This window comes from Roseateles sp. P5_E1, from assembly GCF_054049335.1.
This window is the reverse complement of the sequence record NZ_JBFUMN010000034.1, coordinates 1-56769: the sequence shown is the minus strand read 5'-3', so window position 1 is coordinate 56769 and position 56769 is coordinate 1. Positions and strand designations below refer to the sequence as shown.

Annotated in this window: 50 protein-coding genes; 20 read left to right on the top strand and 30 right to left on the bottom strand. The window is 67.2% G+C overall.

From position 1 onward, the window contains the following. Positions 1-2678 (bottom strand): hypothetical protein (locus ACXJKJ_RS21340; RefSeq protein WP_457392213.1); only part of this gene is annotated, 2678 nt, incomplete at its 3' end. Between the two features lie 150 nt (positions 2679-2828). Here ACXJKJ_RS21340 and ACXJKJ_RS21335 point away from each other — a divergent pair. Then, entirely contained in the window at positions 2829-3611 is a 783-nt protein-coding gene (locus ACXJKJ_RS21335) for a helix-turn-helix domain-containing protein (RefSeq protein ID WP_457325111.1), read from the top strand. After that, positions 3608-5971 (top strand): sensor histidine kinase, encoded by a 2364-nt coding sequence (locus ACXJKJ_RS21330; protein WP_457392210.1) that lies wholly within the window; start codon positions 3608-3610, stop codon positions 5969-5971. Before ACXJKJ_RS21335 ends, ACXJKJ_RS21330 begins: the two co-directional genes overlap by 4 nt. Before the next feature lie 54 nt (positions 5972-6025). Here ACXJKJ_RS21330 and ppa read toward each other — a convergent pair whose 3' ends face one another. Then, the gene (ppa, locus tag ACXJKJ_RS21325) at positions 6026-6565 is read right to left on the bottom strand and encodes an inorganic diphosphatase (RefSeq protein WP_056198301.1); all 540 of its coding nucleotides are present in this window, start codon (positions 6563-6565) and stop codon (positions 6026-6028) included. 161 nt (positions 6566-6726) lie between these two features. Between ppa and ACXJKJ_RS21320 the strand changes: the two genes are divergently transcribed. Then, positions 6727-8892: a sodium-translocating pyrophosphatase gene (locus ACXJKJ_RS21320; protein ID WP_056198303.1), complete on the top strand. Its 2166-nt coding sequence runs from the start codon at positions 6727-6729 to the stop codon at positions 8890-8892. Positions 8893-8978: 86 nt separating this feature from the next. Continuing rightward, positions 8979-9830, top strand: a complete 852-nt coding sequence (locus ACXJKJ_RS21315) for a J domain-containing protein (RefSeq protein ID WP_457392208.1) — start codon at positions 8979-8981, stop codon at positions 9828-9830. Between the two features lie 18 nt (positions 9831-9848). Here ACXJKJ_RS21315 and ACXJKJ_RS21310 read toward each other — a convergent pair whose 3' ends face one another. Genes ACXJKJ_RS21310 through ACXJKJ_RS21300 form a run of 3 tightly spaced genes read right to left on the bottom strand, consistent with a single transcriptional unit; the run spans position 9849 to position 13588 of the window. Further along, entirely contained in the window at positions 9849-10295 is a 447-nt protein-coding gene (locus ACXJKJ_RS21310; protein WP_457392206.1) for a hypothetical protein, read from the bottom strand. A 38-nt stretch (positions 10296-10333) separates the two neighbouring features. Further along, a complete protein-coding gene (locus tag ACXJKJ_RS21305) occupies positions 10334-13030 on the bottom strand; it encodes a protein kinase domain-containing protein (protein WP_457392203.1) in 2697 nt (898 codons plus the stop codon). Positions 13031-13033: 3 nt separating this feature from the next. Further along, positions 13034-13588 (bottom strand): ECF-type sigma factor, encoded by a 555-nt coding sequence (locus tag ACXJKJ_RS21300; protein ID WP_457392201.1) that lies wholly within the window; start codon positions 13586-13588, stop codon positions 13034-13036. Between the two features lie 247 nt (positions 13589-13835). Between ACXJKJ_RS21300 and ACXJKJ_RS21295 the strand changes: the two genes are divergently transcribed. Continuing rightward, complete coding sequence (locus tag ACXJKJ_RS21295) at positions 13836-14345, top strand: diguanylate cyclase domain-containing protein (protein WP_056198317.1); 510 nt, start codon at positions 13836-13838, stop codon at positions 14343-14345. A gap of 10 nt (positions 14346-14355) precedes the next feature. Here ACXJKJ_RS21295 and ACXJKJ_RS21290 read toward each other — a convergent pair whose 3' ends face one another. From ACXJKJ_RS21290 to ACXJKJ_RS21265, 6 genes are all read right to left on the bottom strand, one after another. Beyond that, the gene (locus tag ACXJKJ_RS21290) at positions 14356-15066 is read right to left on the bottom strand and encodes an ABC transporter ATP-binding protein (RefSeq protein ID WP_457392199.1); all 711 of its coding nucleotides are present in this window, start codon (positions 15064-15066) and stop codon (positions 14356-14358) included. Beyond that, the gene (locus tag ACXJKJ_RS21285) at positions 15063-15839 is read right to left on the bottom strand and encodes an ABC transporter ATP-binding protein (RefSeq protein WP_457323285.1); all 777 of its coding nucleotides are present in this window, start codon (positions 15837-15839) and stop codon (positions 15063-15065) included. The genes ACXJKJ_RS21290 and ACXJKJ_RS21285 overlap by 4 nt, the downstream gene beginning before the upstream one ends. Continuing rightward, entirely contained in the window at positions 15836-17134 is a 1299-nt protein-coding gene (locus ACXJKJ_RS21280; RefSeq protein ID WP_457323286.1) for a branched-chain amino acid ABC transporter permease, read from the bottom strand. The genes ACXJKJ_RS21285 and ACXJKJ_RS21280 overlap by 4 nt, the downstream gene beginning before the upstream one ends. A gap of 4 nt (positions 17135-17138) precedes the next feature. Next, complete coding sequence (locus tag ACXJKJ_RS21275; protein ID WP_457392219.1) at positions 17139-18098, bottom strand: branched-chain amino acid ABC transporter permease; 960 nt, start codon at positions 18096-18098, stop codon at positions 17139-17141. A 199-nt stretch (positions 18099-18297) separates the two neighbouring features. After that, positions 18298-19557, bottom strand: coding sequence for a branched-chain amino acid ABC transporter substrate-binding protein (locus tag ACXJKJ_RS21270; RefSeq protein ID WP_457392196.1), 1260 nt, complete (start codon positions 19555-19557; stop codon positions 18298-18300). Positions 19558-19650: 93 nt separating this feature from the next. Further along, positions 19651-21297, bottom strand: a complete 1647-nt coding sequence (locus ACXJKJ_RS21265; RefSeq protein WP_457392193.1) for a 3-(methylthio)propionyl-CoA ligase — start codon at positions 21295-21297, stop codon at positions 19651-19653. Positions 21298-21797: 500 nt separating this feature from the next. On the opposite strand from ACXJKJ_RS21265, the gene msrB reads away from it, so the two are divergent. From msrB to ACXJKJ_RS21240, 5 genes are all read left to right on the top strand, one after another. Beyond that, complete coding sequence (gene msrB, locus ACXJKJ_RS21260) at positions 21798-22223, top strand: peptide-methionine (R)-S-oxide reductase MsrB (protein WP_056198333.1); 426 nt, start codon at positions 21798-21800, stop codon at positions 22221-22223. Beyond that, positions 22220-22852: a septation protein A gene (locus tag ACXJKJ_RS21255; protein WP_457349578.1), complete on the top strand. Its 633-nt coding sequence runs from the start codon at positions 22220-22222 to the stop codon at positions 22850-22852. The genes msrB and ACXJKJ_RS21255 overlap by 4 nt, the downstream gene beginning before the upstream one ends. Next, positions 22849-23109, top strand: coding sequence for a BolA family protein (locus ACXJKJ_RS21250; RefSeq protein WP_056198339.1), 261 nt, complete (start codon positions 22849-22851; stop codon positions 23107-23109). The genes ACXJKJ_RS21255 and ACXJKJ_RS21250 overlap by 4 nt, the downstream gene beginning before the upstream one ends. 78 nt (positions 23110-23187) lie before the next feature. Continuing rightward, positions 23188-23991 (top strand): peptidylprolyl isomerase, encoded by an 804-nt coding sequence (locus ACXJKJ_RS21245; protein WP_457392191.1) that lies wholly within the window; start codon positions 23188-23190, stop codon positions 23989-23991. Between the two features lie 69 nt (positions 23992-24060). Then, the gene (locus ACXJKJ_RS21240; protein WP_457392188.1) at positions 24061-25290 is read left to right on the top strand and encodes a cystathionine gamma-synthase family protein; all 1230 of its coding nucleotides are present in this window, start codon (positions 24061-24063) and stop codon (positions 25288-25290) included. Positions 25291-25436: 146 nt separating this feature from the next. Here the strand turns inward: ACXJKJ_RS21240 and ACXJKJ_RS21235 are convergent, their stop codons facing one another. After that, the gene (locus ACXJKJ_RS21235; protein WP_056198349.1) at positions 25437-26108 is read right to left on the bottom strand and encodes an ABC transporter ATP-binding protein; all 672 of its coding nucleotides are present in this window, start codon (positions 26106-26108) and stop codon (positions 25437-25439) included. Between ACXJKJ_RS21235 and ACXJKJ_RS21230 the strand changes: the two genes are divergently transcribed. Further along, on the top strand, positions 26107-26760 hold the full coding sequence (locus ACXJKJ_RS21230; RefSeq protein ID WP_457392185.1) for an arylesterase: 654 nt from the start codon (positions 26107-26109) through the stop codon (positions 26758-26760). The two genes, ACXJKJ_RS21235 and ACXJKJ_RS21230, sit on opposite strands and share 2 nt — an antisense overlap. A gap of 22 nt (positions 26761-26782) precedes the next feature. On the opposite strand, the gene ACXJKJ_RS21225 is transcribed toward ACXJKJ_RS21230, so the two are convergent. Then, entirely contained in the window at positions 26783-28804 is a 2022-nt protein-coding gene (locus ACXJKJ_RS21225) for a DUF6600 domain-containing protein (protein WP_457392183.1), read from the bottom strand. Between the two features lie 77 nt (positions 28805-28881). Next, on the bottom strand, positions 28882-29421 hold the full coding sequence (gene def / locus ACXJKJ_RS21220) for a peptide deformylase (protein WP_457323460.1): 540 nt from the start codon (positions 29419-29421) through the stop codon (positions 28882-28884). A 49-nt stretch (positions 29422-29470) separates the two neighbouring features. On the opposite strand from def, the gene ACXJKJ_RS21215 reads away from it, so the two are divergent. From ACXJKJ_RS21215 to ACXJKJ_RS21190, 6 genes are all read left to right on the top strand, one after another. Then, entirely contained in the window at positions 29471-30427 is a 957-nt protein-coding gene (locus ACXJKJ_RS21215; protein ID WP_457323461.1) for an MBL fold metallo-hydrolase, read from the top strand. 297 nt (positions 30428-30724) lie between these two features. Then, positions 30725-33253 (top strand): nitrite reductase large subunit NirB, encoded by a 2529-nt coding sequence (gene nirB, locus ACXJKJ_RS21210; RefSeq protein ID WP_457323462.1) that lies wholly within the window; start codon positions 30725-30727, stop codon positions 33251-33253. Between the two features lie 13 nt (positions 33254-33266). After that, complete coding sequence (nirD, locus tag ACXJKJ_RS21205; protein ID WP_457392180.1) at positions 33267-33590, top strand: nitrite reductase small subunit NirD; 324 nt, start codon at positions 33267-33269, stop codon at positions 33588-33590. Between the two features lie 30 nt (positions 33591-33620). Continuing rightward, positions 33621-34433, top strand: coding sequence for a formate/nitrite transporter family protein (locus ACXJKJ_RS21200; protein ID WP_056198371.1), 813 nt, complete (start codon positions 33621-33623; stop codon positions 34431-34433). A gap of 139 nt (positions 34434-34572) precedes the next feature. Continuing rightward, complete coding sequence (locus tag ACXJKJ_RS21195) at positions 34573-36294, top strand: protein kinase domain-containing protein (protein ID WP_457349557.1); 1722 nt, start codon at positions 34573-34575, stop codon at positions 36292-36294. Between the two features lie 124 nt (positions 36295-36418). Next, positions 36419-37531: an EAL domain-containing protein gene (locus ACXJKJ_RS21190; RefSeq protein ID WP_056198377.1), complete on the top strand. Its 1113-nt coding sequence runs from the start codon at positions 36419-36421 to the stop codon at positions 37529-37531. Between the two features lie 32 nt (positions 37532-37563). On the opposite strand, the gene ntrC is transcribed toward ACXJKJ_RS21190, so the two are convergent. The 10 genes from ntrC to ACXJKJ_RS21140 form a co-directional block, all read right to left on the bottom strand. Then, positions 37564-39036 (bottom strand): nitrogen regulation protein NR(I), encoded by a 1473-nt coding sequence (gene ntrC / locus ACXJKJ_RS21185; RefSeq protein WP_056198380.1) that lies wholly within the window; start codon positions 39034-39036, stop codon positions 37564-37566. A 34-nt stretch (positions 39037-39070) separates the two neighbouring features. Then, positions 39071-40168 (bottom strand): nitrogen regulation protein NR(II), encoded by a 1098-nt coding sequence (gene glnL / locus ACXJKJ_RS21180; RefSeq protein WP_457392178.1) that lies wholly within the window; start codon positions 40166-40168, stop codon positions 39071-39073. Positions 40169-40458: 290 nt separating this feature from the next. After that, a complete protein-coding gene (locus tag ACXJKJ_RS21175; protein ID WP_056199659.1) occupies positions 40459-40950 on the bottom strand; it encodes a hypothetical protein in 492 nt (163 codons plus the stop codon). 99 nt (positions 40951-41049) lie between these two features. Continuing rightward, positions 41050-42465, bottom strand: a complete 1416-nt coding sequence (glnA, locus tag ACXJKJ_RS21170) for a type I glutamate--ammonia ligase (protein WP_056198387.1) — start codon at positions 42463-42465, stop codon at positions 41050-41052. A gap of 166 nt (positions 42466-42631) precedes the next feature. After that, complete coding sequence (locus tag ACXJKJ_RS21165) at positions 42632-43423, bottom strand: competence/damage-inducible protein A (RefSeq protein ID WP_457323645.1); 792 nt, start codon at positions 43421-43423, stop codon at positions 42632-42634. Positions 43424-43427: 4 nt separating this feature from the next. Then, positions 43428-44261 (bottom strand): EI24 domain-containing protein, encoded by an 834-nt coding sequence (locus tag ACXJKJ_RS21160; RefSeq protein ID WP_056198393.1) that lies wholly within the window; start codon positions 44259-44261, stop codon positions 43428-43430. Continuing rightward, on the bottom strand, positions 44261-45238 hold the full coding sequence (locus ACXJKJ_RS21155) for a sterol desaturase family protein (protein ID WP_056198396.1): 978 nt from the start codon (positions 45236-45238) through the stop codon (positions 44261-44263). Before ACXJKJ_RS21155 ends, ACXJKJ_RS21160 begins: the two co-directional genes overlap by 1 nt. Next, complete coding sequence (locus ACXJKJ_RS21150; RefSeq protein ID WP_457323976.1) at positions 45235-46062, bottom strand: polysaccharide deacetylase family protein; 828 nt, start codon at positions 46060-46062, stop codon at positions 45235-45237. Before ACXJKJ_RS21150 ends, ACXJKJ_RS21155 begins: the two co-directional genes overlap by 4 nt. After that, entirely contained in the window at positions 46059-47081 is a 1023-nt protein-coding gene (locus tag ACXJKJ_RS21145) for a YncE family protein (protein ID WP_457392175.1), read from the bottom strand. Before ACXJKJ_RS21145 ends, ACXJKJ_RS21150 begins: the two co-directional genes overlap by 4 nt. A gap of 70 nt (positions 47082-47151) precedes the next feature. Next, positions 47152-47964, bottom strand: coding sequence for a TIGR00266 family protein (locus tag ACXJKJ_RS21140; RefSeq protein ID WP_056198399.1), 813 nt, complete (start codon positions 47962-47964; stop codon positions 47152-47154). A 220-nt stretch (positions 47965-48184) separates the two neighbouring features. On the opposite strand from ACXJKJ_RS21140, the gene ACXJKJ_RS21135 reads away from it, so the two are divergent. Beyond that, complete coding sequence (locus ACXJKJ_RS21135) at positions 48185-48574, top strand: hypothetical protein (RefSeq protein WP_457392172.1); 390 nt, start codon at positions 48185-48187, stop codon at positions 48572-48574. Here the strand turns inward: ACXJKJ_RS21135 and ACXJKJ_RS21130 are convergent. The 4 genes from ACXJKJ_RS21130 to phaC all read right to left on the bottom strand — a co-directional run bounded on the left by ACXJKJ_RS21130 (position 48555) and on the right by phaC (position 54283). Then, positions 48555-50495, bottom strand: coding sequence for a methyl-accepting chemotaxis protein (locus tag ACXJKJ_RS21130; RefSeq protein WP_457392170.1), 1941 nt, complete (start codon positions 50493-50495; stop codon positions 48555-48557). The genes ACXJKJ_RS21135 and ACXJKJ_RS21130 overlap by 20 nt on opposite strands. A 203-nt stretch (positions 50496-50698) precedes the next feature. Next, positions 50699-51436 carry an acetoacetyl-CoA reductase gene (gene phbB, locus ACXJKJ_RS21125; RefSeq protein ID WP_056198408.1) on the bottom strand — a complete coding sequence of 246 codons (738 nt, stop codon included), beginning with the start codon at positions 51434-51436 and terminating at the stop codon, positions 50699-50701. Between the two features lie 31 nt (positions 51437-51467). After that, positions 51468-52652 (bottom strand): acetyl-CoA C-acetyltransferase, encoded by a 1185-nt coding sequence (locus ACXJKJ_RS21120; RefSeq protein WP_056198411.1) that lies wholly within the window; start codon positions 52650-52652, stop codon positions 51468-51470. Between the two features lie 20 nt (positions 52653-52672). Next, positions 52673-54283 carry a class I poly(R)-hydroxyalkanoic acid synthase gene (gene phaC / locus ACXJKJ_RS21115; RefSeq protein ID WP_457392216.1) on the bottom strand — a complete coding sequence of 537 codons (1611 nt, stop codon included), beginning with the start codon at positions 54281-54283 and terminating at the stop codon, positions 52673-52675. A gap of 183 nt (positions 54284-54466) precedes the next feature. Between phaC and ACXJKJ_RS21110 the strand changes: the two genes are divergently transcribed. Then, on the top strand, positions 54467-54733 hold the full coding sequence (locus tag ACXJKJ_RS21110; protein WP_082532718.1) for a hypothetical protein: 267 nt from the start codon (positions 54467-54469) through the stop codon (positions 54731-54733). On the opposite strand, the gene ACXJKJ_RS21105 is transcribed toward ACXJKJ_RS21110, so the two are convergent. Together ACXJKJ_RS21105 and maiA are read right to left on the bottom strand one after the other, a co-directional pair. After that, positions 54653-55327: a polyphenol oxidase family protein gene (locus tag ACXJKJ_RS21105; RefSeq protein WP_457392168.1), complete on the bottom strand. Its 675-nt coding sequence runs from the start codon at positions 55325-55327 to the stop codon at positions 54653-54655. The genes ACXJKJ_RS21110 and ACXJKJ_RS21105 overlap by 81 nt on opposite strands. 43 nt (positions 55328-55370) lie before the next feature. After that, entirely contained in the window at positions 55371-56006 is a 636-nt protein-coding gene (gene maiA / locus ACXJKJ_RS21100) for a maleylacetoacetate isomerase (RefSeq protein WP_056198415.1), read from the bottom strand. 33 nt (positions 56007-56039) lie between these two features. On the opposite strand from maiA, the gene ACXJKJ_RS21095 reads away from it, so the two are divergent. Next, complete coding sequence (locus tag ACXJKJ_RS21095) at positions 56040-56591, top strand: NUDIX hydrolase (protein WP_056198418.1); 552 nt, start codon at positions 56040-56042, stop codon at positions 56589-56591. Positions 56592-56769: the final 178 nt, after the last annotated feature.

Here is a 56769-nt window from a genome sequence, read left to right as displayed (position 1 = left end):
GCCAGCACCCCTTCGAAGGAACCCGAGCCGTTGGCCACGCCGAAGGTAAAACTGCGGTAGCCGGCACCTTGGTAACCCGATTGAATGAGCCCCTCGCCGCTCAGGGTGTCGACCCGCACATTCGCCTCCACCCCACGAAAGGTCGCGTAAGTGCCGACGCGCAGTTGGGACTGGTTGGCGGTCCAGTCGTCGTTGCCGAAGGAGCCGCCCACCAGGGTGCCCAACTGCACATCGATCAGGCCGCCGGCGCCCATCGCAAAGCTGGCGGCGCTTCCCTGCCAGATCGCCTGACCCCCGCCGACGATGCTCAGCACGCCGCTGCCGGTGAAGCGGGTGTCGCTGGTGAACGCGCGCGTGCCACTGTTCAGGTTCAGCTCCAGCACGCCACTGGTGCCGATGTCGAACTGGCGGGACAGGGTGGTCGAACTCAGCCGCAGCGTACCGCCGTCGATGATGGTGGAGCCGGTGTAAAGGCCGGCTGCGCTCAGGTTCACCGTACCGGGCCCCGTCTTCCACACGCTGCCTTCACCACTGATCCGGTTCAAATGCTCCTGGTTGCCGGCGAGATTGAAGACGAGCTTGCCCCCTGGGCCCAGTGTGCTGTCACCGTTGAGCTGGCCATCGCTGCCACCTTGGCCGATCTGAAGCGTGCCCTGGATGTTCAGCGTGCCTGTACCGGGCGCCAGCCACAGGAAGCCGCTGTTGATCTGTGTGTAGCCGGCGGCAATGCCCAGCGAGCCATACACATTGAGCCTGCTGCCGGCCAGCAGATTGAAGCTGCCGGCCTCGGCTGCACCCAGCACCAGGTTGCCGTGAAGCTCCAGCGTGTTGCCGTTGTTGAGGGTGCCACCGGCGGAGTCCATGACAAAGCCTGACCCCAGGGACAGGCTGCCCTGGTTGTCGATCACGCCGTGGTTGCTGAGCTTGCCGGCGACTGATAGCGTGCCGCGGTTGCTGATGAGGCTGTCGCCGTAGCCGGGCGAGGCCTTCTCATTGGACAGCGTAGCGCCGGCGAGCACGTTGACCACCGCGTCGCGCTCGATCTCGATCTGCGCGCCGCCGCTGTTGTCAATGCGGCCGCCAGCCATCACAAGGACCGAGGAGCTCCTGTCGAACAGGGCTCGCGCATGGTCGCCATTGTCGATGCGGCTGCCGGCATCGCTGATTTCGGTGCGACTGCCGGCTGCGAAGGTGGCCAGGACGCCGCGCCCCCGGTTGCTCAGCATCGACCCACCGCGGTAGGCGGTGGTGCCGGTGACCACCAGGTCGTCAATGCGGGTGGGGTTGCCCTCCAGCGTGAGGCTGGTGCGCACGCCGCTGAGCGTGGTCGAGCCCGAATAGACCTTCAGCGTGTCGCGGCTGATGTTGGAGTTGCTCTCGTACAGGCAGTTGTTCAGCCCGGTGTCGCCCAGGCTGAGGCCCACCGCTTTGACCTCGAAGCCGCAGCCGTAGTGGCCACGCAGGTCTTGGTCCAGGTCGGCGCTCAGCGAGGTCTGGATGCTGGCGTCGCCGAGGAAGTAGTTGCGCCCCACCAGCTTGCCGGGGGTGCCGGCAAAACGCAGCTTGATGTCGCTGCCCAGAGCAAAGCTGACCTTGCCGTCCAGATGGTCGATGAAGGACTCGGCGCCGCCGGCGCCGGTGATGACCTCTTGCACCGGCTGATCGAACACCAGCTTGACGAACACCGGCGCGGTGGGCGCGAAGTCGAAGTTCATGCCCATGGACGGGCCGGCATTCACGCTGAGGAAATTGGTCTCGAGGCTGAAGCCTTTTTCGGAGCCCCTGAAGCGCAGCGGGTTGGCGACGCCGTACAGGGGCGGCAGCATGGCCCCCAGCTCCCAGCCGCCACGCAGCACCTCGTTGCCGCAATGCAGGGCGCCGCCCGTCAGCGCCGAACAGTTACCGGCCTTGACGGTGTCGAGCATGAAGGTGTTGGTGCTGCCGATCAGGAAATCCTGGCCCAGGGCCGGCACCGCCACCGGCTTGCCCAGGACCGTCAGCATGGCGCTCGCGGCGCTGTCGAAGTTGAGCAGCGAGAACTTGCCCGGGTTCACCCCGAACTCGAAGCTGGTGCTGGTGCAATCGACAAAGCAGCCCTGCACCGCGACCTTGGCATCGAAATTGAACAGACCGGACACGGAGGCCTGCACGCTGGGCAGATAGGGCGTCAGGGTGGCCGCCGCTTTCAGGGTGTCGCGGGCTTTGACGATGAAGTTCTGCCCCTTGGTAAAACTGTCGGGCAGGGTCAGCACGGGGTTGAAGCTCTGGCTGAAATCCATCGATCCACCCCGCGCGCTGGCCGAGAACTCCAGCCCGATCCGGCCCGAGCTTTGCATGCTGGCCGCGACGCCGTAGCGGCCCAGGTACGTGTTGAAGATCGGGTCGTAAACGTTGGTGAAGCCGCCGAAGTTGAACAACTCCTGCGCGGCGACACCCGCATAGGTGCCCCAGCTGGTCTGCAGCGCATAGCTCGCGGTGGCCGTGCCGCCGGCATTGCCCCACAGGCTCTGGCCCGTGGCGCTGAAGCTGACCTGGTCGCTGAGGGTGGTGCCTTGGGCCGCCAGGCCCGGCATCAGGCCCAGGCCGATCAGCAGGCTCAGCCGCGACAGCGCCGGCATCACGCGGACGGTGTGCGGGTGGCGGGCAGGCTGGGTCTTGCCGGGCTGGCGTGTCTTCATGGTGGCTCTCCCTGATAGCGGTGCAGCGTGACTTTCTCCGCACTCTGGCCAACCCACCTTTGCCAAACCGCAGAAAACCTGTGCTGGTTCGTCGTCTAGCAAAAATAACCAGATGTAAACGGCCTGCAAAGACGGTTGACAATCGCCGCGATGAGTGAAGCTCTCGCCACGCATGACGACATGGCTCCGCCAGGCGCGGCGCGGCTGTTGCTGATCGACGATGCGCCCGAGCAGTTGCGCCAGCTCAGCGATCTGCTGGCCCGCCACTACCGGCTGCTCCATGCCGCCGACGGGCTCGGCGGCTTTCACCGCGCCCAGGCGCAGCGGCCCGACCTGATCCTGCTGGACCTCGTGATGCCTGGCATGGACGGGCATGCTGTGTGCCGGCTACTGAAGGCCGATGCGGCCACCTGTGAGATCCCGGTGATCTTTCTCTCTGCCCAGGCGAGCGCGCAGCAACGGCTGGACGGCTTGCGCCTGGGGGCGGTGGACTACATCGCCAAGCCCTTTCTGGCCGACGAGGTGCTGGCGCGGGTCTACGTCCATCTGCCGCGCGCCAAGACCGCGCCGGGGCGCTGCGATGGCGCACACGACCCCGAACTGGCCTTCGTCAACGCAGCTACCCAGCTCATTGGCGAGCAGTTGGAGGACCTGCCCTCGGTGGGCGACCTGGCCGAGCGCCTGGGCTTGAGCGAGCGACGCCTGTCCACGCTGTTTCGCAGGCACCTCGGCCTGACGGTGTCGGGTTTCATCAGCGAGGAGCGCATCCGCGTCGGCTGCCACCTGCTGGCCGCCACGCCCATGAGCGTGCAGGACATTGCCTTCGACGTGGGTTTCACCACGGCGTCCAACTTCTCCACCGCCTTCCGCGAGCGACTGGGGCTGACGCCGCAGGCTTGGCGCCAGCACCAGCGCGACGGCGGCACCGCTTGACCCGGCGCTGGCTGACCCGGCTGCTGAGCCTCGCGCTGGCCCTGGCCGCCTGGACACCATTGCATGCGCAGCCGCCACCAACGCCTCAACCAGCCTGGCAGTTGCTCGAAGACCCCGGCGGCGCCCTGACGCTGGACGACGTGCAGGCGCGAGCCGCCGAGTTCAAGCCCCACCAGCCGACTGGCCATCTGCGCACCCCCGGCTACACACGCACCGCGCTGTGGGCCCGGCTGGAGCTGCCCGCCGACGCGCGGCCCGAGACCCTCTGGCTGGTGATGACGCTGACGCGCATCGAGCACGCGCAGCTGTGGGTCCAGGCGCCCGACGGGCAGTGGCACCACGCGCAGGCCGGCCTGCTGGTGCCGCACGCGCAATGGCCACTGGACACCGGCGACGTGAGCTTCGAGCTGCGCCCCGAGCCAGACCAGCCCCTGCGCCTGATGCTGCGCGAATCGGGCCGCACCTACGCCTCCTTCGACGCGCTGCTGTGCCGGCCGCGCGACTGCTTCGCTGAAAACCGCGACACCACCCTGGCCATTGCCGTGCTGGCTGGCAACCAGATGCTGGCCGCCGCCGGCTATCTGCTGCTGTTCTTCTTCTGGCGTCGCGCGGCATTCGCGCTAATGGCGGGGTCGGTGGCCGCATACGGGCTGTACGAGCTGAGCCTGCATGGCCTGAGCTTCCAGTACCTGTGGCCCAACGCCACCGCCTGGGCGCCGCGCAGCCTGGTGGTGCTGATGGGCACGGCGCAGTTGCTCAATTCGCTGGCCGTGGCCGCCATCCTGCCACTGCGCCAGGCCGCGCGAGCGCTGCGCTGGCCGCTGGCCGCAGCCTGGCTCGCCATTGGTGCCGCGCTGTTGACCGCGCTGTGGGGCGACTACCGGGCCGTGGCGCCCCTCGTCAACGCGCTGACGGGGCTGTGCGGCCTGCTGACCCTGGTGCTGGCCGGCTGGGCCTGCTGGCGACGCCTGCCGCTGGCTGGCTGGGCGGCCGTGGTGATGGCCTCCACGGTGCTGGGCGCGCTGCCGCGTTACGCCTATGTGCTGGGCTGGCTGGAGCTGGGGCCGGTGATGTGGCTGACCACGCCCGTCGTGCTGCTGCTGTCGCACCTGATCCTGCTGATGGCCCTGGTGCAGCAGGTGGTGCAGCAGCGCCGCGCCGAGCTGGCCGCGCAGGCGCAGCTGCTGCAGGAACGGGCCGCGCGCAGCCAGGAGCTGGAGCGGCAGGTGGCACAGCGCACCGGCGAGCTGTGCGATGCGCTGCAGGAGGCCCGCAGCCAGCACCAGCAGCGCAGCCGCCTGCTGGCCTTCATTGGCCACGACCTGCGCGCACCGCTGGCCGCGACGGTGAGCTATCTGCGCCTGCTCGGCGGCGGCGGCCGGCGCGACCAGCAACTGCGCGCCAGCGTGGAGCACAGCGTGGGCTACCAGTTGGCGCTGATCGATGAGCTCGTCGAGTTCTCGCGCGGCGAGCTGCATGAGCTGGACCTGGTGCCCGCTCCGCTCTACATCCACGGCCTGCTGCACGAGCTGGCAAAGCAAGGCGAGCTGCTGGCGCGCCAGCACCGCAACGCCTTTCGGGCAGGCATAGACCCGGAATTGCCGGCCGTGGTGCTGGCCGACGCCAAGCGCCTGCGCCAGGTGCTGCTCAACCTCTTGTCCAACGCCGCCAAGTTCACTACCGGCGGTCAGATCGAACTGAGCGTCATGCCAAGCAGTACGGCGCCGGGCGTCTGGTGCTTCGAAGTGGCTGACACCGGCAGCGGCATTGCGCCCGCGGACCAGGCCCGGCTGTTCGAACCCTTCTGGCAAGCTCCGCCGCAAGAGAATCAGCGCGCCGAGGCTGGCTCGGGCCTGGGCCTGGCGGTGGCCAAACACATCGTCGAGGCCATGGGCAGCCAGATCGAACTGGACAGCGCCGTGGGCCAGGGCAGCCGCTTCTCGTTCTTGCTGCCGCTGAGCGCAGGTCGCGCCGAGGAGGTTCTGATGCCCGCCGACGGCGTCACACCTGTCGAGACCGCCGAGACCGACCTGCTTGCGCTGCTGATCGACGCGCCGCAGGGCCATGCCGACCGCGTCGCCGAACTGCTATTCGCCGCCAACGTCGAGGTGCTGCGGCCCGCGCCCGGCGCGCTGCTTGCGCCGGCGGATCTGCTGCTGTGCGACCCCTGCCTGCTGGATGCAGACGGCCTTGCACAGGTGCAGCACTGGCGTGCCAGCGGTGCGTCACGCCGGTGCATCGCCCTCGTCGATCGCCCGCTCGCATCCGAACTGGCGGGCCTGTTCGACGCCACGCTCTACAAGCCGGTCAACGCCGCCGCCTTGCTGGCCGAGCACTTCAGCCCCGCGGCGACGCCATGAAAAAGAGCGCCTCAGACCCGCTCAGGCGCTCTTCGACGGCCAGACGGCCCGCTCTTACTTCGGCAGGTCCTTGGCGTAATTCGCCAGGCCTTCAGCAATCTCGGACTTGGCCTTCTCCGGGCCTTCCCAGCCCTTGACCTTGACCCACTTGCCCTTCTCCAGGTCCTTGTAGTGCTCGAAGAAGTGCTGGATCGCGGACAGGCGGGCCGGGTTCACGTCTTCGATCTTCTGCCAGTGGTCGTACATGGGCAGGATCTTGCTGGTGGGCACGGCCAGCAGCTTGGCGTCGCCGCCGGCCTCGTCGTCCATCATCAGCACGCCCAGGGGGCGGCAGGTCACGACGACGCCGGGCGTCAGCGCGAAGGGGGTGATGACGAGCACGTCGACCGGGTCACCGTCGTCCGCCAGCGTCCTGGGGATGTACCCGTAGTTGCACGGGTAGTACATAGGCGTCGTCAGGAAGCGGTCGACGAACAGCGCACCGCTCTCCTTGTCCACCTCGTACTTGATCGGGTCGGCATTCATCGGGATTTCGATGATGACGTTGAACTCGTCAGGCACCTTGGCGCCGGGGGTCACGTTGTGCAGGCTCATGGTCGTCTTTTAGGGCTAAGGAAAACCCGCATTCTAGGTTTCCCCAACATCGCTGGTAAACGTGCAACCCGGCCGTCAAACCCGGCCCTTAAGCTCGGCCGCCGAGCCCCGGCATACCCTGCCGCGGGCCACAGATGACACGCTAAACAGGAGACTCATACATGTCGACAGAAGTGGCGCTGTATTTCGCGCTGGCTTGCGGCCTCGCGGCCGTTCTTTATGGCTTCATCCAACGAAGCTGGATCCTGAGTCAGGATGCGGGCAATGCCCGCATGCAGGAGATCGCCGCGGCGATCCAGCAAGGTGCCGCCGCCTACCTCGGCCGGCAGTACCGCACCATCGGCATCGTCGGCGTCGTGCTGGCCATCGCCATCGCGGTGTCGGGCCTGGGAACGACGACGGCCATCGGCTTCGTCATCGGCGCGGTGCTGTCGGGCATCTGCGGCTTCATCGGCATGAACATCTCGGTGCGCGCCAATGTGCGCACCGCGCAGGCCGCCTCCAAGGGCATCGGCCCGGCGCTGGACGTGGCCTTCAAGGGCGGCGCCATCACCGGCATGCTGGTGGTGGGCCTGGGCCTGCTGGGCGTCGGTGGCTTCTACATGGCCATCGGCGGCGGGCATGACAGCACGGCCCTCAAGCCCATGCTGGGCCTGGCCTTCGGCTCCTCGCTGATTTCCATCTTCGCGCGCCTGGGCGGCGGCATCTTCACCAAGGGTGCGGACGTCGGTGCCGACCTGGTGGGCAAGGTCGAAGCCGGCATCCCCGAGGACGACCCGCGCAACCCGGCAGTCATTGCCGACAACGTCGGTGACAACGTCGGCGACTGCGCCGGCATGGCGGCCGACCTGTTCGAGACCTACGCGGTCACGCTGATCGCCGCGATGGCGCTCAGCGCGTTGATGATCACCGGCAGCAGCGCGCTGGCCGGCGTCGTCTACCCGCTGGCGCTCGGCGGCGTGTCCATCATTGCCTCCATCATCGGCTGCTACTTCGTCAAGGCCAGTCCCGGCATGAAGAACGTGATGCCGGCGCTGTACAAGGGCCTGATCGTGGCCGGCGTGCTGAGCCTGATCGCCTTCTTCTTCGTCACCAAGGCGATGTTCCCCGGCCCCATCGAGCTGAGCACGGGTGGCACGACGAGCGCAATGGCCCTGTTCGGCGCCTGCGCGGTCGGCCTCGCGCTGACGGCGGCCATGGTTTGGGTGACGGAGTACTACACCGGCACCCAGTACCACCCGGTGCAGCACGTGGCGCAGGCCTCCACCACCGGCCACGGCACCAACGTCATCGCCGGCCTGGGTGTGTCGATGAAGTCCACCGCCTGGCCGGTGCTCTTCGTCTGCGCGGCCATCTACGCGGCCTTTGCCTTGGCGGGCCTGTACGGCATCGCCGTCGCGGCCACCTCCATGCTCAGCATGGCCGGCATCATCGTCGCGCTGGACGCCTACGGTCCCATCACCGACAACGCCGGCGGCATTGCCGAGATGGCCGAGCTGCCGGCTTCCGTGCGTGACGTCACCGACCCACTGGACGCCGTGGGCAACACGACCAAGGCCGTCACCAAGGGCTATGCCATCGGCTCCGCGGGCCTGGCTGCGCTGGTGCTGTTTGCCGACTACACGCACGCGCTGGAAGCGCGTGGCATGCACGAGGTGTTCTCGCTGTCCGACCACAAGGTGATCCTGGGCCTCTTCCTCGGCGGCCTGATCCCCTTCCTGTTCGCCGCGATGGCGATGGAAGCTGTCGGCCGGGCCGCCGGTGCCGTTGTCGTCGAGGTGCGCAAGCAGTTCGCCGATGGCGCCATCATGGCCGGCCAGCGCAAGCCCGACTACAGCGCCGCGGTCGACATGCTGACCACCGCCGCCATCAAGGAAATGATCGTTCCTTCACTGCTGCCCGTGGTGGCACCCATCCTGGTTGGGCTGATCCTCGGCCCGGCGGCACTGGGTGGCCTGCTGATGGGCACCATCGTGACCGGCCTCTTCGTCGGCATCTCGATGTGCACCGGCGGCGGCGCCTGGGACAACGCCAAGAAGCTGATCGAGGAAGGCTTCACCGACGACAAGGGCGTGCTGCACAAGAAGGGCTCGGAAGCGCACAAGGCCGCCGTCACCGGCGACACCGTGGGCGACCCCTACAAGGACACCGCCGGCCCGGCCGTGAACCCACTGATCAAGATCATCAACATCGTGGCCCTGTTGATCGTGCCGCTGTTGCCGCTGCCTGCGGGCAGCAAGGCCCCCGAGCCCGTCGCAGCCCCGGCTGTCGTGGCGGCACCGGCGGCCAGCACCGCGGAGATGCCCGCGTCGGCCGCATCTCAGTAACACCCAGGTAAATCCCTGGCATAACGGCCCGAGAAATCAGACTTCTCGGGCCGTTTCCACGTCTGGCCCAGGCAAAATCGCGGCTCATGGCGAGCATGGCAATCACGAGGCACGAGCTGTCGCGGCGACGCGAACAACTGCAGGATCTGCAGCGCTACCTCGCCGTGCTGGAGGCCGATCACGACGGCGCCCGCGCCAAGCTGCTCGGCTTTCGCCAGCGCTATCTCGAGGCCCTGGGCCCGCTGATGCGCGAGCTCGACGAGATCGATGCCCAGCTGCACCAGGCCACGGCCCTGTTGTCTGAGGCCTTGAAGCGCCAGGGTGTCGACGCCCCGGTGTCGGCATCCCAGCGCGCCAAGGCCTGGCCCGATGTGCCCGCCCTGCCCGACGCGACGCCGCTGCCGCCCGAACCCACGGGCCCGTTGACCGACCTGCCGCCGCCCAGTCTGAAGACGCTGTACCGGCGCGCGGCGATGCGCTTCCACCCCGACCTGGCGCCCTCCGGCCCGGAGCGCGAGGTCTGCGAGCAGCGCATGATGATCGTCAACGAGGCTTACGCGAACAGCGACCGCCACCGGCTGGAAACGCTGCTGCTCGCTGCGGGCGAACTGCCCGAGAAGGTCATCGGCGGCCCGGCCGACGCGGTACGCGCCTGGCTCGGCCTGTGCGAGCACCTCGTGCAGGGCCGCATCCGCGTCGTGCAGGCGCAGACCGCCTTGCTGCACAACCTGCAGATGCACCAACTGCGCATCGCCATCGAACGTGCCGAGGGCGGCGGCATGCGGCCGCTGGACATCATGGCCGCGCGGCTGCGCACCCAGATCGCCGAGCGCCGCCAGGAGCTCTACATCGGCGAGCGTGTCGGCAGCGACGCCCGCATGGCGGCGGATTTCCTGCGCAAGCGCTACCAGCGGCTGACGGGGCTGGGCCTGGGCTGAGCCCGTCGTCCTGCGGGCTCAGTCGCAGCCTTGCGACTGGTCGTTCTGCGTCTGCGGGTCCGAGCTGGGAAAGAAGTTCACCATGTCACCCGTAGCGCTGATCTGAGCGAACAGCAACACAACGCCACGCCGGGTGTAGGTATCGGCAGACCAAGGAACGATGACGCCGTCCCACCAGGCGCCGTCCGACTCGGTTCTGCTGGCTGGCAGGTAGTTGTAGGGGTTCATGGTGGGGTCGTTGCCAACCGTCTTCACCGCGGCACCCACCAGGCGCAGGCTCATGCCGTCGACCGTCGTTTCAACGAAGGAGAACGGCAGTTCACCATCCTGCCCCGCAGGGGTCGTCGTGGTGAGCACTGTGCCCGACGGCACGGGCTGGCCATTGCCATCGACATAAGTGCATTGCGCCAATCCACCGGCGGTACCGGTGACGGTGACGGTGTAGGGAGGAACGAAGGTCGACATAGGGACTTCTCTGGTTGTGGTGGGAAAAGAGGTGGCAGCTACAGGTCACGCTGCCGATGCAGCCAGGCACGGCCTGCTTGCCAGTCAGGCTGGTCGACGACTCGCGGATCCAGGCATTTCTGTACTTCGAGCCAACGTTGAGTCAACTCGGCATGCGCCTGCAGCCATCCCGCGCGAAGCTGCAGCAGTTGCTGCGCCTGGCCGCAAGCCGCCTGCCTGGCGGACGCGTCAGTAGCATTCAGGTTCGCCTTGAACAATTGCAGTCGCACCGCTGCGTTCAAGGCTTCCAGGGATACGGGGCGCTTGGCCATCACGGCGGACAAGCGTTGTTCGACTCGCACCAGGGCCTGGTCGCGCGCCTCGCACGCCGGGCTTGCACAAGCAGGACTGGCCGCCAGTTCCAACAGCCGGACCGAACGAGGCAGCCAGCTGTCCAGGGGCGGCTTGCCCGGTCGCAGACCCTCCAGCTTCTGCAGCAGGGCCAAGGCCTGTACGGCGCGCGCGTCTGGCGGCAAGTCGGCCCGTTGCGCCAGCAGGTTGGCGTCAATCTCCAGGGCCAGGAAAGCCCAGCTCACATTGGCGGGGTCACCTCGCCGTAATTGATCCGCGGCTGACTTGGCTTGGCTCAGCACCGTCAAAGTGCTCAGGCCGGCCGCCATCTGGGTGTCGCTCAGATTCAGCAGCAGCCCGGTCTCGCGCTTCAACCATTCGAGGTCCGCAGGGTGCCGCTGGCGCAGCGACTGCACAGGCGGCAGCGCGCGGTTGAACGCCTGGGCAGCACCCGCATACCGACCCGTCAACTGCAGCAGCCCGCCCAGCCAACTGACGGTATCTCCCCAATCACTCTGCAAGGCGGCGTCGTCGGGGCGTTTGGCGAGCAAGCTCTCCTTGAGCACCAGGGAATGCCTGAAAGCTTCTTCCGCCTGAGCGAATTGCCCCTGCCTCAACCACAGGCTGCCCAAGCTGTTCTCGGCATAGGACAGCTCCAGCTGCGCATCCGCGTCCTTTGCATCGGCCTGCAGCCATTTCGCGCTGACGTCGCGATAGCGGGCCCAGTGCTTCTCGGCGGGTTCGAGCTGGCGCTGGCGGAAGAACACCTCGCCTTGCCAGAATGCCGCGGCGCCCTGAGCCTTGCGCCAGGCCGCCGTCATGTCGGCCGCGGGAGGATCGCCTTGCAGCAGCTCGGTGGCCGTCTCCAGCGGCTCCTGCGCGCTCTCCAGGTCCCGCTTCGACACCCTGACCTCGCCGATCACGGTCAAGGCCTTGGCCCGTTGCAGCCGATCAGACGCACTGAGCGGCCCCGAGCTGTCCAGCACCTTCAATGCCTTGCCGCCCACGCTGTCCAGCAACTCCAGGCGGCCGATGGGGCGCAGCTTGTCGGCAAATTCACCCAGCATGAAGCTGAGCACGTCCTCCGCCTGCTGGCGCCGTGCCTGGGCCTGCTGCTCTGCCTGTTCCGCCCGGTGGGCCTGCAACAGGCTGGTGGTCGTCAGGGCCAGCAGGGCCCCCACGGCCACACCGCCAGCCGCCACGGCCACGCGGTGGCGGCGCACGAACCGACCCAGCACATAGAGCCGGCTGTCCGGGCGCGCACGGATGGGTTCATGGTCCAGCCAGCGCTGCAAGTCCTCGGACAACGCCTGCGCGTTCGCGTAGCGCTGGGCTGGCGCCTTCTTCAGCGCCTTGGCGACGATGGTGTCGAGATCGCCGCGCAGATGCCGCGCCTGCCCGGCGATGACGGTGTCGTCCTGGCTGGCCGCCACGTCCGACAACCGCCGCGGCACATGCTCGACGACGGCTTTGAGCCGGTCCAGCTGCGTCTGCGTGTCGTCGGCGGTCGGGTGATGGCCGCCCAGCAGCAGATAGAGCAGCACCCCCAAGGCGTAGACATCGGTGGCCGTCGTCACGTCCGACTGCTGCACCTGCTCGGGCGCGGCGAACTGCGGTGTGAAGGCGCTGCCGGCGCGCTGCGTCAGCTCGGTGGCGGCGGCCCCCTGCTCCGCCTGGGTCGCATCGGCCAGTAGCTTGGCGATGCCGAAGTCCAGCAGCTTCACGTCGCCCTCGCGCGTCACGAGGATGTTGCTGGGCTTGAGGTCACGGTGCAGGATCAGCCGCGCATGGGCATGTGCCACGGCGCCCAGCACGTCGAGGAACAGGCGCACCCGGCCCTCGACATCGAGCTGCTGCTGGCGGCAGTAGACGTCGATGGGCTGGCCATCGACGTACTCCAGCACCAGATAGGGCTGCTGGCCCTGGTGCAGGCCGGCGTCCAGCAGCCGGGCGATGTGAGGGTGGGACAGGCGGGCCAGGATCTCGCCTTCGCGCGCGAAGCGACCCGCGTCACCACGCCCGAACAGGCCGGCCATCAGGAACTTGACCGCGACCTGGCCCTCGAAACGACCGTCGGCGCGCCGCGCCAGCCAGACTGTGCCCATGCCGCCCTGCCCCAGCTGGCGCTCCAGCAGATAGGGGCCAATGGCCTGGCCGGCCAGGTCGGGCGGCGGTGTGTCGTCGGGCACCGAGGCCAACGCCTCCTGCCATTGCGCCACGACGGGCTCGCTCAGGAAGCCCTGCTGCTGCAACTCCTCGGCGCGCGCCAGCATGCGCCGCAGTTGCTCGGCTGCGTCGGCGTCCTCTGTCTGCAGCCGCTCCAGGCGATGCTCGCGGGCAGCCGGGGGCAGGTCCAGCAGCTCATCCAGCAAAGGGCTCAGGGCGAGCCAGCGTTGCCTGTCCATGGACTAGCCCGCCAGGCTCATGGACAGGAACAGGCGGGCCTTCTGCCAGTCGCGCTGCACGGTGCGTTCGGTCACGCCGAGAGCCTTGGCGATCTCTGGCTCCTTCAGGCCGGCGAAATAGCGCATCTCAACGACCTGGGCCAGGCGGGGCTCCACCTGGGCCAGCTCGTCCAGAGCCTCGTGCACTCGCAGCACGTCGGCGTCGCCATGGGGCAACTGGTCGGCGATGGCGGTGTCCAGCGTCAGATGCAACTCGCCACCGCCACGGCGCTCGGCCCGGCGGGCGCGCACCAGGTCGACAACAACCGAACGCATGGCCTGCGCGGCATAGGCCAGGAAGTGGCTCCGGTCCGGGAAATCAGCCCCTTGGGCGCCGGCCACGCGCATCCAGGCCTCGTGCACCAGGGCCGTCGTGTCGAGCAACGTCAGATGACCCGCGTCGCGCACATGCCGGCGCGCCAGGCGCTGCAGGTCGACGTAGAGCTGGGCCACCACCTGGTCGGCGGCGGCGCGGTCGCCTTGGCCGGCGGCCTGCAGCAATTGGGTGATGGCTTGCACCGGCCGCACTCTAACGGCTGGTAACGCCGGCGCAGGGGTTGGTTACGAGCCTGCTGCCGGCAAGCGGCAACTTTTTTGCATCCCGATGTCGGGTTTGGCGGATATCCCCCGTTTAAGAGGATGAGGAGCGATGTCCAAGCCAAGCCAGGGAGCCGGCAAAAGCCGCGGGCCGCCCATTCATTGCTCCTCACCCCGCTGTGAAACGGCCAGGTGGCCGCCAGCGCCGTCCAATCCAACGCGTGATGCCATGCTCCATTCCCAGCTCGCCGACGACCCTCCCCTGCCCGATCGCGCCGGCACGTTCACGCAGGTGCCCAAGGTGGACTCGCTCGGCGCATTCGGCCTGCGCGTGTCGCGCCAGTTCGCGCAGTGCCGCCGCAAGGGAGAGCAGCTGGCCTTGTTGTGGCTGCAGGTCGAGTTGCTGGCACGGCCTGACGACACCCTGAGCCCTGCCGAGCGCGACAACCTGATCCAGACCGTGAGCCTGCGCCTGCGCAACCGTGTACGCAGCGCGGACGAGGTCGTGCACATGGGAGAGCACTGCTTTGCCGTGCTGCTGGTAGCGGCCGGCGCGCCCGAGGCTGAGCTCGTCGAGGAGCGGCTGCGGCAGGCTCTCAGAGGCGCCTATGGCGTCGACGGCCGGCTGATGCAGGTGGGTGTGCGCCTGGGCACCGCCGTGTTCCCGCAGGCCGGGCGCAACGGCGCCGAGCTGGCGGAAGCGGCGCGGGCGAACCTGCCGGCGGCTGGGGGCGACTGAGCAGCGCTCCTCACACTTCCAGCCACTCCTTGCGGATGTAGGCATTGGCGCGCAGGTCCGCCGGCGAGCCCTCGAAGACGATGCGGCCGTGGCCCATCACGTAGCAGCGCTCGGAGATCTCCATCGCGATGGCCAGCTTCTGCTCGACCAGCAGCACGGCGATGCCGCGGTTCTTCAGCTCCTTGAGGTACTCGGCCACCAGTTCGACGATCTTGGGTGCCAGGCCTTCGGTGGGCTCGTCGATCATGATGAGGTCGGGGTCGCCCATCAGCGTGCGGCAGAGTGTGAGCATCTGCTGCTCGCCGCCCGAGAGCACGCCGGCCTCGGTATGCTGGCGCTCGCGCAGCCGCGGGAACATCTTGTACATGTCCTCGAAGCCCCAGCGCGGGTTCTTGGCTTTGGACTTCTGCCCCAGCATCAGGTTCTGGTGCACGGTCAGCTTGGGGAAGATGTCGCGGTTCTCGGGCACATAGCCCAGGCCCATGTGGGCGATCTCGTAGGCCTTGCGGCCGACCAGCTCCGTGTCGCCCCAGCGCACCGAGCCCTTGGCATCGACCTGGCCCATGATGGTCTTGACCGTCGTGGAGCGGCCAGCGCCATTGCGACCCAGCAGGCTGACGATCTCGCCCGGCTTGACCTCCATGCTGACGCCATGCAGCACATGGCTCTTGCCGTAGAAGGCGTGGACGTTGTCCAGCTTGAGGATTCTTCCTTGCGTCATGCTGCCGCCGCCTGTGTTTCCGCGAGCACCGAGCCCAGATAGGCTTCCTGCACGCGTGCGTTCGCGCGCACGGCCTCGGGCGTGTCAAAGGCAATGACCTCGCCATAGACCAGCACGGCGATCTTGTCCGCCAGGCCGAAGACGACGCCCATGTCGTGCTCCACGGTCAGCAGGGTCTTGCCAACGGTGACGTCGCGGATCAGCTGGATGAAGCGCTTGGTCTCGCTCTTGCTCATGCCGGCCGTGGGTTCGTCCAGCAGGATGACGCTGGAGCCGCCGGCGATGGTGATGCCGATCTCCAGTGCCCGCGCCTCGGCATAGGTGAGGTTCATGGCCAGCACGTCGCGCTTGCGGTCGAGCTTGATCATCTCGAGGATCTGCTCGGTGCGATCGTTGGCGTCCTCGAGGTCGGCGAGGAACTTCCAGAAGGCGTAGCGGTGGCCCAGGCTCCACAGCACGGCGCAGCGGATGTTCTCGAACACCGACAGCCGCGTGAACAGGTTGGAGACCTGGAAGCTGCGCGACAGGCCCAGGCGGTTGATCTCGTAGGGCTTCTTGCCGTCGATGCGCTGGCCATGCAGATGGATCTCGCCCGAGGTCGGCGCGAAGCGGCCGCTGATCAGGTTGAACAGCGTGCTCTTGCCGGCGCCGTTGGGGCCGATGATGGCCACGCGCTCGCCGGCCTGCACGGCCAGGTTGGCGCCGCGGATGATCTCGCTCTTGCCGAAGCTCTTGCGCAGGTCGCGCAGTTCGAGGGCGTAGGCCGTGCTCACAGGGCTTCCCTCCGCTTGATTTCTTTTTCGATGTCTTCCTGGATCTCACCCCACTCGTGCACATAGTGGCGGCGCACCAGCTCGAAAAGACCCGCACCGACGACGATGAGGAAGCCGGCACCGAACCAGGCATCCAGCGTGCCGCTGTTCAGCGTCGCGCCCATGAAGCGCAGCTCGGGACCCAGGGCCTCGTTGAGCTGGCGGTGGTAGAGCATCTCGATCATGGTCGCCGCGCCGACCAGCGCTGCGAGGGCCGTGCCGGCCAGGGCGAGATACGAGGTCCAGAGCTTCTTCAACTTGCCGAAGGCCGCCACGCGCAGGTTCATCAGGATGAGGCTGGCAAAGCCGCCCGGGGCATACATGACCATGAACAGGAAGATCAGGCCCAGGTAGAGCAGCCAGGCCTTGGTCAGCTCCGACAACAGCACGCCGCAGATGACCATCAGCACGGCGCCGATGATGGGACCGAAGAAGAAGGTCGCGCCGCCCAGGAAGGTGAACAGAAGGAAGGCCCCCGAGCGCGCCGCGTGCAGCACGTCGCTGCCATTGACGATCTCGGCGTTGATCGCCCCCAGGCCGCCCGCGACGCCAGCAAAGAAGCCCGAGATGGCGAAGGCCATGAAGCGCACCCAATGGGTGTCGTAGCCGACGAATTCGACACGCTCGGGGTTGTCGCGCACGGCGTTCAGCATGCGGCCCAGCGGCGTGCGCGTCAGCGCGAACATGGCCGCCGTGCAGATGAAGCAGTAGACGGCGACGAGGTAGTAGACCTGGATCTGCGGGCCGAAGCTGATGCCCATGAAGGGCTTGCCGATGACGCGGTTGCTGGACACGCCGCCCTCGCCGCCCGAGAACTCAGGCAGCATCAGCGTCAGCGCGAACACCAGTTCGCCAATGCCCAGCGTGATCATCGCGAACGGCGTGCCGGCCTTCTTCGTCGACACGTAGCCCAGCAGCGCCGCGCAGACCAGGCCCGCGAAGCCGCCCACCAGCGGGATCAGGCTGACGGGAATGCCCAGCGTGCCGGCACCGGCCATGTTCAGCGCATGGATGGCGAGGAAGGCGCCCATGCCGCTGTAGACAGCGTGGCCGAAGCTCAGCATGCCGCCTTGGCCCAGCAGGATGTTGTAGGCCAGGCAGGCGATGACGCCGATGCCCATCTGCGTCAGCATGGTCTGCGCCAGGCCCGTCGTCCAGATGCGCGGGGCGACGAAGAGGATGAGGGCGAAGAAACCCCAGACGAACCAGCGCCCGACGTTGTGGGGCTTGAAATGGAAATCCTTGGACTTGCTCATCGGATCAGTCTTCCCGCGTGCCCAGCAGGCCCTTGGGCCGGAAGATCAGGATCAGCACCATCAGCAGATAGGGCAGGATGGGGGCGACCTCGGCCATCGTCAGGCGCAGCAGCGGGTAGCCCGGCGTGGCCTGGGTGATGGTGAAGCCCAGGCTGCCGAGCAGCGTGGCGAGGGAGCCGTTGATCGTCAAGGGCAGCGTCTGCAACAGACCCACGACGATGGAGCCGACGAAGGCGCCGGCCAGCGAGCCAATGCCGCCGACGACCACGACGACGAAGATGATGGCGCCGATGAACGCCGCCATGTTGGGCTCGGTCACGAAGGTGATGCCGCCGATGACGCCGGCCAGGCCTGCCAGCGCGCAACCGCTGCCAAACACCAGCATCAGTACGCGCGGCACGTTGTGGCCGAGCGCCTCGACCATCTCTGGGTGCGTCAGCGAGGCCTGGATGATCAGCCCGACGCGGGTGCGCGTCAGCAGCAGCCACAGCGCCAGCAGCATCAGCAGGGCCACCAACATCATGAAGGCCTTGGTGGCCGGGAAGGTCGAGCAGTTGGCCACCGCGCAGACCTCGGGCGAGGCCTTGCCCAGCACCAGCGACATGCCCTCCTGGGCGCGCGAAACGATGGTCAGGGCCGACCCCTCCAGCAGCGCCGGCGGCGTGAACGTCACTGCGGTACGGCCCCAGATCAACTGCACCAGCTCCAGCACCACATAGGACAGGCCGAAGGTGATCAGCAGCTCGGGCACATGGCCGAACTTGTGCACGCGCCGCAGCGCCAGCCTCTCGAAGCCCGCCCCCAGCACGCCAACGGCCAGCGGCGCGAACAGCAGCGCCGGCCAGAAGCCCATGATGCCCACCAGCGAATAGGCGATGTAGGCGCCCACCATGTAGAAGCTGGCGTGGGCAAAGTTCAGCACGCCCATCATGCTGAAGATCAGCGTCAGGCCCGAGCTCAGCATGAAGAGCAGCAGGCCGGACGACAGGCCGTTCAGCAGATTGATGAAGACTTGATCCAAGACTCGATCCTCAGCGAAACCACGCTCCGGGCGGAGCCGGATTGCGTCGCGAGCAAGCCAAGGTTGGGCCGAAGCGCGGAGCCGTACACCCGTACGGCGAGCACTGCAGGCCCAAGATTGGTTTGCGCAGCAGCAAGACGGCTTAGCCCGGACGCTTCATCTGGCAGGAGGTCGGCGTCGACGACACGTAGCTGTCGTACATCTTCACCGGCGCCAGCGTCATGCCGGTCTTCTCGGGGCTGTAGGGGTACTTGGCGTCGGCCTTCTGCCAGACCGAGATGAACAGCGGCTGCTGCAGCTGGTGGTCGGTCTTGCGCATCGTCACTTCACCATTGAAGCTCTTGACTGTCAGACCTTCCATCGCCGCGGCCACCTTGACCGGGTCGGTCGACTTGGCGTTGGCCATGGCCTGGCTCAGCAGCGAGTAGATGTGCTGCACGCTGAGCGTGTACATGTCGTCGTTGAACTTCTTGTTGTATTCCTCGGCGTCCTTCTGCGCCTGGCCGCCCAGGTTGTAATGGCTGTAGGCCACCTGGAAGACGCGGCCCGCGCCGCCGGTGCCCAGTGCCGTCGGCGTGCCGGTCACACCGGTGTAGTAGGTGAAGAACTTGCCGTTGTAGCCGGCCTCGTTGGCGGCCTTGACGAGCAGGGCCAGGTCCGAGCCCCAGTTACCGGTGATGACGGTGTCGGCACCGCTGGCCTTGATCTTGGCGACATAGGGGGCGAAATCGCGCACCTGGGCCAGCGGGTGCAGGTCCTCGCCGACGATCTGCACGTCGGGGCGCTTGCGGGCCAACATCTCCTTGGCGTATTTGGCGACCTGGTGGCCGTGGGCGTAGTTCTGGTTCAGCAGAAAGACCTTCTTGACGTCGGCCTGGTCCTTCATGAACGTCGTCAGCGCCTCCATCTTCATGGACGTGTCGGCGTCGAAGCGGAAGTGCCAGTAGCTGCACTTGCTGTTGGTCAGGTCGGGGTCCACCGCCGAGTAGTTCAGGTAGAGGATTTCCTTGCCCGGGTTGCGCTCGTTGTGCTTGCTGACGGCGTCGCTCAGGGCCAGCGCCACGCTGGAGCCATTGCCCTGCATGATGTAGCGGATGCCCTGGTCGGCCGCGGCCTTCAGCAGGTTCAGCGATTCGGCGGGGCTGAGCTTGTTGTCGAAGGTGACGATCTCGAACTTCACGCCGGCGGGGTTGCTCTTGTTGGTCTTCTCGCCGAGGAACTGGAAGGTCTTGACCTGGTTCTGGCCCACCGGGCCCATCAGCCCGGACAACGCGTCGATATAGGCCAGCTTGACTGTCTCGCCCTTCTGCGCCTGGGCGGCCCCGGCCGCCAAGGCCAGCACGGCGACTGCCGTGAATGCGCGCGTTAGGCGTGGGACATGGGCCGAAGTGATGTCGAACATGCTTGTCTCCTGTTGTGGGTCTGAATGTGAACGGAAGTTAATCCAGCGCGGCCACGCCGCAGTCCCGGGCTTACCCCTGACCGGTCATCGCGCTCATGCCGTCGGGAGCTTGTGGCTCAGGAACTGGTCGCGCAGCTTGAGCTTCTGCACCTTGCCAGTGGCCGTATGCGGAATTTCGGAAACGAAGACAACGTCGTCCGGGACCTGCCACTTGGCGATGCGGCCCTCGTAAAAGGCCAACAACTCTTCGCGCGTCAATGTCGCGTCGGGCTTCTTCACGACGACCAGCAGCGGCCGCTCGTCCCATTTGGGGTGCCTGGCAGCGATAACGGCGGCCTCGTGCACGGCCGGGTGGGCCATCGCGATGTTCTCGAGATCGATGGAGCTGATCCATTCGCCGCCGGACTTGATGACGTCCTTGCTGCGGTCGGTGATCTGCATGAAGCCGTCGGCGTCGATGGTGGCCACGTCACCGGTCGGAAACCAGCCTGGCTCGCCATCCACACTCACCAGGGGCGACTCGTCGTGGTTGTAGTACTGGGCGATCACCCAGTGGCCACGCACGACCAGATTGCCCGAGCTCTGGCCGTCCCAGGGCAGGGAGCGGCCTTCGTCGTCGATGACGGCCATGTCCACGCCGTAGATGACGCGGCCCTGCTTCTCCAGCAGGCGCTGCTGCTGTTCGGGTGGCAGGTCGAGCTGGCGTGTCGTCAACTTGGACAGCGTGCCCAGCGGCGACATCTCGGTCATGCCCCAGGCATGGATGACCTCGACGCCGTAGTCCTGCTGCAGCGACTTCATCATCGCCGGCGGGCAGGCCGAGCCACCGATGACGGTGCGCTTGAAGGTCGAGAACTTCAGGTTGTTGGCCTTGACGTAGTTCAGCAGGCCCAGCCAGACGGTGGGCACGCCGGCGCTGAAAGACACCTTCTCGCCCTCGAACAGCTCATACAGGCTCTTGCCGTCCAGATGCGGGCCGGGCAGCACGAACTTGCAGCCGACGATGGCCGCGCTGTACGGCAGGCCCCAGGCGTTGACATGAAACATCGGCACGACGGGCAGGATGACGTCGCGGCTGGAGCAGTCCATCGCGTCCGGCAGCGCGGCGGCGTAGGCATGCAGCACCGTCGAGCGGTGGCTGTAGATGGCGCCCTTGGGGTTGCCGGTGGTGCCAGACGTGTAACAGATGCTGGAGGCGGTGTTCTCGTCAAATTGCGGCCAGGCGTAGTCGCCGGTCTCGGCGGCCAGCAGGTCGTCAAAGCACAGCAGGTTCGGGATGCCACTGCTTGCTGGCATGTGGGCACGCGAGGTCATCAGCACGAAGTGCTGAACGCTCTTCAGCAGCGGCGCAATCTTCTCGACCAGCGGCAGGAAGGTGGCGTCAAAACAGAGGATGCGGTCCTGCGCGTCGTTGGCAATCCAGACGATCTGCTCGGGGAAGAGGCGCGGGTTGATCGTGTGGCAGACCAGCGCGGAGCCCGAACTGCCGTAGTAGATCTCCATGTGGCGGTGGCCATTCCAGGCCAGCGTCGCGACGCGGTCGCCGGGCTCGCAACCCAGGCGTGCAAATGCCTGCGCGGCCTGGCGCGAACGCCGCGCCAGCTCGCGCCAATTGCTGCGGTGCAGGTCGCCCTCGACCCGCTTGCTGACGATCTCGGTCTCGCCCGAATGCCGCTCGGCGTGCTTCAGCAGCGACGAGATCAGCAGCGGATCCGACATCATCCGGCCCATCAATGCCATGGTTGTCTCCTGGCGGTCTTGTAGAACCTGTTTGCAGTCTCCCCATGGCGCCCGCAAGGCAGCACAGGGTCGCAATCAAGGCGCGCGCCGCCGGTCGGGCTCTTGCCCGACCCAGGTGCGCAACGCCGAGTGCGGCCCTGTGCTGCCTTGCCCTCAGGGTTGCCCCGCAAAGGCAGCGTCTGCGGCGTTGCAAATCCTCGCCGGGCAACCAGCCCGACTGCGGTTTGCGTCTTGCAGCCACTGCCTTTGCGGGGCAACGGGCGCCATGGGGAGACTGCGAACAGGTTCCGGCCAGTCTAGTCCCGGGGTCCGACACCTGAACGTCACAACCGCGACCCTTGCACCCCGGGGAAACACCCGGGTGAGCGAGGCCTTCGGCCCTCTCACTAAACTGGCCGGCTGATGAAAGTTCTGAGTCGCCCGTTCGACGAACCCGCTCTTCCCGGCGACGCGGCCCTGCCGCCTGACCGGGCCCCAAGCCCCGAAGTGTCCTTTTCATCATGAGCCACGATTCCAGCAAGACCTACCCCGTCCAAAAGACCGACGCCGAATGGCGCGAGCAACTCGATGCCACGCAGTACCAGGTCGCCCGCCATGCGGGGACGGAGCGCGCCTTCAGCGGCAAGTACTGGGACCACTTCAAGGACGGCCACTACAACTGCATCGGCTGCGGCACGCCGCTGTTCGAGTCCGACACCAAGTTCGACGCCGGCTGCGGCTGGCCGAGCTACTGGGCCCCGGTCAACAGCGAAGTCATCGAACGCATCGTCGACAGCAGCCACGGCATGGTGCGGGTCGAGGTCCGCTGCAACAAATGTGGCTCGCATCTGGGACACGTCTTCCCGGACGGTCCCGAGCCGACGGGTGAGCGTTACTGCATCAACTCCGCCTCCATCGATTTCGTGAAAGACAATCCCGGCGCATGAAACTGCTGCTCGACTTTCTTCCGCTGATCCTTTTCTTCATCGTCTTCAAAGGCGCTGAAGGGCACGCCGATGCAGCGGCAGCGTTCTCGACCGAACATTTCGGCTTCCTGGTCTCCGGCGGCGTTGTCGGCGCCCAGGAAGCGCCGGTTCTGCTGGCCACGCTGGTGGTCATGATCGCCACGCTGGCGCAGGCGGCCATCCTGAAGCTGCGCGGCAAGAAGATCGATCTGATGCTGTGGATCAGCCTCGTGCTGGTCGTGACTCTGGGCGGTGCCACGATCTGGTTCCACAACGAGACCTTCATCAAGTGGAAGCCCACCGGCCTGTACTGGGCCATGGCGCTGACGCTGTGGATCTCGCAGGCAGCGTTCGGCAAGAACCTGATCCAGTCCATGCTCGGCAGCGAACTCGCCCTGCCCGACCTGATCTGGCTCAAGCTGAACCGCGCCTGGGTGCTGTTCTTCGCCGCGATGGGCGTGCTCAACCTCTATGTGGCTTACCACTTCTCGACGTCGGCCTGGGCCAACTTCAAGGTCTTTGGCGTGACGGGCCTCATCGTGCTGTTCACACTCGCCCAAGGCCTGTATCTCAGCAAGCACCTGCCGCCGGAAGAGGACAGCAAGCCATGATCAGCGCAGAGATAGAGGCCCGCCTGCGCGCGGAGCTGGCGCCACTGGAACTCAGCATCCGCGACGACAGCGCCCAGCACGCCGGCCACGCCGGTGCCCGCGAGGGCGGCCACTTTCACGTGGCTGTCGTGTCGGATCGCTTTACCGGACTGCAAAGATTGGCCCGGCACCGCCTCGTTTATCATTGTTTGTCCGACCTGATGCAGCGCGGCATCCACGCGCTGGCGATCGACGCCCGGGCCCCGGGTGAACACTGATCAGATCGTGCGTGATTGAAGAACCGCGCGCCCGGCACCGGGCGCGATTTTTTTAGCCTGAATCAAATTCCCCCACCCATGAAGAAGTTTGCGCTCGCCGCCGTCGTCGCGGCCACCATTTCGGCCCTGCTGCCGGCTGCTGCAGTCGCGCAGAACGTCGCCACCGTCAACGGCAAGCCCGTGCCCAAGGCGCGCGTCGAGACGCTGATCCAGCAAGTCACCAAGAGCGGCCAGCAGCAGCGTTCGCCCGAGCTGGAAGCCCAGGTCAAGGACGAGGTCGTGCGCCGCGAGATCTTCATGCAGGAAGCCGAGAAGCGCGGCGTTCCGCAGACCGCCGACTACAAGGTCCAGATGGACCTGGCCCGTCAGATGCTGCTGATCCGCGGCCTGATGGACGACTTCAAGACCAAGAACCCGGTTACGGATGCCGAAGCCCAGGGCGAGTACGACAAGTTCAAGGCCGCCAACACCGGCAACGAATACCGCGCCCGCCACATCCTGGTCGAGAAGGAAGAGGACGCCAAGGCCCTGATCGCCCAGATCAAGGGCGGCGCCAATTTCGAGGAACTGGCCAAGAAGAACTCCAAGGACACCGGCTCCGCAGCCAACGGCGGCGACCTGGACTTCGCCAATCCGAACAACTTCGTGCCCGAATTCAGCAAGGCCATGACGGCGCTGCAAAAGGGCGAGATGACGCAGGAACCGGTCAAGAGCCAGTTCGGCTATCACATCATCAAGCTCGAAGACACCCGCCCCGCGACCTTCCCGGCCTTCGACGACGTCAAGGCCCAGATCAAGCAGCGCATCGAGCAGCAGAAGATGGCCGAGTTCCAGGACAGCCTGATCAAGAAGGCCAAGACCGACTACACGTTCAGCAAGTAAGCCGGCCTGCCGATCACTTGTTGCAAGACCCGCTACGGCGGGTCTTCTGCCATCTGGACCCGATAAACCATGCCCGACGCCCTCAGCACCCGTCTCGTCCACGCCAGCGGCCCTGACCGCCAGTTCGGTGGCGTCCATACACCCATCCATCCTTCCGTGCAGTACGCCTACGAGAAGGTGGAGGACCTGATCGCCGTCTTCCAGGGCAAGAGCAAAGGCAGCTTCAACTACGCCCGCCAGGGCACACCGACGACGGCCGCGCTCGAAGCGGTTGTCACGGAGATGGAAGGCGGCATCGGCACCGTCAGCTTCGCCACCGGCATGGCGGCCCTGAGCGCCCTCTTCCTGACGCTGCTGAAGGCGGGCGACCACCTCGTCACCAGCAACCGCGTCTTCGGCAACACCAACAGCCTCTTCCAGACGCTGGAGGGTCTGGGCATCGCGGTCAGCCGCGTCGATGCCGGCGAGGCCGCTGCGGTGCAGGCTGCGCTGCGGCCCGAGACTCGGCTGGTCTTCGTCGAGACCATCGCCAACCCCAGCACCCGCATTCCCGACCTCGAAGGCATTGGCACGCTGTGCCGTGAGCGCGGCCTGCTCTACGTCGTCGACAACACCGTCACCTCGCCGGCCCTGTGCCAGCCGCACCGCTTCGGTGCCGGCCTGGTGATGAACTCCCTGACCAAGACGCTGGCCGGCCATGGCGAGGCCCTGGGCGGTGCGGTGACCGACACCGGCTGCTTCGACTGGTCGACCTACCCGAACATCTTCCCGGCCTACCGCCAGGGCGACGCGCGCGGCTGGGGCCTGCAGCAGATCCGCAAGAAGGGCTTGCGCGACATGGGCGGCACCTTGTCCAGCGAGGCCGCCCACCGCATCCTCGTCGGCGCCGAGACGCTGACGCTGCGCCTGCAACGCAGCAGCGATACGGCGCTGGCGCTGGCTCGCCACCTGGCCGCCCACCCGGCCATCGAGCACGTGCACTACCCCATGCTCGAGACCCATCCCGAATACGACAAGGCCCGCGCCTGGTTCGGCAGCGGCTCATGGATGATGAGCTTCGAGCTGCGCGACCCCGAGCGCATGGTCGAGGTGCTGAACCGGCTGCGCCTGCCGCTCAAGGCCACCGGCCTGGCCGACACGCGCACATTGATCATCCCGGTGGCGCCGACCATCTTCTGGGAGATGGGCCAAGCGGCGCGAGCCGCCATGGGCATCGCAGAAGGTCTGGTTCGGCTGTCGGTGGGCCTGGAAGCGGCCGAAGACTTGATCGCCGACTTCGACCAGGCGCTCGCTGACTGACTTCGTTTGCCGGGCCGAGCGCCGGGCCGCTCCCTAGCCGGCCCGTCTGGCGATGTGCTGGCCGGTCGAACCGGGCAGCATCGCCGTCCCCTCGGGGGACCGACCGGGCATGCCCGCGTTCAGCGGGGCAGGAGCGGGCGAGGGGCTCAAGCCGCCAGGCGGCCGGCCTCGATGCGCAACTGGCGCTCGCACCGGGAGGCGATCTCCCGGTCATGGGTGACGAGCACCAGCGTCGTGCCGGCCTCGCGGTTGAGTTCGAACATCAGCTCCATCACCGAGGCGCCGGTCGCGAAGTCCAGGCTGCCGGTGGGCTCATCGGCCAGCAGCAGCGCCGGGCGCAACACGAAGGCACGAGCCAACGCCACGCGCTGCTGCTCGCCGCCCGACAGCACGCGCGGGTAGTGACCCAGGCGCTCGCCCAGGCCCACGCGCGTGAGCATGGCGGCGGCCTGCTCGCGCGCGTCGCGGTCGCCGCGCAGCTCCAGCGGCAGCATGACGTTCTCCAGCGCCGTCAGGTTGGGCAGCAGCTGAAAGCTCTGGAAGACAAAGCCCAGCTCGCGGGCGCGCACGGCGGCGCGCTGGTCCTCGTCCAGCGTGAAGAGATCCTGGCCGCGCAGCGTGACAGAGCCATCGCTGGGCGTGTCCAGGCCGGCGAGGATGGCCAGCAGCGTGCTCTTGCCGGAGCCGGAAGCGCCGACGATGGCCACCGATTCCCTTGCAGTCAGCTCGAAGCTGATGTCATGCAGAATCGTCAGCTCGCCGGTCGCGTCACGCACGCGCTTGGTGATCTGGTCAACTTGAACAAGGGCTTCGGGCATGTCGGGACTGCGGCGGCGATGGGTGTTGGCGCACTTTAGCCTGGGGGTGATCGCCGGCTTTTCTTCAGGGATCTCAGGTGCGGCCGCGGCCGCCGAGGCACCGGTCATCCTGGTCGTCGGCGACAGCCTGTCCGCCGAATACGGCCTCAAGGCCGGCGACGGCTGGGTGGCCCTGCTGCAAAAGCGCCTGGCCGAACAGAAGAAGCCCTACCGCGTCGTCAACGCCAGCATCAGCGGCGACACCACGGCAGGTGGCCGCAGCCGGCTGCCAGCCGCACTGCGCACGCACAAGCCGGCCATCGTCATCCTCGAGCTGGGCGGCAACGACGCGCTGCGCGGCCTGCCGCTGGGGAGCACGCGCGACAACCTGCTGGCCATGGCGCGGGCCGCCCAGGAGAGCGGCGCCAAGGTGCTGATCGCCGGCATGCAGGTGCCACCCAACTACGGCACGGCCTACGGCAAGGAGTTTGCCGACCTGTTCGAGCAGGTCGCCAGGCAGGCCCGCGCGGCCTTCGTGCCCTTCCTGCTCAAGGGCGTGGCGGACCGGGCAGACGCGATGGATTGGTTCCAGGGCGACCGCATCCACCCGCTGGCCAAGGCGCATCCGCTGATGCTGGACAACGTCTGGCCGGCGTTGAAGCCGCTGCTCTAGGCGGCCGTACCAAGCCGCTGCTTCAGCGCTCCTGCTGCTGGGGGTCCCGCGGCTGCTTGTCGCCGCGCGTCGGCACGCCGTCCTGGCGGCCGCGCTTCGGGCCTTCTTCGCGCGGCTGTGCGCGGGGTTGCGCCTGTGGTTGCGGCTGAGGCTGCGGGCGTGGCACCTCGATCTGGCGCTGCGGCTCGGGCTGGGAGATGCGGCGCTGCTGCTCCTCGCGACGCTGCTGCATCTCGCGTTGTTGCGTCTCACGCTGTTGGGCTTCGCGATGCTGCGTATCGCGCTGCTGCGCCTCGCGCTGCTGGATCTCCTCGCGACGCTGCTGAACCTCACGTTGCTGGGCTTCGCGATGCTGCGTATCGCGCTGCTGCGCTTCCCGTTGCAGCTGTTGCTGTTGCTGTTGCTGCTGCTGCTGCTGCTGTTGCTGTTGCTGTTGCTGTTGCTGTTGCTGCTGCGCGCGCCAAGGCATGTTGTCGCCACTGCGCTGCGGCTGCTCGACGCCGGGGCGCTGCTGCTGGGGAACCTGAGGCTGAGGGGCGATGGCCGGAACGGCCGGCTGTGCCGCCGCAGGCACAGGCACCTGCGGCTGCGCGTCAGGACCGCGTTGATCGCGGCGCTGGGGCCGCTGGTTGCCCTCGCTGCGCCAGCCCATACTGGCCTCCGGCGCGCGGGGATTGCGGCGCGGGAGTTCGGTCTCCGGCGGCCGGGTGGGTGCCGCCGGCAGCACGGCTGCCAGGTCCCCACGGCCTGGCGCTGTCGGCAGCGGGCGGTTCCAGCCCGGCTCGGGGCGACGGTCGGGGCCGCGCACCGGCAGCGGCTGGATGGCCGCGCCGGGGGCGGGCAAGGTGCTGACGGCCGCCGGTGCATCGCGGTATCGGTGCGGGCGCCGCACGGTGACGGGGTCGCGCACGTCGCGCGGATCGTTGACGCGGTTCACATAGCGCGGGCTGTGGTGGTAGGCCGGCACATAGACCTCACGCGGTGCCAGCGGGTACCAGCCAAAGCGTGGCGGCGGTGGACGGCTGCCCACGCTGATGCCGATGCTGACGGAGCCACTGCCGACCCAGCCCACCAGGGCCGGTGCATAGACCGGGCGGTGCACATAGGCGCCCGGCGTCCAGCACCAGCGCCCGCCCCAGCTGACCCAGCGGCCATAGTGGAAGGGCGCGAAGCCCCAGGGCGCGTCGTCCACCCAGGTCCAGCCCCAATGACGCGTCCAGGTCCAGCGGCCGTACCGGTAGGGCGCCCAGTCCGCGACGGCAATGGTCGTCGGAATCCAGACCGTGCCGTACTCGGGCGCCGTCTCCCAGCGGCCGTAACGGTCCAGGTCCTCGGCGCCGGTCATCTCGGGTGACACGTAGCGCGCGACGGGGCGGTCACCTTCCTCGCGGCTTTCGGCCAGCACCCAGTCGCCAAAGCCGTCGCTGAACAGCGGGCTGCGCTCGGCGCGGGGACCGTCGGGCCACCAGAATTCGGCCTGCTCGCCGGTGCCCAGCGTCACGGGCGAGGCGGTGCGAGCCCATTCAAATCGCAGGCGCCCCTGCCAGACATAGGCCTTGCTGCCGCGGTCGAGTTGCTCCACGCGGTAGAGGCCCTCGCGCTCGGGCTGCGCCGTACCCTCACGGGTGCGCAGCCGGGTTTCGGCGGCGTTCTCGGAGTTGCGCAGGCGCACGGCAACGTCGCCGCGGTCGATCTGCAGCAGTGTCTGGCCCTCATCGAGCTGGCTCAGCTCCAGGTCGCTGCGTTCGTCAACCCAGATTGACGTCGAGCCGGAACGCAGGCTGATGCGGGCGCGGTCGTCGGTGCGCACGCGATCGCCCTCGCCGACGGTCTGGTTGCGCAACAGCCGCGTCCATTCGCGGGTGTCGTGGTCGAACAGCCAGGCATCGCCGACAACGTCGACGACTCGGGCCGCGCGGGTCGGAGGATCACGGTCGGCGTCCTGTGCCTTGACGGCAGGCGCGATCGCAATGAACAGCGCCAGAGCCAGCATGCGCCAGCTGTTGCGCTTCAGGACAAGCTTGGATTCGATGGACGTGGTCATGAGCCAATGCTCCTTTGCGCCTGCGCAACGCACAAGATCCGCGTGCGGTGCACCGCACTTACAAGTGTTTCCATCTCTCAGTCGTCGTCGGACGCGGGGTCGAGCTCCGGGAAGAGCACGGACGTGAAGCCGAAGCGAGTGAAGTCCTTGATCCGCATCGGGTAGAGGATGCCGTCCAGATGGTCGCACTCATGCTGCACGACGCGGGCATGGAAACCCTCGGCGATGCGGTCGATCACCGCACCATCGGCATCGAAGCCGGTGTAGCGGATGCGTTCATCGCGCTCGACGACGCCGCGCAGCCCCGGCACCGACAGGCAGCCCTCCCAACCCTCGGTGCGGCCGCCGTCCAGCACTTCGATCTGCGGATTGATCAATACGGTGGGCGGCACCGGCGGGGCATCCGGGTAGCGCACATTCTTCGTGTAGCCAAAGATGACCAGGCGCAGGTCCACGCCGATCTGCGGCGCCGCCAGACCCGCGCCATTGGCGGCGGCCATGGTTTCGAACATGTCGGCGATCAGCGCTTTCAGCTCCGGCGTGCCGAAGGCGGTGACCGGTTGGGCCACGCGCAGCAAGCGCGGGTCGCCCATCTTCAAAATCTCGTGCACCGCCACTGCGGCCTCCTTGGGCTATCGTGATCGGTGATTCTAGGAAGCCCCGTTCATGCTTGACTTCATCGAAGACCTCGGCCACGGCATCTACGCCATCGACACCGGCTTCCAGCGCCCGCGCTTCGATGCCGCCTATCTGATGGTCGAGAACGGCCGCGCCGCCTTCATCGATACCGGCACCAACCATGCCGTGCCGCGCCTGCTGGCGGCATTGAACGCGCTGGGGCTGTCACCGGAGGCAGTGGACTGGGTGATCCCGACCCACGTGCACCTGGACCATGCCGGCGGCGTCGGCCTGCTGATGGAAGCCCTGCCCCAGGCCCGCGCCTTGGTGCACCCGCGTGGCCTGCGCCACATGGTGGACCCCAAGGCGCTATGGCTGGGAGCGCTCGCCGTCTACGGCGAGGCCGAGATGCAGCGCAGCTACGGCAGGCTCGTGCCCGTGCCGGCTGAACGCGCCGAGGCCAGCCATGACGAGCAGGTCATCCACCTCGCCGGCCGGCCGCTACGCCTCATCGACAGCCCCGGCCACGCCAGGCATCACCACGCGATCTGGGACGAGAGGAGCCGCAGCTGGTTCACGGGCGACACCTTCGGCCTGTCCTATCGCGCCTTCGACGTCGACGGCCGCGCCTGGATCCTGCCGACCAGCACGCCGGTGCAGTTCGAGCCCGAAGCGCTCAAGTCCACCGTCGCGCGGCTGCTGGCGGCCGAGCCGCTTGCGATGCAGGTCACCCACTACGGCCGCATCGGCGGCTCGGTGGACGAAGTGCGTCGCCTGGCCGCGCTGATGCTGGAGCAGGTGGACGAGATGGTGGCGCTGGCCGAGTCCCTGCGCGCCGCGCCGCGCCGTCACGAGCAGCTCAAGGCCGGCCTGCTGGATGGCTATCTCGCACGCCTGCGCAGCCACGGCCACCCGGCTGACGCCGAGGCCGCCGACTGGCTGGCCCTGGACGCCGAGCTGAACGCGCAAGGCCTCGAGGTGATGCTGGACCGCCCGGCCCGCTGACGGGGCGATGCGCCCCGCCGCGGTGCGTCGCCTCGCACCGCCTCTGTGCCACCCCTGCGTGGTGCATGCCGGCTCATGGGCGATGCCCGTTTCTGGCGCAGGCATGGTCCTTGCGACGTAGGAGATGAGGTGCTGCGCTGACGCGGCCCTCTGCTTCCGCAGAAGCATCGCCAAAGGCGGCGAACCTCATCTTCCGGCCCCGACCGAGCAGACCGCTGCTCTCGGGGCCTTCTTACTGGTGGCTCCGATCTGGCCTTTCCAAGCCCGTCGGCGCAGCCTGCTTCGCCCTGAAAAGACATGCAGCACATCGTCCTCATCGGCCACGGAATGGTGGGCCAGAAATTTCTCGAATCCCTCGCAGAGGGGCCTGCTGCCGCCGACGTGCAGGTGACGGTGCTGTGCGAGGAGCCACGCCCGGCCTATGACCGCGTGCACCTGTCCGAATTCTTTTCGGGCAAATCGGCCGAGGACCTGTCCCTGGTGCCCGAGGGCTTCTTCGAGAACCACCCCGGCTTCAAGCTGCGCCTGGCCGCCAAGGCCGTGGCCATCGAGCGCCGCGACCACACCATCACGCTGGCCGACGGCGAAGTCGTCCACTACGACAAGCTGGTGCTGGCCACGGGCTCCTACCCCTTCGTGCCGTCAGTGCCCGGCCGTGATCGGCCGCATTGCCACGTTTACCGCACCATCGAAGACCTGGAAGGCATGAAAGCCAGCGGCGCGGTCTCCAAGACCGGCGTCGTCATCGGCGGCGGCCTGCTGGGCCTGGAATGCGCCAAGGCACTGCGCGACATGGGCCTGGAGACGCACGTCGTCGAGTTCGCACCGCGCCTGATGGCCGTGCAGATCGACGAAGGTGGCGGCCGCGTGCTGCGCAAGAAGATCGAAGACCTCGGCGTGCAGGTCCACACCGGCCGCAACACCCTGGAGATCACCGACGGCGCGATGGCCCGCCACCGCATGGTGTTCGCCGACGGCACCTGGCTGGAGACCGACATGATCGTGTTCTCCGCCGGCATCCGCCCGCGTGACGAACTGCCCCGCCAGTGCGTGCTGGCCATCGGCCCGCGCGGCGGCGTCGTCATCGACGACCACTGCCGCACCAGCGACCGCAATGTCTACGCCGTCGGCGAGGTCGCGGCCTGGAACGAGCAGACCTACGGCCTGGTCGCCCCTGGCTATGAGATGGCCCGTGTGGCAGCCCGCCATATCGCCGGCGATGCCGAGGCGGCCTTCCCCGGCGCCGACCTGTCCACCAAGCTCAAGCTGATGGGCGTGGACGTGGCCAGCATCGGCGACGCTCATGGCAAGACGCCGAACTGCCGCAGCTACCAATATGTGGACGAGCGCAAGCAGGTCTACAAGAAGATCGTCGTCAGCGAGGACGGTGAGAAGCTGCTCGGCGCCGTGCTGGTGGGCGACGCCGCCGAGTACGGCACGCTGCAGCAGATGCAGCTGAACGGCATCAAGCTGCCGGCCGACCCCGAGTTCCTGATCCTGCCCAGCAGCGACGGCAAGGCCAAGGTCGGCATCGGCCCGGACGCCCTGCCCGACAGCGCCCAGCTGTGCTCGTGCAACAACGTCAGCAAGGGCCAGATCTGCTCGGCCGTCGGCGACGGTGCGACCACCATCGGCGCACTCAAGGCCTGCACCAAGGCCGGCGCGACTTGCGGCGGCTGCGTGCCGCTCGTTACCCAGGTGATGAAGTTCGAGATGGCCAAGCGCGGCATGGCCGTGAACAACCACATCTGCGAGCACTTCCCGCATTCGCGCCAGGAGCTGTACCACCTCATCCGCGTGGGCGGCATCAAGACCTTCAGCGACCTGATGGCCAAGCACGGCAAGGGCCTGGGCTGCGACATCTGCAAGCCCGCGGCAGCCAGCATCTTCGCGTCGTGCTGGAACGAGTTCGTGCTGGAGCCCAAGCTGGCCGCGCTGCAGGACAGCAACGACTACTACCTCGGCAACATCCAGAAGGACGGCAGCTACTCCGTCGTGCCGCGCATGCCGGGCGGCGAGGTCACGCCCGATGGCCTGATCGCCGTCGGCCAGGTGGCCAAGAAGTACGGCCTGTACACCAAGATCACCGGCGGCGCGCGCGTCGACATGTTCGGCGCCCGCGTCGAGCAGCTGCCCTTCATCTGGGAAGAGCTGATCGCCGCCGGCTTCGAGAGCGGCCATGCCTACGGCAAGTCGCTGCGCACGGTGAAGAGCTGCGTGGGCAGCACCTGGTGCCGCTATGGCGTCGACGACTCGGTGGGCCTCGCCGTTGAAATCGAGAACCGCTACAAGGGCCTGCGTGCGCCGCACAAGATCAAGTTCGGCGTCTCCGGCTGCACGCGGGAATGCGCCGAGGCCCAGGGCAAGGACGTCGGCATCATCGCGACGGAAAAGGGCTGGAACCTCTACGTCGCCGGCAACGGCGGCATGAAGCCGCGTCACGCCGAGCTGATCGCCAGCGACCTGAGCAAGGTCGACCTGATCAAGTACATCGACCGCTTCCTGATGTTCTACGTGCGCACGGCCGACCGCCTGCAGCGCACCAGCACCTGGCGCGACAACCTCGAAGGTGGCCTGGACTACCTGAAGGACGTCGTCATCAACGACAGCCTGGGCCTCGCCGCCGAGCTGGAGGCGCAGATGCAGGCCGTCGTCGACACCTACCAGTGCGAATGGAAGACGGCCGTCACGACGCCCGAGGTGCGCCAGCGCTTCCGCTCCTTCGTCAACAGCGACAAGCCGGACGAGCGAATCATCTTCGTGGAAGAGCGCGGCCAGATCCGCCCCGCGCGTGCCGAAGAGCGCGAAGAAGAAGCCACCGTTTGATCAAGGAGCCGACATGACTTTCACCCACATCTGCGCCGTCGACGACATCCTGCCCAACACCGGCGTGGCCGCTCGCGTCGGTGACCACCACGTGGCCGTGTTCCGCGTGGGCCAGGAGAACTTCCACGCCATCGACAACATCGACCCGCGCTCCGGCGCCAGCGTGCTGGCCCGCGGCCTGGTGGGCAACCTGGGCGAGCGCATCGTCGTCGCGTCGCCGCTCTACAAGAACCATTTCGACCTGAACACCGGCGAGTGCCTGGAAGCGCCCGAGCAGTCGGTGCGCGCCCATGCCGTGCAGGTGCAGGACGGCCGCGTGCTCGTCGCGCTGCGTTGACTATTTGATTGGCGAAAGAGGAGACAAACCATGGCCTACGTCGTACCCACCGAGTTCGTGACCAAGATGGTCGATGCCGGTGAATCCAAGCTGCTGATGTCCACCCGCGACACGCTGATCCGCTCCTACATGGCGGGCGCCATCCTGGCGCTGGCTGCGGCCTTCGCGGTGACGGTCAGCGTCAACACCGGAAACCCGCTGGTTGGCGCGCTGCTGTTCCCGGTCGGCTTCATCCTGCTCTACCTGATGGGCTTCGACCTGCTGACCGGCGTGTTCACGCTGGTGCCGCTGGCCGTGCTGGACAAGCGCCCCGGCGCGACCTGGGGCGGCGTCATGCGCAACTGGACGCTGGTCTTCTTCGGCAACTTTGCTGGGGCGCTGACGGTGGCCGTCTTCATGGCCATCATCTTCACCTTCGGCTTCAGCGAGGCGCCCAACGCGGTCGGACAGAAGATCGGCACCATCGGCGAGGGCCGCACGGTGGGCTACGCGGCCCATGGCGCCGCCGGCATGCTGACCCTCTTCATCCGTGGCGTGCTGTGCAACTGGATGGTGTCCACCGGCGTGGTCGCGGCGATGATGTCGACCTCGGTTTCAGGCAAGGCCATCGGCATGTGGATGCCCATCATGGTGTTCTTCTACATGGGTTTCGAGCACAGCATCGTCAACATGTTCCTGTTCCCCTCGGGCCTGATGCTGGGCGGCAAGTTCACGATCATGGATTACCTGATCTGGAACGAAATTCCCACCGTGGTCGGCAACCTGGTCGGCGGCCTGACCTTCGTGGGCTTGTCGCTGTACTCGACGCATTACAAGACAGCTCCCAAACGCGTGATCGTGTGAGCCCCTCGTCCAAGGAGTACCTTGGCCGGTCCCCCGAGGGGACGGCGATGCTTGCGGCATCGAGCCGCAAGCACATCGCCAAAGCGGGCCGGCTTGGGAGCGGCCCGGCGCTCGGCCCGAAACGCTCCGGTGTCATTGCATGACTCTACGGGTCGCAGTCGGCCAGCACTCCGAGGCCGGCGTCAAGCCGCTGAACCAGGACTTCCACGGCGCAGCCCTGCCGACCGACGCACAGCGCCGCTCGCGGGGCATTGCGCTGGCGATTGCCGACGGCATCAGCAGCAGCCCCGTCAGCCAGATCGCCAGCGCGGCGGCGGTGCGCGGCTTCCTGGAGGACTACTACGGCACCTCCGAGGCCTGGACAGTACGCCGCGCCGCCCAATGCGTGCTGGCCGCCACCAACGGCTGGCTGCACGCCCAGACGCAGCTCGGCGAAGGCCGCTTCGACAAGGACCGCGGCCATGTCTGCACCTTCAGCGCCCTGGTCTTCAAGGGCCGCGAGGTGCACCTGCTGCATGTGGGCGACACGCGCGCCTACCGCATCCATCCCACCGCGCTGGAGCAGCTGAGCCACGACCACCGCGTGCGCCTGGACGGCGGCCAGACCTATCTGGGCCGGGCACTGGGCATCAGCCCGCATCTCGAGATCGACCACGCCTGCTGGCCCACCGAGGTCGGCGAGACCTATCTGCTGGCCACCGACGGCGCCTACGAGCACCTGGACCCGGCGCTCGTCGTCAGCACCGTCAGCCGCCACGGCGCCGACCTGCAGGCCGCCGCCCAGGCCCTCGTGGCCGCGGCGCTGGCGCGGGGCAGCCAGGACAACGCCACCGTCATGCTGGCGCGCGTTGAATCCCTGCCCGATCAGCTCGCGCCGCCCGTGCAGCGGGAGCGCCTGCGCCTGCCGCCACGGTTGGCCCCGCGCATGGAGTTCGAGGGCTACCGCGTCATTCGCGAGCTCTATGCGAGCGCAAGGAGCCAGGTCGTGCTGGCCGTCGATGCCCAGGAGCGCGAATGGGCGCTCAAGCTGCCCTCCGCCGAGATGGGCACCGACAGCCGGGCCCTGGACCGCTTCGCGATCGAGGAGTGGGTGGCGCGGCGCGTCGACAGCCCGCACGTCATCAAGGCCGCGCCGGCCGAGAAGCGGCGTGAGCACCTCTTCACCGCGATGGAGTTCATCACCGGCCAGACCCTGGCCCAGTGGATGACCGATCACCCGAAGCCTGGGCTCGACGAGGTGCGCCAGCTCGTCGACCAGATCGCCCGTGGCCTGCAAGCCCTGCATCGCAAGGAAATGCTGCACCAGGACCTGCGGCCCGAGAACCTGATGATCGACCGCCAGGGCACTGTCATCCTCATCGACCTCGCCTCGGCCCATGTGGCGGGCCTGAACGAGGGCCTGGGCGATGCGCGCGCCACCGACATCGCCGGCAGCCTGCAGTACACCGCGCCGGAATACTTCACCGGCGACGGCGGCACGCAGGTGTCCGAGCTGTTCTCGCTGGCCGTGCTGGCCTACCAGATGCTGACCGGCGCCCTGCCCTACGGCCTGCAGGTGCCCCAGGTGCGTGGCCCCCGTGACCTGCACAAGCTGCAATACGTGCCGCTGCGCACCCGGCGCCCCGACCTGCCCGACTGGCTGGACCGCGTGCTGCGCAAGGCCTTGCATCCCCAACCCTCACGGCGTCAGCAGGCACTGTCAGAGCTGGCGCATGACCTTTATGCGCCCGGCCCCGAGTTCATGAGCCGGGACCGCACGCCGCTGCAGCAGCGCCATCCGCTGCTGTTCTGGCGCGTGCTGACGCTGGTTTTCGGCCTGGCGACGCTGGTGTTGCTGGGATTAAGGCTGAGCGGCAGCTGACCCCCAACCGAGGGAAGGACCGGTGCTCCTGCCCGGTGAATGTGTTTCAGAATGTGCTCATTCCGCAGCACGCGCCGAAAGTGTGTGCGCCGCAGGTTGGCGGTAGGAGCGTGGAGGGGCTTGAATGGGCAGTACGCCGTGGTTTCTGGAGAGCGTGGCCGCCGATGGATCGCGCGTCACGCATCGCATCGACCGGTTGCCGTTCAGCGTGGGTCGCGATGCCGGCAATGACCTGACCATCGAGGCGCAGGGGCTGTCTCGACGGCATGCCGAACTGCAGGCCGACGAGGCGGGCGGCCTGCTGGTGGTCGACCTGGGCAGCACCAACGGCACTTTCGTGAACCACGAGCGCCTGGTGGGCCCGCGGCAGCTGGCACCGAACGACATCATCCATTTCTGCACCGCCGAGTTCCGCCTGACCCACGACGAGACGCTTGCTGCGGCCACCGTGGCGGGCCCGCTGCCCATGCGCACGATGGTGGTCTCACCGGGCATGAACCCCCTCAGCCAGAACTTCGTGCGCCTGGAGGCGCAGTTCCTGGAGTTCCTGGCCGGCCGAGGCCTGACGGCAGCGGCGCAACCCATCGTCGACGCGCGCACGGGCGGGCTGTTCGCCTACGAGCTACTGGGCCGCTGCACGCACCCTGAGCTGCCCGGCTCGCCGATGCACCTGTTCCGGATGGCCGCCACGCTGCGGCGCGAGGCCGAGTTGAGCGAAGCGTTCCGCTCCCATGGCGTAGCGGCGCTGGCGCCCAAAGCGCAGGGGATGCGCGTCTTCGTCAACGCCCATCCGAGCGAGACCTTCTCGGAAGAGTTCTTCCAGGCCCTGCAGGGGCTGCTGGCCCTGCCCACGCGGCCACAGCTGGTGGTGGAGGTGCACGAAAGCGCTGTGGTCGAAGTCGACCGCATGCGCGAGCTGGCCGAGCGCCTGAACGGCATCGGCGTGGAGTTCGCCTACGACGACTTCGGCGCCGGCCAGGCACGGCTGAACGAGCTGGCCGAGGTGCCGGCGCACTTCGTCAAGTTCGACATGGGCATCGTGCGCAACCTGCATGAGGCCAGCGAGCGCAAGCAACGCATGGTGCGCGACCTGGTGCGCATGGTGCTGGAGCTGGGCTCGGTGCCCTTGGCCGAAGGCGTCGAACAGGAGGCCGAGGCCCAGGTCTGCCGTGAGATGGGCTTTCGCCTGATCCAGGGCTATCTGACCGGCAGGCCGATCATGGTGGACACGCTGTAGCGGCTCCCCGGCAGACCGGGGAGCGGCGTTTCTCAAACGTCCAGGCCCAGCTCCTGGATCTTGCGTGTGATGGTATTGCGGCCGATGCCGAGCTTCTGGGCGGCCTCGATGCGGCGGCCGCGCGTGATGTCCAGCGCCGTCAGGATGAGCTGTGCCTCGAACTTCTTCGTCAGCGCATCCCACACGTCAGGTTCACCCGCTAGCAGCCTTGCGCGCGCATCGGCAGCCATGTCGGCCAGCCAACCTTCGCCGCTGCTGGTGCTGGCCGGCGCGGCGGCCGGCAGGGGCGCAGCGGCACTGGACTGCGCAGCCGGCACGCTTGTCATGGCCGTCGTGGAAGGCGCCGGGACATAGCCGGGCTGCACCTCGTCCGGCAGGTCCTTGGGCTCGACGGTCTGGCTGGGCGCCATGACGCTGAGCCAGTGACAGATGTTCTCCAGCTGGCGCACATTGCCAGGGAAGTCGAAATTGGTCAGCACGACGAGGGCGGCGTCAGACAGGCGCTTGGCCTCGACACCCAGCTCGGTCGCACTGCGCTGCAGGAAATGACGGGCCAGCGAGGGCACGTCCTCGCGGCGCTCGCGCAGCGGCGGCAGGCGCAGGCGGATGACGTTGAGGCGGTGGAACAGGTCCTCGCGGAACACGCCCTGGCGAACACGGTCTTCCAGGTTCTGGTGTGTGGCGGCGATGACGCGCACATTGCTGCGCATCGGGCTGTGCCCACCGACGCGGTAGAACTGGCCATCAGACAGCACACGCAACAGGCGCGTCTGCAGCTCGAAGGGCATGTCGCCGATTTCGTCGAGGAAGAGCGTGCCGCCGTCGGCCTGCTCGAAGCGGCCGCGCCGCGAGGCCTGGGCACCGGTGAAGGCGCCGCGCTCGTGGCCGAAGAGCTCGCTTTCCAGCAGGTCCTTCGGGATGGCCGCGGTGTTGATGGCAACGAAGGGGCCTTCGCCACGCGGGCTGTGCTTGTGCAGCGCGCGGGCGACCAGTTCCTTGCCCGAGCCGCTCTCGCCCGTGATCATGACGGTGACGTTGCTCTGCGACAGGCGGCCGATGGCGCGGAAGACGTCCTGCATGGCCGGCGCCTGGCCCAGCATCTCGGGCACCTGCGCGGCGGCCTCCTGCTCGCCGGCCTCGCGCTGGCTCTCTTCCTGGGCGCGGCGGATCAGCTCCACGGCGCGCGGCAGGTCGAAGGGCTTGGGCAGGTATTCAAACGCGCCGCCTTGGAAGGCCGATACGGCACTGTCCAGGTCGGAGTAGGCCGTCATGATGATGACGGGCAGCGCCGGCAGCCGCGCCTTGACCTTGGCCAGCAGTTCCAGGCCCGAGCCGCCGGGCATGCGGATGTCAGACACCAGCACTTGCGGACTGTCGTCGTCGAGAGCAGCGAGCATGTCGCGCGCATTGCTGAAGCTGCGCACCGGCAGCCCCTCGCGGGCCAGGGCCTTCTCGAGCACGAAGCGGATCGAGTGGTCGTCGTCAACAACCCAGATGGATTTCATGCGGTTCCTCAGCCCATCCTGTCGGCTTGTGGCGTCAAGGCAAGGGCAGCGTGATTCGGAAATTCGTCAGGCCCGGCTCGCTTTCGCAATCGATCATGCCCTGATGTTGCTGGGCGATCGTCTGCGCAAGCGTGAGTCCGAGTCCCGAGCCGCCCTCCCGCCCTGAGACCAGGGGAAAGAAGATGCGATCCCGGATCTCGGCGGGGACGCCGGGACCGTTGTCCTCAATATGCAATTCCAATGCCAAGCGCCAGCGCTGCTTGCCGATGGTCACCTGCCGGGCCACCCGCGTGCGCAAAACGATCTGGGCGTCGCCGGCCGCGATGCGCGAACCCAGCACCTGCGCGGCGTTCTGCACGATGTTCAACACCATCTGGATCAGTTGCTCGCGGTCGCCGCGGAAGTCAGGCAGCGAGGTGTCGTAGTCGCGGTGAATGACCAGGCCCTTGGGATGCTCGATGAGCACCAGCGCGCGCACCCGCTCGCAGATCTCGTGGATGTTGGCATCACCGACGACCTGGGCGCGGCGATGCGGGGCCAGCAGGCGGTCGACCAGGCTTTGCAGGCGGTCCACCTCATGCACGATGACCTGGGTGTATTCGGTCAGCTCGGGATTGCCGTCTTGCAGCTCCAGCGCCAGCAGTTGCGCTGCACCGCGGATGCCCCCCAGCGGGTTCTTGATCTCGTGAGCGAGGTTGCGGGTCAGCTCCTTGGTGGCCTGGACCTGGTCGAGGCTGCGCTCGTCACGGTCCTGGCGCGCCTGCTGGGCAATCTCGATGAGCTCCACCAGCACGCGCGGCACGTCGTCGTCGCCCGCATCCATCTGCGACACGATGACATGCACGGGCAGCCCATCCTCGTGGGCCCAGGAGCCGCGGCGCAGCAAGGCGTCGAAGCGGCTGCTGGAGTAGTGGTTGGCAGCAACGCCGGCCAGGGTCTCGGTGAGGCGCTGGGCGTCATCGAACCAGTCGGGTAACTGGGCCTTCTGCACGCTGCGGCGCGACAGCCGCATGACGTTCTCGAAGGCGGCATTGGCGAACAGGCATTCGCCCTCCGCGCTGGTGACAACGACCATGGTCGCCAGCAAGTCCAGGCCGGCAAATTCGGCCGGCAGCAAAGAGGTATCAGTCATGGAGCAGGAGCGTGGTCGGTGGCAGGCCGGGCCCGCGCCGACGCGAGTTGCGGCGCCAAGCAAGGCGCGCGCGAGGCGCGGGAGGGGCTCCCGCAACGAGGGCGCAACGCGGCATGACGCCGCAAATCGCGCCGGCCCGAAGGGTTGGCCCCAAAACGGAGGCGATTCTTCGTTGCGCCGTTTGCCCGGGCAACCAGCCCGGGCTGCACGCCGCGCCTTGCCTAGCCTCCGTTTTGGGGCCAACGCGAGCCCGGCCTGCCACCGACCACGCTCCTCCGGCGCTCTGCGCCTCAGGGAAGTTTGGCGATTTCGCGCTTGAGCGCCTGGATGTCGGACTCGTGGCGGGCGATGCTGTCCTTGAGCTCGGCCATGCGGTCGAGGTACTTCTGGTAGTTGCGCTCGTCGCCGCGGCGCTCACCCTGGCCGTTGTTGAACTCGCGCTGCGCGGCCGCGAGGCGTTCTTCCGCCTGGCGCAGCTCGGTCTGCAGCACGCGGCGGCGCTCGTCGTCGCGCACGCGCTGCTGGCCGGCGTCGATGCGGCTTTCAGCACCGCGCGGCCCCTCGGCCACCGGTGCCGCCGAAGCGCTGGCGCGCGGCCTGGGTGCCTGCAAGACGGTGATCGGCGTGCCTTCGATCGTGCGGCAGCCTTTCTCGTTGGCTTCCTTCGCGCTCAAGGCATCGGTGTAGAGCACCGGCGGCCCGGGGCAGCGATAGACCGTGCCCTGGGCTTGCGCGCCCAGGCTGGCCAGGACGAACAACGGAGCCAGCAATCGATTCAGCATGGCGGGATTGTGGCTCAGCGTCGGCAACAAAAAAGGGGCCGCACCAGCGGCCCCCTTCCACGGGGATGACACAGGCAGCGCGCGTGCTGCCCATGGCCATCACAGCGCGTAGTACATGTCGAACTCGACCGGGTGCGTGGCCATGCGGAAGCGCGTCACTTCCTGCATCTTCAGCTCGATATAGGCATCGATGTAGCTGTCGGTGAACACGCCACCCTTGGTCAGGAAGGAGCGGCCCTTGTCCAGGTAGTCCAGCGCCTGGTCGAGGCTGTGGCAGACGGTCGGGATCTTCGCGTCTTCCTCGGGCGGCAGGTGGTACAGGTCCTTGGTGGCGGCTTCGCCCGGATGGATCTTGTTCTCCACGCCGTCCAGGCCGGCCATCAGCAGCGCGCTGAAGGCCAGGTAGGGGTTGGCGGAAGGATCCGGGAAGCGCGCTTCGATGCGGCGGCCCTTGGGGTTGGCGACGTAAGGGATGCGGATCGAGGCCGAGCGGTTCTTGGCCGAGTAGGCCAGCTTGACCGGGGCTTCGAAGCCAGGCACCAGACGCTTGTACGAGTTCGTACCGGGATTGGTGATGGCGTTCAGCGCGCGGGCGTGCTTGATGATGCCGCCGATGTAGTACAGCGCGAATTCGCTCAGGCCGGCGTAACCGTCACCGGCGAACAGGTTCTTGCCGTCCTTCCAGACGGACTGGTGAACGTGCATGCCGCTGCCGTTGTCGCCCACCAGGGGCTTGGGCATGAAGGTCGCGGTCTTGCCATAGGCATGGGCGACGTTCTGGATGATGTACTTCTGCAGCTGCAGCCAGTCGGCGCGCTGCACCAGCGAGCTGAACTTGGTGCCGATTTCCATCTGGCCCGCGTTCGCCACTTCGTGGTGATGCACCTCGACCGGAATGCCCATCTGCTCGAGGATCAGGCACATCTCCGAGCGCATGTCCTGGCCGCTGTCGACCGGGGGCACGGGGAAGTAGCCGCCCTTGACGGTGGGACGGTAGCCGGAGTTGCCGTGCTCGTATTCCTTGGAGGAGTTCCAGGCGCCTTCCTCGGACTCGATCTTGAAGAACGAGCCGGACATTTCATTGCCCCAGCGCACGCTGTCGAAGATGAAGAACTCGGGTTCCGGGCCGAAATAAGCCGTGTCGCCCAGGCCGGAAGCCTTGAGGTAAGCCTCGGCGCGCTTGGCCAGCGAACGCGGGTCGCGCTCATAGGCCTTGCCGTCGGCGGGGTCGACGACGTCGCAGGACAGGATCAGCGTCGGCTCTTCGAAGAAGGGGTCGATGTTGGCAGTGTTCGGATCGGGCATGAGCAGCATGTCCGAGGCTTCGATGCCCTTCCAGCCGGCGATCGAGGAGCCGTCGAAGGCGTGGCCCGAAATGAACTTGTCTTCGTCGAAATGGGAGACCGGCACGGAGACGTGCTGCTCCTTGCCACGGGTATCGGTGAAGCGGAAGTCAACGAACTTGACTTCGTTTTCCTTGACGATGTTCATCACATCGGCGACGGTCTTGGCCATCAATAGCTCCTAGCGGGATCTGGACAGGGGTGGAATGCCGCCACCGACGCACACGCGCCAGCGGCCACGGGGGGATTTAAAGCAGGTTGCATGCCAGATGCACCGACATGGGTTGCTGCCCGGCATCGCCGGGGATTATGTGGCGGGGCCCGTGACAGCGCGAGAACTATCGCACCAGCTCGGTGCTGATGGTCGCACCAAACTGGATCACGCCCCGCTTCAGGGCGTCATAGGCGACGTCGAGGCTTTGCGCCTCCCCCTTCACTCCCAACTCGATACAGCGTCCCCATTGCGGATGGTCGACGCTCGGCAGGCTGAAGACCTTGATGCCGGCGAACTCGGCCTCGATGGTCTCCATCAGCGGCGTCAGGCTGGCCTCCATCGCGCCCTGCACGATCAGCGAGCGCTCGATGACGCCGGCCTGGCGATGCAATTGCGGGAAGCGGTCCAGCACCCAGGCCATCATCGGATGCGCCATGACCGGAAAACCCGGCACGAAGTGGACGTTACCAACGAAGAAGCCGGGGATCTTGTTGAAGGGGTTGGGCACGATGCCGGCGCCTTCCGGGAAGACGCCCATCTCCAACCGGCGCAGAGTGTCGGGCTCGTCGGCCGTCACCGTCTTGCCCTGTTCGGCCGCCATCTGCTGGATGCGCTGCCAGATCAGCTCGCGCGCCTCGGGGTGCAGGGCCAGCGGCCGGCCTAGCGCCGCTGCGGCGGACTGGCGGGTGTGATCGTCGGGCGTCGCGCCAATGCCGCCACAGCTGATGATGAGGTCACCGCTCGCAAAAGCCTCGCGCAGCTTGCCGACAAGCTGCTCACGGTCATCGCCCAGGTATTGCGCCCAGGCGAGCTGCATGCCGCGCTGCCCCAGCAACTCGATGAACTTGGCCAGGTGCGAGTCCTGGCGTTTGCCCGAGAGGATCTCGTCGCCAATGATGATGAGACCCACTTGCATAGCTTCAGCTTTCGATGAGGACGGCAGATTCAGCCACCGGCTCCGCCGCCCGCCGCGCCTGCAGGGCGCCCAGCGCGTAATGGGTGAACCAGGCGGTCGAGAAGGCGAAGACCAAGGTGTACAGCCAGATCGCCAGCAGCACGACGAAGGGCGCAAAGATGACGGCGGCCACACCGGAAACGGCCCAGATCAGTGACGGCACTGCGCCGAGATAACCGCAGACCACGCCCATGGCCAGCATCGGGATGCGGTGCTCCTTCAGCAATGCGCGGCGCTCCTCGGCGGAGGCATGGTCCGCCAGCACGTCGAAGCCGAAGACACGGTAGGTCAGCCAGCCCCAGATCAACGGCGGCAGCACCATGACGAGGGGCGGGATCAGCCACAGCGGCATGGACAGCAGGATGAGCACCAGCGCGATGACGGTGGCGCCCAGCGAGGCCGCGACGCTCTGCATCAGCGTGCCGCCGCGCTTCTTCTCCAGCAGCGGGAAGCGGCGCTGGGCGACGAGGCGGACGATGGCCGGCGTCATCAGCAGCGCGACCAGCAGCAGGCTCATCAGAATGACGACCGGCAGCACGCCAGCCAGCACGACGATGGCCGCCAACGCGCTGCGGAAGGCCTGCAGACCCCAGCTGTCCAGCCACTGCAGCAGGCTCTCGATGAGGCGCCAGCTCTCCAGCGTCGCGCGCACTGCGGCAATGGCGCCCTCCCAGAAGAAGAACATGAAGCCGAACACCAACACGCCACAGATGAGCAGCGGCAGCAACGACAGCCCGATAACGCGCGGATGCAGGCAGTAGGCGGCGGCGCGCCAGAAGGAGTCGACGAGGCTTTGCATCAAGCGGCTTTCCTGAACGAGCGGAACAGGCGGGTCAGCCCCAGCCATTGCTGGTGCCAGAAGCCGCCGCCGTAGTCGCGGCCACCTTCCTCGGGCAACTGGTCGCGCACACCGGTGGCGTCGAAGCGATTCTCGAAGTTGGCGGTGCGGAACAGCAGGTCCCATAGCGGCAGCAGGACGCCGAAGTTGTGGCCGCCCAGCGTGCCGCGGCCACCGGATTCGTGGCCGATGCCGATGCTGTGGTGCAGGCGGTGGAAGCGTGGGCTGATCAAGAGGCGCTCGCCGATGCGCCCAAAGCTGATGCGCGCGTTCGCATGCTGCAGGCTCTCGTGCAGCTGGGTGATGACGGTGATGGCGACGAACTGCCCCGGCTCCACACCGATGAGGCGGGCCAGCAGGGCCAGCGCCGTGCCGAGCAGCACGTCGTCCAGCAGGTGATTGCGGTTGTCGCTCCACATCGTCATCTGGCGTTGGCTGTGGTGCAGGCTGTGCAGGGCCCACCACCAGTTGAACTGGTGCTGGGCGCGGTGCAGCCAGTAGCCGACGAAGTCGAAGACGGCGAGGTAGAGCAGCAGGCTGACCCAGGCGACATCGGTAACGCCGGGCCAGATGCCGTCGAGCTGCCAGGTCGGCAGGCCCGCCATGCGCAGCTCGCCAGCGATGCCGTCCCACAGCGGCTCGATGCTGAAGAAGATCAACAGGCGAACGAGGCCGAGGCGGTGGATCAGCGTGTAGATGACGTCGGTGCGCACGGCCGCGTGGTCAGTCACCGGCTCGACCGGCCAGCGCCGCTCCAGGATGCCGATGCCCAAAACGATGACGACGATCTGGATCAGCCCCAGTAGCAGCCAGCCGGTCGCATCGAAGGCGTCCTCCAGCAGGTTGCCAAAGCCCAGTCCGAACACGACCGGCTGCACGACGGACTCGTAGAGCCACAGCTGCAGGCTGTCGAAGGCGTTGGCGATCCAGTCGATCACGGCTTGCGGGCGTAGGTTTTGGGTTCGATCTTCAGGGCGACCTTGGTGTCGGCGGCCTTGAACAGTGGGGCGTAGCGGGGATGCTCGCGCAGCAGTGCAAAGCATAGGCCCCGCTGCTCCAATCCCGTCATCAGCGGCTCCAGCACGGCCGGCGCCCAGGGGTCCTGGCGTTCCCAGATGCCAAGGTGGGCGAGCAGGATGTCACCGGGCTTGATGTCGCGCAGCGCCTTGTCCAGCAGCTGCGCGTTGGGGTGGCTCTGGCTGGGCAGTTCATCGCCCAGGAAGCCCGCGCTGCTCCAGCCCACATGGGTGAAGCCGCAGGCCTTGGCGGTATTCAGCAGGGCCTTGGACGAGCGTCCCGCCGGCGCGCGGAAGATGGGGCCCAGCGACTTGCCCGTCATGGCCGTGAAGCGCTCGCCGACCTTCTTCAGGCTCTCGCAATACTGCTCGGGCGTGACCTCGTGAACGACAGGCGGGTTGACGCCGGCCTGCGTCTTCACCTTGAAGCGCACCACCTTGCCGTCGGCATCCAGCACGTCTTCCATGAAGATGTCGTGGTCCCAGGTGTGGGCGCCGAAGTCATGGCCTTCGGCCGCACGCTCGCGCCACCAGGGCGCCCAGGTCTCGTCCAGCGTCGTGCCGCCGGTCAGCGTCGGTTCGCTGGCGAGGAAGAAGGTCGCCTTCGCGTTGTGCTTCTTCAGTGTCTCGGCGATCAGCGGCGCAACACCCATGTGGCCGGTGTCGAAGGTGAGGTAGACCGGCTTGTCGCAAGACGGTTGCGCGGTGGCCGCAGTGACCACCAGCGCCAGGGCCCAGGCTTTCATAGACGAGGTTGGTGATCCAGCGTCCAGATGCCGTGCGGCGACTTGCCCACCTTGACCTGCCTGACGACCTTGCGCGTAGCGGTGTCGATCTGCGTCAGCTTGCCGGCCCAGCGCGAGGTGACGAGCAGCGTCTTGCCATCGGTCAGCAGCTCCATGTCGTCGGGACCTGCCGGCGCCGGATATTGATCGACGACGGTCAGCGTCGTCAGGTCGATCTTGCTGATGGTGTTGGCGGCGCGGTTGCTGACCAGCACATGGCGCTTGTCGCCCCAGGCACGGAAGGAGTGGGCGCCGGCGCCTGTCAGGATGCGCTTGGCGAGCTTGGGCGCACCGGCGCCGCTGACGTCCCAGACCTCGACGAACTTGTCGCCGGTCAGGCCGACGAGGATGAAGCGGTCATCCGGCGTCAGGTAGATGTCGGCCGGCATCTTGCCGACGGCCTGCTTCCACTTGATGGTCTGCGTCGCCAGGTCGATGGCCAGCAGCTCATCGCTGTCCTGCAGACTGGCGTAGAGCGTCGTGCTCTTGGTGTCGATGTTGAGGTGACTCGGCGTCTTCGGCGCCGGGATGCGCTTGACCAATTGCAGCGGCTCGGCCGCAACGCTGCCCTGCCAACGGTAGAGGTCGACGCGGTCCAGTCGATTGGACGCCGTGACGAGCCACTTCATGTCCGGCGAAAAGCGCAGGTGATAGGGGTCGGGAATGCCACGCACCACACGCTGGACCTCGGCCGTGCGCGGATCGATGAAGGTCAGCGAATCGGCCAGCGCATTGGCGACGATGAGGGACTTCTCGTCGGGCGACAGGTAGAGGTGGTGAGGCTCCTTGCCGGTCGGGATGCGCTTGATGACGGTGAAGCTGGCCGGGTCGACGACGGAGATGTCGGCGTCCAGCGAGTTCAGCACGAAGACCGGGGGGCGGCCATTGGCCTGGGCATTGGCCTGGGCATTGCCCTGGGCATTGGCCTGGGCCAGGCCGGCCAGGACCATCAGGAGCGCGAACGCGCTGCGACGAAACATTCCAGGAGTCCTTAAAAGCAAAAAGGGCGGCAGCCGCCGCCCTCCACAACGCGCCAGTTTACCGGGGCGCTTACTCGTCGTCGCCGCCGAGGATGCTTCCCAGCAGTCCGCCGCCGGCAAAACCACCGAGAACCGAGCCCTCTTCCTTGTGGCCGCCCATCTGCGGCGCCGCCGCAAAGATGCGCGAAGCCAGGCGCGAGAAAGGCAGGCTCTGCAGCCAGACCTCGCCCGGGCCGGTCAGCTTGGCCAGGAACAGGCCTTCGCCGCCGAACAGCGCCGTCTTGATCTTGCCGACGTACTGGATCTCGAAATTGACGTTGGGCGTGTAGGCGACGACGCAGCCCGTGTCCACCAGCAGGGTCTGGCCCGGCTGCAGGCTGCGCCGGACGATGGTGCCGCCGGCGTGCACGAAGGCCAGGCCGTCGCCCTCCAGGCGCTCCATGATGAAGCCCTCGCCGCCGAAGAAGCCGGCGGACAGCTTCTGCTGGAAGGCGATGCCCAGGGACACGCCACGCGCCGCGCACAGGAAGGCGTCCTTCTGGCAAATCAGCGTGCCGCCCAGCGCCGACAGATCCATGGGGATGATCTTGCCCGGATAGGGCGCCGCGAAAGCCACGCGCTGCTTGCCGGCGCCGTTGTTGGTGTAAATGGTCGTGAACAGCGACTCGCCCGTCAGCAGCCTTTTTCCCGCGCCCAGCAGCTTGCCGAGGAAGCCGCCCTGGTTGGCCGAGCCGTCGCCGAAGACGGCGTCCATGCCAATGGCGGAGTCCATGAAGAACATCGAGCCCGCCTCGCCGATGGCCGCCTCGCCGGGATCGAGCTCGATCTCGACGAACTGCATCTCGGCACCCTTGATCTCATAGTCGACAACATCCATGGCCATGTGGCTCTCCCGGCGATAAAAAAACGGCCTGGATGATAGGGCGACATGCGGGTGTCGGTGCCGTGCGGCGGCGTCAGGGATTTCGGGCCCGGCAAGCCGTTGCCGTGGCGCCGGATGACGGGCCGCCAATTTGTGTCCCTGTGCATCGGCCAGCGCCGCAAGGAAGCATCGAGATACATGAACGCCTTGCGCGCCCGCCCGATGCCCCAGACTGCAGCCGATGACACTACAGATCGATGACCTCCAGCCCGAGTTGACGGCGGAGCAGGCCTTGACCGGCTGGCGCAGGGAGTTCTGCGTCGAATTGCGGGGCGAAGGCCAGGCGCGAATCTTCCTGAGGGTGCTCGAGTCACCTTCGTTGAAGGCCACCGAGTTGCGCCGCGCGGTGCTGTTTCACAGGGTCGGCGCGGGATTCGCCGATCTGGCGGGCTGCGTCGCGGCGGCGCGTGAGCCGCTGGAGCGGCTCGCCCTCACCGCAGTCCGCCAGCAACCCAGCGCGGACAACCTCTTCGCCGCGGTCACCTACGACCGCCGCGCCTGGGAAGCAGTCGTGGACGCAGTGGACCACTGGCAGCGACGCCGGATCCCGGTCAAGCCATCGCTGTCCTGAACCTCGCCGCCGCCTCGCGCAGCTGACCGGCACGGTCTTCCAGCATCGACGCCGAAGCCGCCGTTTCCTCGACGAGGGCGGCGTTCTGCTGCGTCGTCGAATCCACCTCGCGAATGGCAGCCGCGAGCTGGCGGACCTGGTCGGCCTGGGAGGAAGACTGGCTGCTGATGTCGCCCACGATGGCGGCCACGCGGTGGATGGCCTGCACGATCTCGCCCATGGAGCCACCAGCCTGGGCCACATAGGCCTCGCCCTGGTGGACGGTCTCGATGGAGGAATTGATCAGCGTCTTGATCTCTTTCGCCGCTTCGGCCGAGCGCTGGGCCAGCGAGCGCACCTCGCTCGCCACAACCGCGAAGCCGCGGCCCTGCTCGCCCGCGCGGGCAGCCTCGACGGCGGCGTTCAGCGCCAGGATGTTGGTCTGAAAGGCGATGGAGTCGATGACCTGGATGATGTCGCCGATCTTGCGCGAGCTCGCGGTGATCTCCTCCATGGAGTTCACGGCACGCTGCACGATGGCGCCGCCACGTCCGGCCAGCTCGGCCGCGCCTTGCACCAGGTCATGAGCCTCGCGGGCACTGTTCATGTTGTGGTCGACGGTCTGTTCCAGCACGCCGGTGCTGGCGCTGGTCTGCTCGACGACCGAAGCCATCGCATTGCCGCGCGCCGAGAGATCCTGGTTGGCGCCCGAGATCTGCGTGGCCGACGTGGAGATGTGTTCGGCGCCTGCGCGCACCTCGTGCACGAGGCCACTCAAGCGCAACGTGGCTTCGCGCAAGGCATTCGTCGCCAGCACGACCTCGTCGCGGCCGGCCAGGGTCGGGGTCTCGCTGAGATCGCCGGCGCCCAGGGCCTCGATGCGGCGGCCCAGCACGGCGCAGCTGCTGCGCGACGCCAGGTAATAACTCACCAGCGCATAGGCGGCAATGGTGACAAAGCTGATGGCCAGGATCATGGCTGTCCACAGGTCGCGCGTCAGGCGCTGGACCCGCGCGGTGACGAGTTCGGCCAGCTTCGCCTCCGCGGCGCGCTCCAATTTGTCGCACGCGGCAATCTGCGCCGTGCCCAGCGCGAACCACTCGGCCGCATCGACCTTGGGCGGCTCGCCCAGCACAAAGCCCTGAGCGAACTTCTCGCGAAAGTCCTTGCGGATCCGGTCCACGAGCTGCACGTCCAGGCCTTTCACGGCCTCGGGATTGGCCGCCGCAACCCGGTTCAGTGCGGCGGTCAGGCGCGTCAGGTATTCCTCGGTCACCGTGTCGGCCTGGTGCAGGCGCTGCAGCACGCCAGCGGGCGGCGAGCCCATTTGAGCAGCGGCGGCGCCGAGGGCGCGCATGCGGCCGACAGCATCCCGCAGCCGTGGCAAGGCATCGGTGACGCTCAGCATCAGGTAGTAGGTATCTGCGTCCGGGTCCAAGGCCAGGTTGGACTCGGACGACGCCTGCTCGACGAGGGACTGCACCGCGTCGGTCAGCGCAAAGCTGGCCACGACGACCGGCTCGGGCTCGGCCGCACCGAGAGCGACCAGGGCCTTGGCCTTGGCGCGCGCAGCGGCCAGGCCTGAAGCGAGCTTGAGTGGGTCCTTGTCGGTTGCGATCTCGCGTTCCAGCGCCTGAGCCTGGGTCTCGAACTTGCCCAGGGCCTCTTCGCGCCTGGCCTCGGCGCCGGGCATCTTGGCGCTCACGCCGATGGAGGCCCCGCGCAGCACCATGGCCGCGTTCAGCAGCCCACTGACCTGGCGCACCTGGGCAACACCGACCAGTTCCTTGGCCGAGAAGTCGCGGGCGTCCGAGCGATCGCCCGCCAGCGCCACCAGCAGGTAGACCAGCGGAATCGCAAAGCACAGGCAGACGATGAAGAACTTGTGCGCCATCGGCAGGCGGCGCATCAGGCTCACGGCGGGCAGAAAGACAAGGTTCATCCGGCTCTTCCCATTGCTAATGCGCCAGTTGCTTGGCACAGATGCCGGAATGTAGTCAGGCCGCCTTCCCGATGCAGGGGATAAGTTCACAAGCGCAGGTCGTTGCGCGGGCAAGCGTGGAATTGTTGCCGTGTCGCCCCAATGCGGTGCAAGCAACAAAAAGCCGGCTGGCGCCGGCTTTGCAGAAGGGAGCCGCCCGGCTCTCACCCCATGTGCATGCCGCCGTTGCAGGAGAAGTCGGCGCCGGTCGAGAAGCCCGAATCCCCGCTGGCCAGCCAGGCGACGATGGAACCGATCTCCTCGGGCGTACCCAGGCGCTTGACGGGAATCGTCGCAACGATCTTCTCCAGCACCTCGGGCTTGATCGCGCGGACCATGTCGGTGCCGATATAGCCGGGGCTGACGGTGTTGACTGTCACGCCCTTGGACGCCAGCTCCTGCGCCAGCGCCATCGTGAAGCCGTGCATGCCGGCCTTGGCGGCCGAGTAGTTGGTCTGGCCGGCCTGGCCCTTTTCGCCGTTGACCGAGCTGATCTGGATGATGCGGCCCCAGCCCTTTTCCACCATGCCCGGCACGACCTGCTTGGTCACGTTGAACATGCTGTTCAGGTTGGTGTCGATGACGGCATGCCAGTCGTCCGGCGTCATCTTCAAGAACATGCGGTCCTTGGTGATGCCGGCGTTGTTGACCAGCACGTCGATGGCGCCATGCTCACCGATGGCCTTGGAGAAAGCCTCAACGGTGGAGTCCCAGTCGGCCACGTTGCCGACGGAGGCGTAGAAGTCGTAGTCGAGCGCCTTCTGTTCATCGAGCCATTTCTTGAAGTCGCGGCTCGGACCGCAGCCGGCGATGACCTTGAAGCCTTCCTTGTGCAGGCGCTGGCAGATGGCGGTACCGATGCCGCCCATACCGCCCGTGACGTAGGCAACTTTCTTGCTCATGGATGTCTCCTGTTGTGATTGGGTGAGGGTATCAACGTTCGACGGTGAGTGCGACACCCATGCCGCCGCCGATGCACAGCGAGGCGATGCCCTTCCTGGCATCGCGCTTGACCATCTCGTGCAGCAGCGTGACGAGCACGCGGCAGCCGCTGGCGCCGATGGGGTGGCCCAGCGCAATGGCGCCGCCGTTGACGTTGACCTTGCTCATGTCCCAGCCCATCTCGTTGTGCACGGCACAGGCCTGGGCGGCGAAGGCTTCGTTGATTTCCAGCAGGTCGAGGTCGGCGGGCTTCCAGCCGGCGCGCTCCAGCGCCTTGCGGGCCGCGGGCACCGGGCCCATGCCCATCAGCGCAGGGTCCAGGCCGGCCGAGGCGTAGGAGGCAATGCGCGCCAGCGGTGTCAGGCCAAGGGCCGCGGCCTTGGCGGCCGTCATGACGACGACGCCGGCGGCGCCATCGTTCAGGCCCGAGGCATTGCCTGCGGTCACGCTGCCGGCTTTATCGAAGGCCGGGCGCAGGCCGGCCAGAGCTTCGGCGTTGCTCTTGCGGTTGATGAACTCGTCGGCAGCAAAAACGATCGGATCGCCCTTCTTCTGCGCGATGCTGAACGGCACGATTTCGTCCTTGAAGCGGCCCGCGTCCTGGGCCGCGGCGGCCTTCTGCTGGCTGCCCAGCGCGAGCGCATCCTGCTGCTCGCGCGTGATGCCGTACTTCTTGGCCACGTTCTCGGCCGTGATGCCCATGTGGTACTGGTTGTACACGTCCCACAGGCCGTCGACGATCATGGTGTCGACCATCTTCCAGTCGCCCATGCGCTGGCCATCGCGCGAGCCGTTGAGCACGTGGGGGCTCATGCTCATGCTCTCCTGGCCGCCGGCGATGATGATGTCGCTGTCGCCATCGCGGATGGCCTGAGCCGCCAGCATCACGGCCTTGAGGCCCGAGCCGCAGACCTTGTTGATCGTCATGGCTGGCACGACGTTGGGCAGGCCGGACTTGATGACGGACTGGCGCGCCGGGTTCTGGCCGACGCCAGCGGTCAGCACCTGGCCGAGGATGACCTCGTTGATCTGGTCGCCGGCCAGGCCGGTGCGGCGCAGCAGGTCCTGGATGACGGCGGCGCCCAGCTCGGTGGCGGGCGTCTTGGCGAGCGTGCCGCCGAACTTGCCGATGGCCGTGCGTGCGGCGGCGACGATGACGATGTCTTCTTTGCTCATGGATGTCTCCTTAAAAACGATCAGGCCTTGACCTTCACATAGCGACCGGGCGCGGGCTCGATCGCCTTGAACTTGCGGTTGCCCGGCTCTTTGGGCGCGGGCTTTTTGGCGCCGGCATGCAAGGCCAGCCAGGCGGACCAGTCCGGCCACCAGCTGCCGGGGTGTTCGGTGGCACTGGCCAACCAGGCCTCGGGGTCGACCGGCAGGGCTGCTCCCTTGGCAATCCAGTGGCTGCGCTTGCCCTTGGTGGGCGGGTTGATGACGCCGGCGATATGACCCGACGCACCCAGCACGAAGCGCTTCTTGCCCTTGAGGATCTGGGTGCTGCGGTAGGCGCTGGTCCAAGGCACGATATGGTCCTCGCGCGAGCCGTAGATGTAGACCGGGGCCTCGATGGCGCCGATGTCCAGCTTCTCGCCGCAGACCGTCAGCTTGCCTGGCTGCTTCAACTCGTTTTGCAAGTAGGTGTGGCGCAGATACCAGCAGTACATCGGCCCGGGCAGATTGGTCGAGTCGCCGTTCCAGTACAGCAGGTCGAAGGGCGGCGGCTGCTCGCCCTTCAGGTAGTTGCCGACGACGTAGTTCCAGACCAGGTCGTTGGGGCGCAGGAAGCTGAAGGTCGTGGCCAGCTCCTGGCCGTGCAGCAGTTGCGGGCCTTTGGGCGACTCGGGGCCCAGCGTCGCCTCGCGCAGCCTCACCATGGCTTCGTCGACAAAGATGTCGAGGATGCCGTTGTCGGCAAAGTCCAGCAGCGTGGTCAGCAGCGTGACGCTGGCGGCCGGCTGTTCGCCGCGCGCGGCCAGCACGCCCAGCGCCGTGGCGAGGATGGTGCCGCCGACGCAGAAGCCTAAAGTGTTGATCTTGTCCTGGCCCGAGATCTCCTGCGCGACGCGGATGGCTTCGATGGCGCCGGTCTCGATGTAGTCGTCCCAGCCCAGCTGCTTGATGGATTCATCCGGGTTGCGCCAACTGACGACGAAGACGCGATGGCCTTCGGAGACGGCGTAGCGGATCAGCGAGTTGTCCGGCTGCAGGTCCAGGATGTAGAACTTGTTGATGCAGGGCGGCACCAGCAGGAAGGGTCGCGTGTGCACTTCCTTCGTCAGCGGCGCGTATTCGATGAGCTGGAACAGCTCGTTCTCGAAAACGATGCTGCCGGCCGTGGTGGCCACGTTCTTGCCGACCTCGAAGGCGCTCTCGTCCGTCTGCGACACATGGCCGCGCTGCACGTCGCCCCACAGTTGCTGCAGGCCACGGGTCAGCGTCTCGCCCTGGCTGTCCAGCGCCAGCTTCTGCGCCTCGGGGTTCAACGCCAGGTAATTGCTGGGCGACACGGCATCGACGAACTGCTGCACGGCGAAACGGATGCGCGCCTTGGTCTTGTCGTCCGCCTCGATGGCCGAGGCCATCCGGCCCAGCGTCTGGCTGTTGAGCAGGTAGAGCTGGGTCATGAAGCTGGCGGCCGGGTTGCTCCGCCATTCGGGCGCGGCGAAGCGGCGGTCGCCGATGGCCGGAGCCTCGCCCTGCCCCAGCGACGTGTTCCACAACGCCGTGGCCTGCTTCAGATAATCGGCCTGCAATTCGGCCAGTGCGGTGGGTGAGATCTGCGGCAGATGCGCCATCTGCTGCATCAGGTCCGCGAATACAGCCGGCCCCTCCATAGCGGGCGGGGCGTCGTTCTTCTTGCGTGTGGCCATGTCTTCCTCGGAGCTCCCGCGTCAGCGGTGTTGTCTCGATCCGTTGCAATAAGCTTGCCACATCTCGCAGACCCTGTTTGTACTCTTGCGCACTGACGCGCCAATGACACCCCCATCATGTACCTCGTTGCCATCGCGTGGGCCTACGTCGCGCTGATGATGGCGGCAGCAGAAGCGATCAGCCCTCAGGGCTCGCTGTTCGGTGCCTTCGTCACGCTGATGCTCTACGGCGTCCTTCCACTGGGCCTGCTGCTCTACATCCTCGGCACGCCCGGCCGCAAGCGTCGGCGGCGTGCTGCCGAGCTAGCCGCGCAAGGAGATGCAGGCGGCCATCCGGCCGCGGGGCCGGCCGACGGCCTCGCCCCGGAACGAGAAGAAAAGTGAATCATCGGTCAGGGTGCACCAGGTGCCGCCGCTGATTTGGGTGATATTGACCGAGATCAATCTTTCGCGAGCCAACAGGGGCAGATCAGCGCGCCAGCGAGGCTCGGGATTGGGCCGGTAGACGAAGCCGGGCTGGTCGCACTCGATGGGCTCACGCCCAAAGGCGGCGACGACCTCTGGGCCCACCTCGAAGGCCTCGGGGCCGATGCAGGCGCCCAGCCAGGCCTTCACATCGCCGGGCTGGCATTTCGCGGCGTCGCAAAGCTCGGCCACCGTGTTCTCCAGCACACCAGCCGCCAGGCCGCGCCAGCCCGCATGCGCGCCGGCCACACCGCCCGGCGCCGAGAACAGCACCGGCAGGCAGTCGGCGACCAGGATGGCCACGGCCAGCTCGGGGTCGGTCGACACGGCCGCATCGGCCTTGGGCGCGTTGTCATCGTGCCAGCCGGCACGCAGGCGCACGACATCGGCGCCATGGACCTGATCGAGAAAGACCGGCCGCGCGCCGAGCACCTCGGCGAGTCCGATGCGGTTGGCCTTGGCCAGTTCGGGGTCGCCCGCCTTGCGTCCGAAGTTGGGACCGCGAGTGGTCATGAAGGCCGTCACGCCCGGCCAATCCGGGCGCAGCCAGTTCGGATCAGGCTGCATCGGGACAGACGCTGGGATGCGTATTGGCAAAGGCCGGCAGGGCCAGGCAGGCGGCATTCACGCGCATGACGGTCGGGAAGTCGTCCAGCGGGCATTCGAAGCGCTGGGCGTTGTAGACCTGGGGCACGAGCATGCAATCAGCAAGGCCCGGCGTGTCGCCAAAGCAGTATTCCCCCGCCGTGGCCGCCAGGCGCTGCTCGACGATGCTCAGGCCCGTCGCCACCCAATGGCGGTACCAGCGGTCGACGATCGCCTGCTCCTGACCGAGGTCGTTCTTCAAGTAGCGCAGCACGCGCAGGTTGTTGATCGGGTGGATGTCGCAACCGATGTCCTGGGCCAGCGCCCTCACCTGGGCTCGCGCGACGGCACCCTTGGGCAGCAAGGGCGGCTCGGGATGGGTCTCTTCCAGATACTCCAGGATGGCCATGGACTGGCTCAACCAGGGGCCGTCGTCCAGCACCAGCGCCGGCACCAGGTGGGAGACCTGCTGCTCAGCGAAGCTGCCAGCGAACTGCTCGTTCTTTGCGAGGTGGATGGCCGCGTAGTCGTAGTCCAGGCCCTTGATCGCCAGGCCGATGCGCACGCGCCACGAGGCGGAAGAGCGGAAGTAGTTGTAGAGCTTCATGGCTGTCATTCTGCTCGCCATAAACTGGGCCGCATGCCCTTTCCCAGCCCGCTCAGACACTGCCCGAACTGCGGCACCGCCGTGGAATACCGCATCCCCGACGACGACAACCGCGAACGCGCGGTCTGCCCGGGCTGTGGCGCCATCCACTACCAGAACCCGCTGAACGTGGTGGGCACGCTGCCGGTCTGGGAGGACGGCCGCGTGTTGCTGTGCCGGCGCGCCATCGAGCCGCGGCATGGCTTGTGGACGCTGCCGGCCGGCTTCATGGAGCTGAACGAGACCACCACCGAGGGCGCCCTGCGCGAGACCCAGGAGGAAGCCGGCGCCGACATCGAGATGGGGCCGCTGTACACGGTGCTCAACGTCGTGCGGGTGGGCCAGGTCCACCTTTTCTACCGCGCCCGGCTGCTTTCGCCCGAGTTCAACCCGGGGCCGGAGTCGCTGGAGGCCAGGCTCTTCAGCGAAGAAGAGATCCCCTGGGGCGAGATCGCCTTCAAGACGACACGCGAGACGCTGCGCTGCTTTTTCGAAGACCGCCGCCAGGGTGGCGGCTTTGCGCTGCACGACATCGACATTCCTTGATCTCACCCTCCGCGGCGCGCATCATCAACGGCGTCTCCAACGGAGGGATGAGCCATGACGACACGGCGCGTGTGGTGCAAGGCGGGGTTGGGCTGGATGGCGGGGCTGGGGCTGGCGCGGCCGGCCCACGCGACACCGCTGCGCGCGGTGGGCTCGCAGTTCGCGCGCATCTTCGAGG

Excerpts from the sequence above, each read along its gene's own strand:
- ACXJKJ_RS21315 (WP_457392208.1), top strand. The coding sequence starts at position 8,979 with ATGGCGAGCATGGCAATCACGAGGCACGAGCTGTCGCGGCGACGCGAA.
- glnA (WP_056198387.1), bottom strand. The coding sequence starts at position 42,465 with ATGGCCAAGACCGTCGCCGATGTGATGAACATCGTCAAGGAAAACGAA.
- ACXJKJ_RS21320 (WP_056198303.1), top strand. The coding sequence starts at position 6,727 with ATGTCGACAGAAGTGGCGCTGTATTTCGCGCTGGCTTGCGGCCTCGCG.
- ACXJKJ_RS21165 (WP_457323645.1), bottom strand. The coding sequence starts at position 43,423 with ATGCAAGTGGGTCTCATCATCATTGGCGACGAGATCCTCTCGGGCAAA.
- ACXJKJ_RS21310 (WP_457392206.1), bottom strand. The coding sequence starts at position 10,295 with ATGTCGACCTTCGTTCCTCCCTACACCGTCACCGTCACCGGTACCGCC.
- nirD (WP_457392180.1), top strand. The coding sequence starts at position 33,267 with ATGACTTTCACCCACATCTGCGCCGTCGACGACATCCTGCCCAACACC.
- ACXJKJ_RS21145 (WP_457392175.1), bottom strand. The coding sequence starts at position 47,081 with ATGTTTCGTCGCAGCGCGTTCGCGCTCCTGATGGTCCTGGCCGGCCTG.
- ACXJKJ_RS21195 (WP_457349557.1), top strand. The coding sequence starts at position 34,573 with ATGACTCTACGGGTCGCAGTCGGCCAGCACTCCGAGGCCGGCGTCAAG.
- ACXJKJ_RS21175 (WP_056199659.1), bottom strand. The coding sequence starts at position 40,950 with ATGCTGAATCGATTGCTGGCTCCGTTGTTCGTCCTGGCCAGCCTGGGC.
- phaC (WP_457392216.1), bottom strand. The coding sequence starts at position 54,283 with ATGCAGCAGATGGCGCATCTGCCGCAGATCTCACCCACCGCACTGGCC.
- glnL (WP_457392178.1), bottom strand. The coding sequence starts at position 40,168 with ATGACTGATACCTCTTTGCTGCCGGCCGAATTTGCCGGCCTGGACTTG.
- ACXJKJ_RS21095 (WP_056198418.1), top strand. The coding sequence starts at position 56,040 with ATGCCCTTTCCCAGCCCGCTCAGACACTGCCCGAACTGCGGCACCGCC.
- ACXJKJ_RS21160 (WP_056198393.1), bottom strand. The coding sequence starts at position 44,261 with ATGCAAAGCCTCGTCGACTCCTTCTGGCGCGCCGCCGCCTACTGCCTG.
- ACXJKJ_RS21110 (WP_082532718.1), top strand. The coding sequence starts at position 54,467 with ATGTACCTCGTTGCCATCGCGTGGGCCTACGTCGCGCTGATGATGGCG.
- ACXJKJ_RS21255 (WP_457349578.1), top strand. The coding sequence starts at position 22,220 with ATGAAACTGCTGCTCGACTTTCTTCCGCTGATCCTTTTCTTCATCGTC.
- ACXJKJ_RS21275 (WP_457392219.1), bottom strand. The coding sequence starts at position 18,098 with ATGCTGAGCTCGGGCCTGACGCTGATCTTCAGCATGATGGGCGTGCTG.
- ACXJKJ_RS21225 (WP_457392183.1), bottom strand. The coding sequence starts at position 28,804 with ATGACCACGTCCATCGAATCCAAGCTTGTCCTGAAGCGCAACAGCTGG.
- ACXJKJ_RS21270 (WP_457392196.1), bottom strand. The coding sequence starts at position 19,557 with ATGTTCGACATCACTTCGGCCCATGTCCCACGCCTAACGCGCGCATTC.
- nirB (WP_457323462.1), top strand. The coding sequence starts at position 30,725 with ATGCAGCACATCGTCCTCATCGGCCACGGAATGGTGGGCCAGAAATTT.
- ACXJKJ_RS21230 (WP_457392185.1), top strand. The coding sequence starts at position 26,107 with ATGTCGGGACTGCGGCGGCGATGGGTGTTGGCGCACTTTAGCCTGGGG.
- ACXJKJ_RS21240 (WP_457392188.1), top strand. The coding sequence starts at position 24,061 with ATGCCCGACGCCCTCAGCACCCGTCTCGTCCACGCCAGCGGCCCTGAC.
- ACXJKJ_RS21135 (WP_457392172.1), top strand. The coding sequence starts at position 48,185 with ATGACACTACAGATCGATGACCTCCAGCCCGAGTTGACGGCGGAGCAG.
- ppa (WP_056198301.1), bottom strand. The coding sequence starts at position 6,565 with ATGAGCCTGCACAACGTGACCCCCGGCGCCAAGGTGCCTGACGAGTTC.
- ACXJKJ_RS21245 (WP_457392191.1), top strand. The coding sequence starts at position 23,188 with ATGAAGAAGTTTGCGCTCGCCGCCGTCGTCGCGGCCACCATTTCGGCC.
- ACXJKJ_RS21335 (WP_457325111.1), top strand. The coding sequence starts at position 2,829 with ATGAGTGAAGCTCTCGCCACGCATGACGACATGGCTCCGCCAGGCGCG.
- ACXJKJ_RS21265 (WP_457392193.1), bottom strand. The coding sequence starts at position 21,297 with ATGGCATTGATGGGCCGGATGATGTCGGATCCGCTGCTGATCTCGTCG.
- ACXJKJ_RS21200 (WP_056198371.1), top strand. The coding sequence starts at position 33,621 with ATGGCCTACGTCGTACCCACCGAGTTCGTGACCAAGATGGTCGATGCC.
- ACXJKJ_RS21250 (WP_056198339.1), top strand. The coding sequence starts at position 22,849 with ATGATCAGCGCAGAGATAGAGGCCCGCCTGCGCGCGGAGCTGGCGCCA.
- ACXJKJ_RS21280 (WP_457323286.1), bottom strand. The coding sequence starts at position 17,134 with ATGAGCAAGTCCAAGGATTTCCATTTCAAGCCCCACAACGTCGGGCGC.
- ACXJKJ_RS21235 (WP_056198349.1), bottom strand. The coding sequence starts at position 26,108 with ATGCCCGAAGCCCTTGTTCAAGTTGACCAGATCACCAAGCGCGTGCGT.
- ACXJKJ_RS21120 (WP_056198411.1), bottom strand. The coding sequence starts at position 52,652 with ATGAGCAAAGAAGACATCGTCATCGTCGCCGCCGCACGCACGGCCATC.
- ACXJKJ_RS21130 (WP_457392170.1), bottom strand. The coding sequence starts at position 50,495 with ATGAACCTTGTCTTTCTGCCCGCCGTGAGCCTGATGCGCCGCCTGCCG.
- msrB (WP_056198333.1), top strand. The coding sequence starts at position 21,798 with ATGAGCCACGATTCCAGCAAGACCTACCCCGTCCAAAAGACCGACGCC.
- ACXJKJ_RS21295 (WP_056198317.1), top strand. The coding sequence starts at position 13,836 with ATGCTCCATTCCCAGCTCGCCGACGACCCTCCCCTGCCCGATCGCGCC.
- ACXJKJ_RS21190 (WP_056198377.1), top strand. The coding sequence starts at position 36,419 with ATGGGCAGTACGCCGTGGTTTCTGGAGAGCGTGGCCGCCGATGGATCG.
- ACXJKJ_RS21140 (WP_056198399.1), bottom strand. The coding sequence starts at position 47,964 with ATGGCCATGGATGTTGTCGACTATGAGATCAAGGGTGCCGAGATGCAG.
- ACXJKJ_RS21215 (WP_457323461.1), top strand. The coding sequence starts at position 29,471 with ATGCTTGACTTCATCGAAGACCTCGGCCACGGCATCTACGCCATCGAC.
- ACXJKJ_RS21305 (WP_457392203.1), bottom strand. The coding sequence starts at position 13,030 with ATGGACAGGCAACGCTGGCTCGCCCTGAGCCCTTTGCTGGATGAGCTG.
- ACXJKJ_RS21150 (WP_457323976.1), bottom strand. The coding sequence starts at position 46,062 with ATGAAAGCCTGGGCCCTGGCGCTGGTGGTCACTGCGGCCACCGCGCAA.
- phbB (WP_056198408.1), bottom strand. The coding sequence starts at position 51,436 with ATGAGCAAGAAAGTTGCCTACGTCACGGGCGGTATGGGCGGCATCGGT.
- ACXJKJ_RS21105 (WP_457392168.1), bottom strand. The coding sequence starts at position 55,327 with ATGACCACTCGCGGTCCCAACTTCGGACGCAAGGCGGGCGACCCCGAA.
- ACXJKJ_RS21290 (WP_457392199.1), bottom strand. The coding sequence starts at position 15,066 with ATGACGCAAGGAAGAATCCTCAAGCTGGACAACGTCCACGCCTTCTAC.
- maiA (WP_056198415.1), bottom strand. The coding sequence starts at position 56,006 with ATGAAGCTCTACAACTACTTCCGCTCTTCCGCCTCGTGGCGCGTGCGC.
- ntrC (WP_056198380.1), bottom strand. The coding sequence starts at position 39,036 with ATGAAATCCATCTGGGTTGTTGACGACGACCACTCGATCCGCTTCGTG.